This window comes from Neobacillus sp. FW104-15D2, assembly GCF_058790155.1.
Window position 1 is genome coordinate 167,995 of the sequence record NZ_JBYTCJ010000003.1, and the last position, 56,905, is coordinate 224,899.

The window sequence follows — 56,905 nt, forward strand, 5'->3', positions numbered from 1 at the left end:
GTTTCATGTATGGGGAAAACTGTCTCCATAGGGTGAACCTTATAAGGATATCCGACACAAATGTATTTAGAGAGATGAAGTACATCTTTTTATAATGGCGAATCCCTTTGTCCTTCATGGCATCCAAGTAGAATCCACGAGTCTCAAGCCCTTATGTAATAAAGAAAGCCAGTGAGGGTTCACTGGCTTCCGTATTTCTTCATTATTATATATTAATCATTAAAGATGAACTTTTCTGTCTAAATCAGCAACAATCCGCTGACTTTTCAAATAGTCTTTTTCCCTTTTTTGCTCAACTTCCATTCTGACATCCTGCTGTCGGCAATACACCTCATATCCGATTCCATGAGCAGTATGCATTGCCTTTTCCATTTCAGCTGTGTAATTGAGATTAAGACGACTAATTTTAAACGCTTCCCTTCTGTTATTAAAAGTATGGTCTTTATTTCATTACCCTAAGAGATTGAATAAAAACGCAAATAGGGAAGAAAGTGCTGCCAACTTTTGGCATAGGGAAGATATTCTAACATTATTGTTTTAACTGATTAAAGTCACTCATGGCCTCTTGGACAAGTGTCACAGCCTGGCTCATTGCTGCTCCGCCGCCAAAGGCTGCCGTTACACCAACTGCTTCAAGGACTTCTTCCTCGGATGCTCCTTCATCTAAACAGCCCTTTACATGATAAATAATACAGTATTCATCCTGGGAATACAGACTTATACCAAGGGCAATTAGCTGTTTTTCTTTTTTAGAAAGTGTTCCTTCTTTAAAGCATTCTTCTGTAAAAGCATTATAGTGTCTTGCCAGCTCAGGCATTTTTTGTGTAAAGGTTCCAAGTCCTGCTTTGTATTCATATAATGCTTCTTCTGTTGAGTTTCTAGGCTCAAAATGTTCCATTTCACACACTCCTACTTTAAGTTTATCAAAATTAGTATGCAAAATTTTAGATAGTACTATTCCCTGAAAAGCGAAAAGCGCTCGTTCTGCGAAGCAGCTGATAAGAGGAGCCATCTTGAATATTGCCTTTCCAAAAGTACTGCCAGCACTTTGCAACGAGCTGAACATTTGCAGCTCCGATTATGCTATAGTGCAGAAAATTCCTCTGACTTATCGCAGGGAGGGCGGGATGGAAACTAGCTGCACCAAGTATCAACCTAAAGGTCATACTTGATGCAAAATACTCAAGGAAGCTTTACAGAGATGAAAACTCGCTGGGCGCTGGAACTAGACAATTTAAACTTTATAATTTCTTAATAAAAAAGCAGGCATGGGATGCCTGCTTTTCAACTTTATTATTCTGATACAGGAACAACTGCCCCTTTGTATTCTTTAAGGATGAAGTCCTGAATTTCTTTTGAGTGAAGAACGTTAACAAGTTCTTTAATTTCTTTTTTGTTTTCATCACCTTTGCGAACTGCAATGATATTCACATAAGGAGAGTTTTTGTCTTCAATAGCAATGGAATCTTTTAAAGGATTTAATCCTGCATCAATAGCGTAGTTAGAGTTGATAAGAACCGCGTCTCCCTCGCCGTTGTTGTAAATTTTAGGAAGAAGTGAAGCTTCATACTTTGTATCAAATTTAAGATCTTTAGGGTTTTCAACCACATCTTTAACAGTTGCAGTAGTTTTATCAATGCCTTCTTTAAGCTTAATTAATCCTTGTGCTTCAAGTAATGAAAGCAAACGGCCATGGTCAGCTACAGAGTTGCTCATGATTAAATGGGCACCTTTTGGCAGATCATCAAGCTTCTTATACTTTTTAGAATAAACACCGATTGGCTCGATATGAATTCCGCCTGCAGAAACAAAATCATAATTGTTTTCTTTGATTTGAGCTTTTAAATAAGGAATGTGCTGGAAGTAGTTCGCGTCAAGTTCTTTTGATTGTAATGCTTTGTTTGGAAGTACATAGTCCTGGAACTTTTTGATTTCTAAATCGATTCCTTTTTTAGCAAGGATTGGTTTAGCTTTTTCAAGAATTACTGCATGGGGCACGTTTGAAGCTCCAACTACTAATTTTTTATTGCCATCTTTACTGCCTTCTTTTTTATCCCCTGAAGTTCCGCATGCGGCAAGAACAAGTGCCAAGGATAATGCTAAAAGAACATTTAACCATTTTTTCATTTTTTCTGTCTCCTTTATCTTTTATCTATTTTTGAAGTGATGATGTCACCTAAAAACTGAATAATAAATACAATTATTAAGATAATGATTGTCGCAATCAGTGTAACATCATTTTGGTTACGCTGATATCCTTCTAGGAAAGCAAGATTCCCCAGGCCACCTGCACCAATAACGCCAGCCATTGCTGTGTATCCAACAAGGGCAATCGCCGTAACTGTGATACCGGATACGAGTGCAGGCATGGATTCCGGAAGTAATACTTTAAAAATAATAGTTGATGTTGATGCACCCATTGATTTAGCTGCTTCAATTACACCTTTATCGATTTCTCTTAAGCCGATCTCTACCATCCTTGCATAGAATGGTGCTGCACCTACGATCAAAGCCGGCAATGCAGCATTTTCCCCAATCATGCTTCCAACTAGAATCGTGGTAAATGGTATTAAAAGGACTATTAATATAATGAAAGGAATGGACCTGAAAATATTCACAAAAGCACTAATTATAGTGTTAACAGCCTTGTTCTCCCAAAGATTATCTTTCCCTGTCAGAAATAATAATAACCCGAGAAGCATTCCGAGAATAAATGTCGCTACTACTGAAATAGCTGTCATGTACAAAGTTTCTGTCGTTGCGGCCCACATGCCCGGCCAATCTATATCCTGAAAATACGGCTTATCCATTTCTGATCACCTCCACTCCCACCTGCTGTGTCCCGATGAATTCAATGGCTTTTGCTATTTCATCCTTTGACCCATCAAGATGAATAAAGAGTGTACCATATGACCCACTTTGTGTTTGTGAAATTTTGCCTTGAAGTATATTAACAGTAACATCAAAGTGGCGGATTAGACTTGTAATAACAGGCTTTTCAGCTGATTCCCCAACAAATGTTAATTGAACAATTTCACCTGAATGGTATTGTTCCAGTAAGTGTTCAACCGTTTCTTTAGTTTCCTCAGGTTCTGTGACCTGTTGAACAAAGCGTTTCGTAATAGGCTGCTGTGGGTTCTTAAACACTTCAAGAACTGAGCCCATTTCAACAATACGGCCGCTCTCCATTACTGCAACTCTATGGCAAATCTTACGAATAACATGCATTTCATGGGTAATAAGAACAATTGTTAACCCGAGTCTTTTATTAATATCCACAAGCAATTCAAGTATAGAATCAGTTGTTTGCGGGTCAAGTGCAGAGGTTGCTTCGTCACAAAGAAGAACCTTAGGGTTATTCGCAAGTGCTCTGGCAATACCAACCCTTTGTTTTTGGCCACCACTAAGCTGTGATGGATAGCTATCCTCACGGCCTTCAAGGCCTACAAGCTTTATGAGTTCATCAACCCTTTTAGCACGTTCCTGCCCTGCGACACCTGCAATTTCCAGCGGGAATGAAATATTTTCACGTACTGTTCTGGACCAAAGAAGGTTGAAGTGCTGAAAAATCATGCTAATTTCCTGTCGGGCTTTGCGCAGTTCGCTGCCTCTGATCTTTGAAACTATCCGGCCGGCAACAGTTACGGAACCTTCCGTTGGAAGCTCTAATCCGTTCAGCATGCGGATTAAAGTACTTTTTCCTGCACCGCTATATCCAATAACGCCAAAAATCTCACCTTCGTTTATTTCCACATTGACATTATCTACTGCGTTAACATTCCCCTGTTTAGAGGAATAAATCTTTCGTACGTTTTTTATCGAAATCAATTGATTCACCTACTTCTCTTCCATGTTTTATGACACTAAAAATAATAATTCATTAAGTATAGGATTCGGCTTAAGCAGCAGAAAAATGCAAAAATGCCTTTCTGCACAGGCAGAAAGGCATGATAAACAAGTCCTTTCTCCCATCTCCCAAAGCAAAGCTTTGTGTGAATTGGCACCATTTCAATAAAAACATTGACGGTTGCCGGGCTTCATAGGGCACATTCCCTCCACCTCTCTTGATAAGAGTAAATCGAATCTATTCAGTTAAGTATTAGGCTAAAAGAATTACGTTTGCTATCGTAACATGGAAAAGAAGGGGTGTCAACGAAAAAACGACAAAATTCTACCTTCCATTAATTTCATGCCTTTAGGATCTTACAGCCCGTGATATAAGACCAGTAGCTGCCTCAATAGCTGTCTCAAGGTCCTCAATTAAGTCGTCAGCATTTTCAATCCCTATTGATAATCGAATGAGATCCTCAGAAACTCCTGAAGCTTTTAATCCCTCTGCATCAAGCTGCTGATGGGTAGTACTGGCCGGATGGATGATCAAGCTCTTAGCATCTCCAACATTGGCAACATGAGCCCAAAGAGTAATTGAGTTAATGAGCTTAGCACCTGCCTCTCGACCTCCTTTTGTTCCAAAGACGACTACAGAACCTGCTCCCTTTGGCAAATATTTTTCAGCAAGCTCTTTATCAGGATGTTTGGAATGTCCTGGGTAGGATACCCACTCCACCGCAGGATGGTTTTCAAGGTAGGCAACTACCTTTTGTGTGTTTGCCACATGCTCTTTCATACGTACATGGAGTGTCTCCAGTCCAAGAGTAAACTGAAAGGCATTTTGCGGACTTAGTGCCGGTCCAAGGTCCCTTAAGAGCTGCACTCTCGCCTTCACAATATAGGCTGCTGCCCCAAGAGCTTCAGCATAAACAATGTCATGGTAGCTTGGATCAGGTTCAGTAAATCCAGGGAATTTTGGTGAGTTCCAGTCGAATTTCCCTCCATCAACAATAACCCCGCCCAGTGTAGTTCCATTCCCCAGCAGCCATTTAGTAGCTGAATGAACCACAATATCGGCTCCATATTCAATTGGTCTGCAAAGATAAGGAGTGGCAAAAGTATTATCTACAATAAGAGGAACTCCTGCTTCGTGGGCAATGCTCGCCACTTTTTCAATATCAAGAACGCGAAGACTAGGGTTGCCGATAGTTTCTGCAAAAACCGCCTTTGTTTTATTGGTTATAGCTTCCCGGAAATTCTCCGGATCCTCAGGATTTACAAACTTGACGTTAATGCCGTACTTTGGCAAAGTTGATGCAAATAAGTTATAAGTTCCGCCATATAAGGTAGAAGCTGAAACAATCTCATCTCCTGCTTGCGCAATATTTAAAATAGCCAGTGTAATAGCGGCCATTCCACTTGCAACCGCCAGTCCTCCTACTCCGCCTTCCAATAAGGCAATCCGTTCTTCAAAAACAGTTACAGTCGGATTATGAATGCGGGTATAAATATATCCAGGCACCTTTAAAGCAAATAAATCTGCTGCATGATCAGTACTTTTAAACTGGTAAGCATTATTTTGGTAAATTGGCACTGCGCGTGCCCCATTCACAGGATCTGGTGATAGTCCTCCGTGAACACTTAATGTTTCAAACCGATAAGCCTTTTTTTCATTACCCATCTTCCATTCTCCTCCCGTTGACATCACATAAAAAACAAAACCCCCGCTTCATAAGAAGAGAGGGCACTCTTCTTATCTTCCAAAGCATAAAAATGCTCTGCTGGATTTAGCACCGTGTTAAATAACCGGTTGCCGGGCATCGCAGGGCCAGTCCCTCCGCCGCTCTTGATAAGAGTATTTATGTAGTTGTCAGTATTTATTGAATAGTTAAATAAATATTATAATATTTAAAAAAACTCGTCAATCTTTATTTTTCCTTTTGGGATACTGCTAGGAAAAAGATAGATTCAAGCCTTAACATGCTTCTAAAGGAAGCATTAACTTTTAGTTTTCCTTTTTTTATTAAATCTCTAAAAGTTGCTTTGCCCGTAAATAGTTCCTGCAGGGATTCCTCACTTCCATATATTACAGTTCCTTCAGAAATATCAGTCTTAGGATTGTTTATCACTATCTTGTCTCCTAAGGACGTAAGCGAAAAACTTTTATTAATATTTTCTACTTGAAAATGGACGGGAGCGGAACTTCTATTCCAATATAAATCTGCTAAATATTTTTTCCCCTCAAGTTCCTCAATAAATTTTTGCAGCGCTTCGATCATTTTGGTCACCCCTGCAAAATTAATTCATCAGATGCTTTCCATTTTCCTTTAATATTTCTTCGACAGTTATTTTATTTTTGGATATAAAAAGACAATGCCGTACAGTCATTCGGCATTGTCAAACATTTCCCGAGAAATATGACATGATTTTCTCTACTTTACACTGCTTTGACGGAAACTGTCTTTTTTCCCGGATGGATCATTCCCCTAAAAACTAGTAAGAAATAGGTTGACCCAATAAGATAAAGAACTGCTGTTATGCAGAAGACATAAGCATATCCCCAGTATGACCCATATTCAGAAACCACTCCCATCGAAACAGGTCCCATCAGCGCCCAGCCAAGGTTAAAAACCATCTGATTGATCGAATTTCCAAGCCCCTTAACCGAATCATCGACCTTTTCCATCATCAGAGAGGATTGGATAGGATTCGCTGCATTCATTAGTGCCTGTCGAAATAGGAAGCCAAGAGCAGCAATCCATAAATGGTGAGCAAAAGCGGTTAGCAGGAGAAAAGGAAGAGACGAAAGCTGAAGAAATACAACCGCTCTTACCTCCCCTACTCTTTTTACAACCTGAGGGCCTATGATCATAGCAAGAGCAGTTGCCGCCTGGCCAAGAGAAATGATTAAGCCTATTGCAGATGTAGGAGCAGAAAAACGGTCGGCAAAATAAAGATTTAAATAAGGAATAACCAGACCCGCTCCAAAGCCAATTAATAATTGGGACACTGCAAAAAGAAAAATCATTTTTAGTCCATTGCTCTTCCAGTTTAGCTTTCTCACAGGTTCAACTGCTTTTCCCTCGGACTTCACTGGCAGCTTCTCCTGGAACTTAGACGCAGGAAAAGCCCCTACGAGAAAAATAAGAGCCCCGATTATTAAGGTTAAGCGGATGCTATTTACATCATTTAAAAATAAGGAGAAACCATCATTTAAAAAGCCTCCCAACAGGTTTCCAATTACGTTTGCACCCGTCATTAACGCGAAATGAAGGCTAAATAAATTAACCCTCTCTTCAGCCTTCGAATTTTCGGCCATCCAGGGAATCCCTGAAACTTGAGAGAAAGCCATAGTGAGGCCGCCCGCAAAAGCAAGGAAAACCAAAGAATCCTGAACAGCCATTACACTTCTTAACAATAGAATAAGGCCCGAAACCACAATACTGTAAAAAATAACTTTTCTTCTGCCAAACCTGTCACTAATTAAACCAGCAGGAACCAGAATAAGTGCTGTTGCAAGTGATGCCATCGAAATGATCTGTCCATTAACTGTTTCAGGCATACCCAGCTTTCTAATATAAAAATTATAAATAACCATAAAAACGCCCATGCCAATTTGAGTTAATATATTTGCCATAAAGCTGAGTTTAATGTTTCGATTATATCCACGGAATTGTGTTGTTAAGCTTTGATAGAAATGCATAAATCATCCGCCCCTTAGAATACTTCGCCTCCCTAAATATAACCCGGTTAGGAACAAAATGTAAATAAAGGAATTTCATTCTTCATAAAAATTTTAAAACCATAGAACAAAAAAGATGAAAGGATCATCACAGTGTAAAGGGGGCCTGTTGATTTCGTTCCTAAGCACTCGCTCTCCGCGATGCGGACAGTCCACCCTAATTTAAAAAGATAGCCAACTGGACATGGGGTGGGCCAGTATTACCTATGAGTTCTTGAATTAGAATGGTAAAATCCATTACAAAAAGAGGGTTCGGAATAAAGATTCCGAACCCTCTTTTGTCGTCACACGGAAACAGATTAAAGTATCAACTGTTATTAATAAATTAATTTTTTAATTTTCTCCACTAGGTATGGTACCGAATGAAAGGCATATATCCTTTCTAGTACCTCGCCATCCTTTATAAACAATAAGGAGGGTACACTTTCTATGGAGAGGCTACGGGCCAGGTCAGGGACATAATTTGCGTTTAACTTTCCGATTGACAAGACAGGCATCAACTCAGATATTACAAGCAGCATTTTCGAAGCTACCTGACAAGTTCCACATAAAGGAGTATAAAAATAAACAAGTCCTGTTGAGCCGTTTTCCATAAATGAAGTATATTGTTCTTTCGACCATTCATCCATGACGGCTTTAACCTTCCAAAAACTTGGTATGGACATCTATATTTGCCCCTAAAAGGACGGTTGCCAGATGATTCTGCGGTGCAGTAGCAACTTCCCGATACATCCTGTCAATGTATAAATGTTCTGCCTCGGGAATCTCCCTTTTAAATCTTTTTCGCAATTTTTCTCCTGCCTCATCGGCATCAAGGAGAATATAAACATCCTTGTCTTCAAGGAATTCAACCAATTCGTCGAGTCTTGTCATGCTGATGGTTCCATTTGTACAGATTATTTCAACTGGTTCTTTTACGATGCTTTTTACCTTCTTTTTATCCGATGTGCCTTCAACAATAATGACCTTATCAACATACTCATCATTCATTAACATCACCCAAATATAGTAATGGCCAGCCCCGATAATCGAATTGAATCGTACTTTAGCATATTCAATGTCCGACAATATGTGTAATAATTTAGCTGTGTATGTTTACTATATCATCATTGTCCAAACATGAGTAGAAAGTTGCTTATCTCGGGGACGGCTGTATTCTAACACCATCCACCCTCATCACAATCAGTATACCGCGCATCTCGGCCCTCAGACACTGTTACATTTTGATAAATCTTTGATTGGTCCGCTTCAAAATGGTGTTCCAGTTCATATTGTATATTTTCAGGAAGCTTAATTTTTCCGATAGGGCTATTTTCAAGCAGGAGTTCAATTTCTCCATTCTTTATTTTCCCGACAATACGATCAGTAACATCAATTTTATCCTGTTTTAACATCTCTTCATCCACCCTTCCTGACTTTATGTAGGTTTAGCTTTCCCCCTTTTCACTCAGAAAGTATGGTAATAATAAGAAAAGCTTTTCAGCTGTAAACGAAATAAGGATTAGAAAAACTGCATTCGCCAAGTCCTTTTGGCGGATGCCTTAGTTTTACTTATCACGTTCAAATCGGCACATCCTCAAAAAAGCTATGCTTTTTCTTCGTGCGATGATAATGCTGACGAAGCCTTCCTTATCCTGTCCGTCATGCGTTCAGAATTTAGGGATATAAATTCTAATTACCTAAAAAAAAGAGCCCTGCGGCTCTTTTTAAATTATTAGAATGTCTGTGCAAGGTCTTTCGCACGTGCAATCCCGTTTTCTTTAATTTCCTGTGCTTTTTCTGGCATTGCAGCTTGACCTTCGATAAATAATCCTTCAAAGGAAGGCACTCCAAAGAATTGCATCATAATGGACAGATAACGGTGTCCCATTTCCATTTCAGCAGCTGGACCTTCTGAATAGATGCCTCCGCGTGCTTGAATATGAAGTGCCTTTTTGTCGGTCAGCAATCCAACAGGGCCTTGTTCAGTATATTTGAAAGTTTTTCCTGCAACAGCTACTGAATCCATATATGCTTTCATAACTGGAGGGAAAGAAAAGTTCCAGAAAGGTGTTACAAATACAAATTTATCTGCTGCAACAAACTGTTCACTTATTTCAGCCAAGCGACTCACTTTTGCTTTTTCGGAATCTGATAATTCTTCAAAAGCAGAGCCTGAACGAAGTTTACCCCAGCCGCTAAAAACTTCGGCGTCAATTTGAGGAATATCTTCTTTAAAAAGGTCAAGATGAATGATTTCATCATTTGAATTAACCTCTTTATATGTGTCAATAAATGCCTTACCTGCTGCCATACTAAATGATTGAGTTTCATCATTTGGATTGGCAGTAATGTATAATACCTTTGCCATTTCGTATCTAGCTCCTCTTTTGTGCATAATCACTGTTGTGGGCACAAGCCATATTGTTTGAATTAAAGTATTTTTAATTCAAAGCAATATTACAGAAAAGAAATACTTTTTTCAAGGAAAATGCTTTAGAAAAACATGGCATTCGCCAAGTCCCTTTGGCGGATGCCCTAGTTTTACTTATCACGCTCAAAACGGCACATCCTCGAAAAAGCTATGCTTTTTCTTCGTGCGAGGCAAAGCTGACGTAGCTTTCCTTGTCCTGTGCCTTTCGCCTGACTAGGACATCGTGTCCTTTGTGCGTTCAGAATATAGGGATATAAATACTGATTAGCTAGCTAAAGATAACTCGGCAATTGTCGGGATTTGAGGCGATGGCATAGCAGTAATTGTCATTATGCGTTCAGAATTTCAGAATTTGAGGATAAAAAAAAACCTGCATTTAGCAGGTTCCTTCGTTATTCCTTATTCACCAGATAAATCATAAGGGTTGGCACCGAGGTTTTTTCTGATTTCATCAGTTAGTTCAAACACAACAGGTTCCTGTCCGTCATTGAATTCCGGATGAATACTTCCATCAAAATGAAGTGGTTTATTTTCCATTTAATCACCTCCATTTTCCTATAACTATTTTTATTATGTACATCCATTTTACTATATACTTGGTAAATTAAATACATATTATTTAGAAAATTTGTTACTTTCTACTTAGGTAAACTAAAAAAAGCGCCCATTTCCAAAAAGGAAAAGGAACGCTTTTATAAATCGTTTATTAGTCTTCTTTAGTCATTTCTTCGTATTGTTCTGCAGTCATAAGATTATCAATTTCGCTGCTGTCAGATGGCTCAATTACAACCATCCATGCTTTTTCATATGGAGATTCATTTACAAATTCAGGGCTGTCATTTAGGTCTTCATTTACTTCTACTACTTTTCCGCTGACTGGTGCATAAAGTTCGGAAACGGTTTTAACTGATTCTACACTGCCGAATGGCTCGTCAGCAGTTACTTCGTCTCCAACCTCAGGAAGCTCAACGAAAACGATATCTCCCAGCTCAGATTGAGCAAAATGAGTAATACCAACGCGAACTTTTTCTCCTTCAACTTTTACCCACTCGTGTTCTTCTGAATAACGTAAATCCTTTGGTGTTGTCATTGAAATCCCTCCACTGTTTCGTTTAATAAATCTATCCTTATAAATAGATAGCCTGAGTTAGTGCTTACCGCCAATAATAAATTAAAGCCACTTTTGCTCATATTCCTCTAGTTTAAAGCCAACAGTCACCTTATTACCGTCAGTCAAAAGGGGACGTTTGATTAGCATTCCATCAGAGGATAGCAGGTCCAAAAGTTCTTCCTCGGACGCTGAAGCAACTTTATCCTTAATACCTAATTCGCGGTATTTTTGACCGCTGGTATTAAAAAACTTCTTTAATTCCAGACCGCTTTTTTTATACAGTTCCTCTAGCTCATTGCGAGAGGGAGGATTGTCCACAATATGTACTTCATTATAAGAAAGCTCGTGCTCATCAAGCCACTTTTTTGCTTTCCTGCATGTGCCGCATTTTGGGTACCAGTAAAAAGTTAATGCCACTTCTTCACCATCCTCTATTTTCTCAATGGGACTTACTCAATATGAATATTATCATATCAGCTTTTAAATTCCTAACAAAAGAAGTACTCTTTGAAACCGTATTCGTGGAAATACCACTATAATATTTTCGATCCTTCTAAAAAAATTCCTGCTCACAAGAAAGGAAACTTTTCTGTGCTTAGAAAATGAAAGGCTCCCTTCAGAAACAGGGAGCCTTTCAAGGCAGTATGCCTATTTTAAGCTATGAATTAAACGACAAAACGTTCCGCTTCAATCAGTCTATCGGCAGCTTCACGTTTTTTCGCAATTACATTAATTGGTGTAAAACGGGTAAACTTGCGCAGTGAAGATATTAGCATACGAAGAGTGTCTCCTTGCTCTACCGCCACTAAAGTTTCCTTAGCATGCTGCTCGATTTCATTAAATGCTTCTTGGCAGAAAATTTGAGTGTAGAGAAGCTTTTGCTGGTTCTTCTCAAGCCCTGACTTTTGAATAGCCTTTTCAGTACGCAGTACAACTGATTCCATTGCATATGCATTAGAAACAATATCAGCAATGTTTGAAAGGATTTCCTGCTCTTTTTCAAGCGCTTTTCCGAACTTTTGTGCAGCTAAGCCAGCAGCCAATAAGCCAATTTTCTTTGCATTTCTCACTAAGTACTTTTCTTGGGCAAGCGGCTCATCCCCTGGCTCTTCCGGCATCATCATCATTAACTCTTCTTGAAGGGCCTGTGCCTTTTGGAATAATGGCAGCTCGCCTTTAAATGCTTTTTTCAGGAAAGTACCTGGAACTAATAGTCGGTTGATCTCATTCGTTCCTTCAAAAATACGATTGATACGGGAATCACGGTACGCTCTTTCTATTTCATACTCTTGCATAAAGCCGTATCCGCCGTGGATTTGAACGCCTTCATCCGTTACGTAGTCAAGAACTTCACTTGCAAAGAATTTATTTAGAGAGCACTCGATTGCATACTCTGCAATGGAATTTGCAACTAATTTGATATCCTTTGCTTCTTCATTGGAAAGTTGGCCCTGGTTATTTTCAAACAATCCAATAGTGCGGTAAACAGAACTTTCAGCCGCATAAATTTTCGAAGCCATTGTACCGAATTTTTCTTTTGTTAAATTGAATTGAGAAATCGGTGTTTTAAACTGCTGACGGCCGTTGGCATATTTAACAGTAATTTCAAATGCCCGTTTAGAACCGCCGACTGCGCCTACCCCCAGCTTGTAACGTCCAATATTTAAGATATTAAAGGCAATAACATGGCCCTTGCCATATTCACCTAATAGGTTTTCTTTTGGCACTTTAACATCTTCCAGAATCAACGTACGAGTGGAAGAGCTCTTAATACCCATTTTCTTCTCTTCTGCTCCTGTTGAAACTCCTGGAAACTCTCTTTCTACAATAAATGCCGTAAAGTGCTCACCATCAATTTTCGCATAAACTACAAATACATCCGCAAATCCAGCATTTGTAATCCACTGTTTTTCACCGTTCAACACATAATGAGTGCCTTCTTCATTTAATCTGGCAGTTGTTCTTGCGCCAAGAGCATCAGAACCTGAGCCTGGTTCAGTTAGTGCATAGGCAGCAAGCTTTTCACCAGAAGCCAAAGCCGGAAGGTACTTTTTCTTTTGTTCTTCATCTCCAAATAAAACAATAGGAAGTGATCCGATACCTACATGGGCACCATGAGATAATGAGAAGCCGCCTGCTCTGGACATTTTTTCAGTAATTAGTGCTGAACTTACTTTATCGAGCCCTAAACCTTCATACTCCTCCGGAACGTCTGCTCCTAATAAACCAAGTTCGCCTGCTTCTTTTAATAGCTTTACAGTGCGGTCAAACTCGTGTTTTTCAAGATACTCTACCTGTGGAATAACTTCATTCTCCACAAAGTCATCTGTTGTTTTAGCAATCATTTTTTGTTCATCCGTAAAATCCTCAGGAGTGAACACATTCTCATAAGAAATATCCTCTATTAAAAAGCTTCCGCCTTTAATCAACTTTTCTGTTTGGTTTGCCATTATTTGACCTCCATTCTAATTTTAAGACTTACACTTCCAGCAGCAGTTTATCTGCTCCAGAAGAAAATACCTAAAGAAGTTCAAACACGCCTGCAGCTCCCATTCCGCCGCCAATACACATGGTTACAACACCAAATTGCACATTCCTTCGCTTCATTTCATGAAGCAGGGTCAGTGTCAGCTTTGCACCTGAGCATCCAAGCGGATGTCCGAGCGCAATGGCACCACCGTTTACGTTTACTTTTTCTTCGTCTAGTCCTAGCTCCCTCATTACCTGAATGGACTGAGAGGCAAATGCTTCGTTAAGTTCAAACAGGCCAACGTCAGAAATTTCCAGCCCGGCAAGCTTCAATGCTTTTGGGATAGCTACCACTGGGCCTACCCCCATAATTTCAGGAGGGACTCCTCCAACTGCAAAGGATCTGAATTTAGCCATTGGCGCAAGTCCAAGCGAGTCCGCTTTTTCGCGGTCCATTACCATCACAGCTGCTGCACCATCACTTGTCTGTGAAGAATTTCCGGCTGTAACTGATCCAGTAATGGAAAATGCCGGGCGAAGTCTTCCAAGTGTATTTAGGTTTGTATCAGGCCGAACTCCTTCGTCCTGAGTGAATTGAAGTGTTCTTTCAACCAGCTTGTTGTCTTTTCCAACTGAACGGAAAGCAACATCAACTGGAACAATTTCATCTGCAAATTTTCCTTCCTGGATTGCTCTCACTGCCCGCTGGTGGCTTCGTACCGCAAATGCATCCTGGTCCTCGCGGCTGATGCCGTATTTTTTTGCTACCTGTTCAGCTGTGTGTCCCATTCCCATGTAATATTCAGGAGCAGCTTCAGCTAATCTGATATTTGGCCGGGTAACATGGCCCATCATTGGCACAAGGCTCATAGACTCTGCTCCACCGGCAATGATCGTATCGGATTGGCCCAGCATAATTCTCTCAGCCCCGTAAGCAATTGCCTGGAGACCAGATGAACAATACCGGTTAATCGTAATGGCTGGAACTGTATGTGAAAGTCCTGCAAGTGCTCCAATATTACGCGCCATATTTAATCCTTGCTCAGCTTCCGGCATGGCACAGCCAATTATTAAATCATCAATATTTCCTTCATAGTTACCTGCACGTTTTAAAGTTTCTTTAACTACAAGTGCTCCCAGATCATCAGGACGAACTTGGGCGAGCGTCCCTTTTTTCGCTTTTCCAACCGGGGTTCTGGCACCGGCAACGATCACCGCTTCTCTCATTTCTGTCCCTCTCTTTCCTTCTATTTATCTGTAAATCTGTTATTCTTTTCATTTTGTAATTAATTACGTAAAGGTTTTCCTTTTAACAGCATGTGCTGCATTCTTTGCTGTGATTTTGGATCTGCAACAAGGCTTAAGAAAGCTTCTCTTTCTAAATCAAGAAGATACTGTTCATCCACTTCGGTACCGTATGGAACCTTTCCTCCAGAAAGCACATAGGCTAACTTTTTGGCAATTTTCAAATCATGCTCGGAGATATAACCAGAATAAAGCATAGACTGAGCTCCCAATAAAAGAGCCGCATAGCCTGATTCTCCGACTACAGGTACCTTTTTCCGCACAGGTGGCTTATATCCTTTTTCATAAAGGGCTAGAGCGGCCTGCTTTGCGTCATACAGTAAGTGGTCCCCGTTTACGCTGACCCCATCAGCAAGGTCAAGGAAGTTGTTTTGACGTGCTTCATCTCCTGAAGTTGAGACCTTTGCAGTAGCGATTGATTCAAATACTTTGTTAACAACCTTTTGCAGATCAAACTCTACACCGTTTGGCAGGTTTTCAAGATGCTTCATATAAAGCTCTTTATTTCCGCCGCCACCAGGAATCAGTCCCACTCCGACTTCAACCAGACCCATATAAGTCTCGGATGATGCCTGGATATGTGCAGCAGGAAGACAAACCTCTGCACCGCCGCCAAGGGTCATACCAAAAGGAGCAGCTACTACTGGCTTCGTACTATATTTAATTTTCAGTGCTGCCTGCTGGAAGTGTCGGACAACCATATCGAGTTCATATACATTGTCATCCTGAGCTTCCATAAGAATCATAGCCAGGTTTGCACCAACGCAGAAGTTTTTACCCTGGTTGCCGATAACAAGACCTTTATAATTCTTTTCGACCTCATCCACTGCAAAATTGATCATTTGGATAATATCAAGTCCGATTGCATTATTAGGTGAATGGAATTCAAGAAGGGCAACACCATCACCCATATCAATCAAGCTTGCACCGCTATTCTTTTTGATAACACCATTTTTCTGTTTCAATGCTTTAAGGTCAATAACCTTTGGATTAACCTCAATTGCTTTGTATTCGCCATTATCATAATATTGTAGACCGTTTTCACTTTCTTTATAGAAAGAGGTGAAGCCTTTTTCGAGCATTTCAGTTACCCAGGCCGGAACTGCCAAACCCGATTCCTTCATTTTCTGAACTGACCTTTCAAGACCAATGGCATCCCAAGACTCAAATGGTCCCTTTTCCCAGCCAAATCCCCATTTCATAGCACGGTCGATGGCTACAATGTCATCTGCAATGGTTCCAAGAAGCTCCGCCGAATATACAAATACCGGGCTGAAGATATTCCATAATAATTCGCCGGCACGGTCATCAGCGTATACAAGCGCTTTCAATTTGTTTGAAGTGCCCTTTTCCTGCTTGCTTAATTCAACGGCTGCTGTTTTTAGTTTCTTGCGAGGTCCGTACTCAAGAGTATTCGGATCCAGCTCCAATATTTCTTTGCCCTGCTTTAAAAAGAATCCCTGTCCTGATTTACTTCCCAGCCAGCCTCTTTGAAGCATCTCCTTCATAAATCCCGGCACTTCAAAAATTTCCTTCTCTTGTCCATCAACCTGCTCATAAACGTTGTTTGCAACATGAACAAAAGTATCAAGACCTACTACGTCAAGAGTTCTAAAGGTAGCACTCTTCGGTCTGCCAATCAGAGGACCTGTTACAGAATCAACTTCACCGACACTGTAGCCGCCTTTCAGCATTTCCTTTAATGTTACAAGCAGTCCGTATGTACCAATACGGTTGCCAATAAAGTTTGGAGTATCCTTAGCTAAAACCACACCTTTTCCAAGGACATCTTCACCAAATTCCTTCATGAAAGCTACCACTTCAGGAGAGGTATTCTTTGTTGGAATTACCTCTAAAAGCTTTAAATAGCGCGGTGGGTTAAAAAAGTGAGTACCAAGAAAATGCTTTTGGAAATCTTCCGTTCTTCCTTCTGCCATAGCTTCAACGGAGATACCAGAAGTATTTGAACTAATTATGCTTCCAGCTTTTCTATAATGATCAACTTTTTCAAAAACCTGTTTCTTAACATTTAGGTTCTCAACAACAACCTCAATGATCCAGTCAACTTCACTTAGTTTGCTTAAGTCATCCTCCAGGTTTCCTGCCTCAATTAATCCCAGGTTCTTTTTAAATGTTAGTGGAGCCGGTTTTTGTTTTAAAAGCTTTTGAATGGATGCTGCACTAATACGATTCCGGACTTGCTTATCTTCTAGGGACAGCCCTTTTGCCTTTTCATCTGCTGTCAGTTCACGAGGAACAATATCCAGTAATAAAGTTGGAATACCTATGTTTGCCAAATGTGCCGCAATCCCTGAACCCATAACACCCGAGCCAAGAACAGCAGCTTTTTTAATCAGTTGGATCACCTTTGTCTCCCCCTTCGACGCTTTTGAATGAACACTCATTCATTTTATATACAAAAAAAATTTCCTGGTTTGAATGAGCTTTGTTATTATAACTATAAAATATTTCAAAAATTTCCGCAATAATTAAGCGTGAAAAAATAAAAATTTTTAGAAAAGTGTTTTTTCTGCTTTCCGCTTTTTATTTTACACTTTTGGGAAGATTAAAAAACGGGGTGATAATATGGCAAGAATGAAGAAAAATCCTTCCAAGGCAGGGGTCAGTGCCGCTAGCGTTAAAGGAAATGCCGGCCCGACAGTTGAAGGAGATGGCGGCGGAAAAAGAAACAGCCAAAATAACCAGTACAAGAAAAGATAAAACTCTATTCCAAGATCTGCTTCAAGCACCTGTACCGCGACTATTATTATTTTATGTATGTAAATACAAAAATGGCCTGGCAAATGCCGGGCTTTTTCATTTTATTTTTATATGTCACAAGTTTATGTCCAATTTACCTAGCTGTATAGAAATTAGGCAATAACACAAACTAAAAAAGCAGTTACAACAAAGCAAATCCATTTATTCAGGAGGTACACCTATGCAGCAGCAAAATATGAATACGCAAAACCAGCAAGGTATCATGCAGACACCGCCTTCAGTCATTTCGTCAAAGGATGCTCTTTATGTAAACGACATGATGTCATGGAATTTACTCGCCGCTAAAAAAGCAAACTTCTTTGCTCAGCAATGTCAGGATCCCGAAGTTAGAGCAGAAGTTGAAAAATGCAGTGCGATGCATCAGCGCCACTATCAGCAAATCCTTGGACATCTTAATTCCCATTTAAATCAAAACCAATCTTCAGGAACCATGCAGTAATAAGCATCTAATAGCAGAAGGAGATATTAATATGAATCAAAATTCAAACCAGCAAAAAATTCAAAATCCGGAAACACAGATTCCAAAAACTCCGCAAATGAATGACCGTGATTTTATTAACGATATGCTTACTACTGAAAAGTATATGACTACTGCCTATTCAGTTGCGATGCATGAAGCAAGTCATGACGGATTATATCAGGATATCCTTTCTATTTTTAATGAAACCGAAAACTGCCAGCGTGACCTTTATAATGCCATGTTCCGCAAGGGCTGGTATAAAATTGAAGCTGCTGACCAGCAGAAGCTTCAGCAGGCTTATCAGCAATTCCAAGGGTATACAAATCAATTCCCAGGCGGAAGTAATATTCAATAAGAAGAGCGCAAGAGCACGTTCACCGAACTGTAAATCCTTCTCTAAATAGACACCCATGCAGCTGTGCGAACAGTTGAACATTCGCTAAGTCATGGCGCAGAGCATTTTCAAAAGGTTCTAGGCGCTGACGCTAGAAATAAAAAAAACGGGGATTAGCATAAGCTAGTCCCCATTTTTTATGCTTTTGATGAACGGTGCAGCTCATTTAATTCTTTTATTTCACCAATAAGAATCTTCATATTTTCTTTTGCTTCCGGGTACAGCCCGTTCCAATGTTTGGCAAGGGCCGGCATCGATTTGGCGATATGGGTATATAAAGCCCACATTTTCACCTTTTCCATTACTTCTGTGTCTGTTTTGCCAACCAGCAACTCGGAATACTTTTCAATCAGGGCATCAAACTGGCGGGAAAATTCTTCTTCCATTACGAACACCTCTCTTACTTTCTGCTAAGAAAGATTGTACCCTTCTCAAATTCAAACAACAAGTTTATCCGCAGTATACCAAAAACAGCATGCTGGTTTGGCATGCTGTTGTCTAGTTATGCTGTTGTGGAAAACATATATTTTTTGTAATGATAGCGAATGGAGAAAATAAGGCCGATGCCCAGCATATTCCCCATCAGCGAGCTTCCCCCATAACTAATAAATGGCAAAGGTATCCCCGTGATCGGCAGCAAGCCGATTGTCATACCGATGTTTTGAAAGACGTGGAAAGTGATCATGCTGATAACTCCTACACAAAGGTATGAGTAGAAATTATTTTTCGTTTCCATCCCGACCTTTGTAATATGGTAAATCAGCAAAAAGAACAAGCTGATTAAAATACTTGCACCAACAAAGCCAAATTGTTCGCCCACAACGCTGAAAATAAAGTCTGTATGGCTTTCAGGCAGATAAACGTCCCGATGCCCATAACCTTTTCCGCTCGTTTCGCCAGAACCAATAGCCAAAAGAGACCTCGTCAGCTGATATCCTGTAGAGCTTTGATTATTATAAGGATCAATCCAGGAATATATCCGGGCAAATTGATATTGCTGTACACCAAGGTATTTCTCCAATAAATCAGGCTGTGCTAAAACAAAGTAAAAAATAACCGATATAAAAAATACGCCTGTCGAAAAAATTGGAACAAGAATTTTCCAGGTTATGCCCGAGATAAAAATCATTCCAATCATAATTGCCAGGAATACAAGAGATGTTCCCAGGTCCTGTTTAATAATTAATGCGAGCGGAACCATTGTTACAATTCCCATCTTAGCCAGAAGCCAAAAGTCTGTCTGAAGGGTTTTTACCGGATTTTTATGATGGTGCTCATCAATTACCCTTGCAAGCCCGAGAATAATAAAGACTTTAACAAACTCCGAGGGCTGAAGTGAACCCAGGCCAGGAACCTTAAACCAGTTTTTCGCTCCATTAATCGTAGGAGCAATACTTGGTGGAGCAATAATCAATAATATCAAAAGGAATAAACCGAAACCGTAGGCATACCAGGTCAGTTTTTTTAGTTGATCCGAATCAAGGGTAATAACCCCCGTAATAATTCCGCCGCCGACAATATACCAAATGATTTGTTTCATTACAAAGTTTTCTTTATACTGCCCTGTTGCCTGTGCTGTGTAAATGCATAGACAGCTTGCTATAAACAGGAGAAACAGGATAAATACCAAATTATAATCAAGTCTTGGAGTTGTATTTTTATTAGAAGTCATGTCATTTAATTCTCCTTTATAACAAAAGGCGCAAGCGCCCATTAAGCGACGTATATCCTATGAAGAAGGCTAAAATCCCCACTTCCTCCAAAAAGCTAAAGCTTCTTCTTCGTGCGATGATTAAGCTGCCGAAGCTTTCCTTGTCCTATGGCAACGCCTTTCCGACCTGCGTCCTGCAGGCCTCCGCTTCGACTGAGATAAAGGAAACACGAAGAGCAAAGCATCTACCTGAAGAACTTCAGGAAATCACTTCTATGATTAGGCATCACGATGCATTGCGACGAGCTGAACAGTAACTTCCTGGGTATTTCTGTGGCGCAGAAGTACTTTCAGCGATTCGATGTTTACTTATCATAGGGAGAATGGAATGGCCACTAGCTGCACCAAGTATCACCTAAAGGTCATACTTAATGCAGGATACTTGAAGGAAGCTTTACAGAGATTAAAACTTGCTGGGCGCTGATCTAGATTCAGAAAATTTGTTGGAATTTTCTAAAATAATGCATGTTTTTAATATGCTTTTCTAAAAAATGAGAACCCAAAAAAGGAACCCGTACAATATTCCATTATATTTTTTCTGAGAGTAAATCACAACTTCTAATAGCAAATGGATTTTTTTACAATTTTAGTTTCCCGCCATATTAAAAAGAAATTCCTTTATTTACTTCCTCAGCGAAATAAATTTCCCTGATTTTCCTTGCCATCCAATCGAGGTTATTTGGTACCTGTGGAATGCCATAACCAATGTAGAGTGGAGTCGTCACAAACCGAGGAACAATTTTCGCATAAATCTTTTTATCTATATGATGGAAAAAAATATTATAGCTTGAGCATTTAAACGGGAAATGATTAAGGAGATAATGAACTGCTGTCTGAAGATAGACTCCAAAGTTCTCCTTATAATGAGAATCATCCATTTGAACATTTAATTCATAAAAACCAATTCTTGGCTTGCTTGATAGGGTAAAGACAACACCATTCTTTTCCTCAATCAATAACCCCTCAAAGCACTCCTGGTTAATATTTTCCCGGTAATTAATATCGTTCAATCCAACAATTTGCATATGCGGATGTGCCAAAGTCCCCCCTGACAAAGGGCCATGGTTTTTGAAGAATATGACGGATTCAAAATTCCTGCTTTCCTCCATTTCAATCCAATGTTTTAAACAAAACTGTAAAAGTTTATGTAATTGCTCCGAACTGTACATTGAAATCTCACCCTGGCAATCGTCCGTTTCAATTAAAACAGTCTGATAGGCATTCTCCAAAACTGGGAATTTATTTTTTAAAAGAATCATTCCCCCATCTTCCGAAATGATATCTGATAGCTGGCTTCTGTCACAAAAAGGGCAGGCCTGCTCTTTATTTCTGATATTCTCTGGTTTTTTAACCCCTATTGAAGTATTAAAAAAAAGATATCCGTTTCCCAATGTCAACTTCCCCTCCCCGAAAATCTTATCTCTATTTTATTGGTTTTCCCTGAATTTTACGATTATCTTGCATGGATTTTAAGTTTATCTTGTACTATTTAATATATAGGTTTTTGTTTTTGGAAATAATCCCCTTCTTATATTGACGGTATAAGACTGTCCACCTAAAATGAAGAAGGAAGCCAGGTACATATAAAATATTAGAAATAAGCGAGGTTTTTGTATGCTGACAAAATTGGAATCTTTTATTCTTGGAATTATTCAGGGATTAACTGAGTTTTTGCCGATAAGCAGTACTGGCCATTTATATCTTGGAAGAAAACTGTTTCATTTGCAGGAAGCTGGATTAATGCTAGATACCATGCTCCACCTGGGAACTTTGGTTGCTATCCTCATTTTTTACCGAGCAGAGTTTATTAAAATCCTAAAAAAACCATTTAGTAAATTAACTTTCCTTTTAATTGTCGGCACAATACCTGCAGCTGTGATTGGAATACTATTCAAGGATTACTTCGAAGAAATTTCCAAAACGGGCGTTACAATCGGCTGGGAATTTTTGATTACGGGGGTTTTCCTGTGGCTGGCAGACTCTATTAAGAATGGCCATAAAAAAATGGATGATATCAGCTATGCGGATTCCTTTATTATTGGGGTCTTTCAGTCGGTCGCTATCTTTCCAGCTATCTCTCGTTCAGGTATGACTATAGTGGCTGCTTTATGGAGGAAATTAGACCGGGAAACAGCCGCTTATTTCTCATTCCTGCTTTCTACTCCAGCAATAGCCGGAGCCGTTGTTCTCCAATCTCTTGATTTATTTGAAGGTAAAGGTGAAGAGATTTCACTGTCTGCATTAATTGTTGGAATTATTGCCTCTGGCGTTTTTGGTTATATCGCCGTTAAATGGATGGTCGGCTACCTAAAAAACCATTCTCTCAAGCCATTTGCCATCTACGTGTGGGCTCTAGGATTAGTGATTTTGTTCTTTCAATTTACCGGGAGGTTTTAAATACTAAAAAAACGCGGCCAATGCAGGCCGCGTTTTTCACTATCATCATTAAACTCTTGCAGGGCTTAATGCCATTTTTCTTGCTGCTTCTGCTGCTATTTTCTTTGCATCTGCAACAATCTCTGCGGCCTGCTGAGGGAAATGGTCCATTCCCTCAGCTATGACAGAATCCAAAAGCTCCAGTCCTAAAAATCCAAGTGCTTTTCTTAGGAAACGGTCACCAAATTCGAAGTCCACCATTGGACCGGTTGTATAAATGCCGCCCCTGGTCTGAATATGAATAGCTTTTCTGCCCGTCAGCAAGCCTTCAGGACCATGTTCCGTGTTTTTGAATGTTTTATTAACAATAAATAAATTATCAAGGAAAGCTTTTAAAACAGACGGCGATCCGAGATTCCATAATGGTGTAACAAATACATAATAATCCGCATCAATGAACTGGTCAGCAAGTGCATGCATGTCGGTAAGCTTCTTTTGCTCACCCTCAGATAGCTGTTCAAAGGTGTACCCCATAAAAGAAAGTTTAGCTCTGCCATATAGAAGATCCATATCTATTTCAGGAATATCCATATCATATAAATGCATTTTTTTTATTTCAACATCGGGCTGTATCTTTTTAAACTCCTCTAAAAAAACCTCGCCGATTTGCATTCCTTTAGATAGTTTTACGTCGTTTTTAGGATTTGCAGTAATATATAACAGCTTAGCCATCAGGATCCCTTCCCTTGCACGGTATTTTCTTCTCTCCTTATAGTACAAAAAAATCTAATGTTAACGGTTGAACAATCAGTGACGTTAGTGAACTTTATGTGAATTTTGTATTCGCATCGCCCCTATATTGACTGACTATTAAAAATTCCTTCTTGTCGAGTATTTTTTTTTCCCATATATTTAAACAAAACAGAACAAAAGTATATAAAACTTAACAAAACTCAACAAAACGTAACTATAATCACTGCATCGAAGAAAATCTCTTACTATACTTTTGTTAAACACCTTTCAAGGAGGAATGCAAAGTGGAAGAAAAAGCTTATACTCCCGATGAGGTTGCGAAAATCTTTCAAATTTCAAAGCACACTGTCTACGAGTTAATTAAGAGGGGGGAATTAAGAGCCTTTAAAATCGGAAATAAAATGAGAATCGAACAAGCCGAGATTGATAGGTTCAAAGAAAGCACTAAAGCTCCAGCACGGAAAGAATTGGAGCAGCTGGATATTTCACCAGTGGATACTGCCACGCCAGTACGACTTTCAGGAAGCCATGATTTTCTCGTTGAACATTTTGTTAAGAATGCTTCATCAGATCTTGCCCAACAGATTCTTCCTATATATATTGGGAGCCTTGAAGGCCTCATGATGCTTTACAGAGGCCAAAGTGATATAGCTGCCGTGCATCTTTTAGACCCATCATCTCAAGAATATAATCTTCCATTTATTAAACAGCTTTTTGTGTATGAACAAATTTCTGTCATACGATTTGCTTCAAGAGAACAAGGCCTGCTTGTCGGCAAAGGCAACCCGAAAAACATCCAAGGGTTTGAAGACCTGACAAGAAGAGATATTCAATTCGTTAATCGGCAAAAAGGCTCCGGTACGAGATTCCTTTTAGATTCTAAGCTTATGTCACTCGACATATCGCCCTCAAACATTAAAGGGTATGAAACAGAAGAATGGAATCATCTATCGACTGCTTCTTATATAAGCAGCGGCAGAGCAGATGCAGCATTTGGAATCCGCTCTGCAGCAAGCCAATTGGGTTTGGACTTTATCCCAATAGCTAAAGAACAATTTGATCTTGTTTTTCGCTGGACGCCGGAAAACAAGAAAGCACTTTCTGCAACACTTAACTACTTGCAATCGATTGTTTTTAAAAACAGTCTGACCAATTTAGAAGGATACGAAATTAACGATCTTGGAAAAATGATTTATCAAACTACAAATACGGAGGTTTCTACACTATGAAAAAAAGTTTTTTAGCCAGTATGCTGGTCCTGCTTCTTGTGATGTTGGCAGCATGCGGAAATGCAAGTGAAGAAAAAGCAACTGCAAAAGATAAAAAGGAAAGCCCGAAAAAAGCGGCTCCAACTGAACTGATTCTTGCTACTACTACCAGTACACAGGATACAGGGCTGCTTGATATTCTAGTTCCAAAGTTTGAAAAGGCAAACAACGTAAAGGTAAAAACCATTGCAGTCGGTACCGGACAGGCTCTTGAAATGGGAACTAAAGGTGAAGCTGATGTCCTTCTTGTTCATGCTCCAAAATCAGAGCAGGAAATTGTAGACAGCGGTGATGCAATCAATTACAAGCGCGTTATGTACAATGACTTCGTTTTGGCAGGCCCTTCTGAAAACCCTGCAGGTGTATCAGGAGATGATATCAATGCAGCTTTCAAAAAGCTTTATGATTCAAAAGCAGTCTTTGTTTCCAGAGGTGATGATTCTGGTACTAATAAAAAGGAATTGTCTCTATGGCAAGCCCTAAATATTAAACCATCCGGAAGCAACTATATTTCGACTGGCCAAGGTATGGGAGCCACCCTTCAGGTAGCAGCAGAGAAAAAAGGATATGTACTGACAGACCGCGGAACATGGCTTGCACAGGAAAAGAACCTGAAAGGCTTGAAAATTGTGGTTGAAGGCGGCAAGGACCTGATGAATATTTACCACGTTATGCAGGTAAACCCTGAAAAGCATGACAAGGTAAACAGCAAGGATGCTGAGAAGTTTGTTGATTTCATGGTTAGCAAAGATGTTCAGGACATCATCAAGGACTTTGGTGTAAAAGAATACGGACAGCCGCTGTTCCATCAATATACTGAATAAGAAAAAACATATTGGCGAACAAAAAGCACAAGCACTCTTACTAGATGATGAAAGGCTAATATCGTTAGGTCACTCTTGAAATAGTTAACGCATTTATACGTGCGATGCGCACACTGAAGCTGAATGACATTAAACTTATTTGTGGTTTGACGCTAAAGTTTCTTAAAGATTTTAGGCAGAGTTAAAGCATAATGTTGATTTTTCACTATGCTGATTGGAGCAGAAGGCGCGTGACTCCAGCGGGAAAAGCGGTCCTGGGGAGACCCCGCAGACGCAAAGTGTCGAGGATGCTCCCGGATCGCCCGCGGAAAGCGAGGGGCCGTAAGCGGAAAACATTAAAGGCCCTGTTTTTATGGGGCCTTACCTTTGTTTTTACTGATATTTATAAGGCGGGAGAAAAATGGAACTAATCATCGATGGACTTAAAAAGGCCCTGGATATCATTCTTTCAGCGGATCCAGAAGTAATCAGAATTACGCTGCTTACTTTAAGAGTGTCCTTCACTTCTATCCTTATAAGCACCATAATTGGCCTTCCGCTTGGCATGGCTCTTGGACTTTCACGATTTAAAGGAAGGAAAGTCATTCTAGTATTTATTAATATCGGCATGGGGCTTCCCCCTGTGGTTGCAGGACTATGGATTACGCTTCTTCTTTGGCGTTCCGGCCCGCTCGGCCAGTTTTCGCTTCTCTATACACCTACAGCGATTGTGATGGCTCAGGTTCTTGTATCACTCCCAATTATTACTGGCCTGACGAGCTCCGCATTCCAGCAGATTAATGATAAGTTGCTTTTACAAATAAAAGCCATGGGTGCTACCAAAAGGCAAACATTGCTCATTCTTTTAAAGGAATCAAGGATTGCAGTAATGGCCGCCATAATAGCCGGATTTGGCCGTGTAATTGCTGAAGTTGGAGCTGCCATGATGGTAGGCGGAAATATACTTGGAGACACCCGGATCCTCACAACAACCATAGTTATGGAAGTCTCAAAAGGGAATTTTGACCTTGCGCTCGCCCTTTCATTTATTCTGCTGTCTGCCGCCTTCTTGATAACCGGAACACTGACTTTTCTTCAGCAAAGGACGCGAAACCTATGACACCATTATTACAGCTTAATCATGTAAAGTATCATGCAGGAGAAAAAGAGATTCTAAATATAGACAGTTTCCAGCTGGGGCAAAATGAATTTAAAGGAATCATGGGGCCCAATGGCGCTGGAAAAAGCTCTCTCCTCAAGGTAATGGCCTTCCTGGAAAAGCATACTTCAGGCAGCATACTTTATCGGGAAGAAACAGTTTCAGCAAATTCTCTTCCTATTGAAACAAGAAGAAAGTTCGCCGTTGCGATGCAGCAGTCACTGCTCCTTGACTCATCCGTTTTCCAAAATATTTCCTTAGCTCTTCGGTTAAGGAGCGTTCCTAAAAAGATCATTAAAGAGAAAACAGAATTATGGATGGAAAGGTTTCAGATCAGCCATATAGCGAGAAAAAATGCCCGCTTACTCTCAGGTGGGGAATCACAAAGGGTTAATCTCGCCAGAGCCATGATTGTAGAGCCAGAAATTTTATTTCTTGACGAACCTTTTTCAGCTCTGGACTTCCCTACTAAAATTAAACTCATGGAAGACTTCAAAAAAATTACTGCACAAACAGGAACCTCCTGTCTTTTTGTTAGCCATGATTTATCAGAAATCCAATACCTGACCTCCAGGCTTGCTGTCATGATAGATGGACAGATTATTCAGGAAGGAAACACCAGAGATGTTATAGACCGTCCCAATAAGCTTGCAGCTACCTTTTTAAATGAGTGGAAACGATTTTATCTTTTAACCACCAGGGAACAGATGGTTTAATGGCCGTCTGTTTTTTTGATGCTATTTTTTTGCTAAAGGGTTTTGTCAGTTGATAAAATAGTATTTGAAATGAAAGTGCTGAATCTTAAACCATACATGTTCAGCCCTGGAGGAAAAAATTATGAAATACGCTATTATAACTGGTGCATCACGCGGACTTGGAGAAGCGGCTGCTAAAAGAATGCTAGAGGAAGGCATTTCGGTCATCTCGATATCACGAACCGAAAATGAAGCCCTTGCCAAGTTTTCGGAAGAGAATAACTATTCTTTCCGGCACATTACATGCAACCTAGCATTAGAGAAAGAAGTACAGGAGGTCTTTTCCGATTTAGCTTTCGATCTTTTTAAAAAGAAGCCGGAGAAGATTTATCTGATTAATAATGCAGGGGTGGTGGAGCCGATTGAGCAAGTCGGTAACCTTGACCAGATACCGGTTTTGAGGAACTTCCAAGTCAACCTGGCTGCTCCGATCCTGATTACAAATACTTTTTTCAAAAAGTCCCAGAATACTGAAACATCTATCTTATCTGTAAATATAACTTCAGGGGCTGGGGAGCACCCGATAGAAGGCTGGAGTATATACTGCAGTGCCAAGGCAGGACTTAACATGTTTACACAAACTGCTGCCCTTGAGCAGGAAAGCATGGAAACGTCCAATCAGATTATTGCTTTTAGCCCTTGGATAATGGATACTGGAATGCAGGAAACGATCCGGTCTGCCGAACCGGAGGCGTTCAAGGACCTTGACCGTTTTAAGGAATACAAGGAGAAGGGCATGCTTAGAAAGCCGGAAACAGTTGGTAATGCATTAGTTGACCTTATCCTTGGCGAAAATATCATTAACGGAAAAATTTATAACGTAAATGACCTTTTAAGTTAGACTTATTATTAAAGCCCTTCCGGACACCCGGCAGGGCTTTAAATGTATCTTTTAATCCTCTTCTTTTGGGAACCAAAGATTGATAGTCGTACCCCTTTTCAGTTTACTCTTAACCTGAATTTTTCCTTTATGGGCATCCATAAGCGCTTTTACGATGGATAAGCCAACGCCAACGCCACCGGTTTTTCTGTCCCTGGATTTATCCCCTCTATAAAACCGTTCAAAGATATAGGGGATATCATCCTCATCCATACCGGCTCCTTCATCCCTGATCTGAAAGCCGACATAATCCTCTTCCTGCAGAACAGCGAGCGAAACCATTTTTCCTTCAGGTGTATATTTTAATGCATTATTAAGAATGTTTGATAGAATTTGCACGAGCTTGTCTTTGTCCGCCTTAAACCATTCCTCTTGTTCAAATGGCTCCATCTGCAGCTCAATACCTCTTTGATGAAAAATCGGTAAAAACATTTCCCATGCATCAGCAAGGAATGTTCCTGCCTCTATATCAGTCTTTTCTAACTTAATCTGCGGATTTTCAGCTGCCAGCAGTTTTTCTAGTTCATTGACAAGCCGAACTAGCCGCATTAGTTCTTCATGGCTTTGCTTTAATCGCTGTGGGGTAGGTTCCCAAATACCGTCCTGGAAAGCCTCAATCTGGCTTCTCAATGTGGCAAGCGGCGTTCGGAGCTCGTGAGCCAGGTCTCCCGTAAATTGCTTTCGTAGCATCTCTTCCTTTGAAAGGGATTCAGCCAGATTATTAAAGGATACAGCCAACTGCTTCACCTCATCAGGAAGCCCTTTTAATGGCGTCCTTACGGTAAGATTATGTCTTTGCAGCTCATGCGCTGCGAACGAAAGAGTTTTTAACCCTGCAGTCAGTTTCCTTGAAAAGATAAGGCTAAACAGGATGGCCAATACGATGGTTAAACAGACTGCAGCATAGATATATAACTGAATGGTTTGAAGAAATGTATGTTCATCATCGATCAAGCCCTCAGGATAAATAGCCACGAGCTTGCCAATCCGGGCGTCATCTACTTTAAGATTATAGGTTTTGCTGCGCCACTCGTCCTTATTCTTAATAGGCTCGGTTAACCCAAGGCCATTCATCATTCCCCTAATGCTTGATGAATCCATCTGGAGCTGTCCGAACCTGTCATAAAGCTGAAAATACAGCTGATCTGTCAATGCATATTCATGAAGGCCAATAATCGGTTCGCTTGTAAAGCGGCCATTGCTTTTAAAATCCTTTTCAATTGCAAGGACAACACGTTCGATCTTTTTTTCCCGATTGGTATCCAGATAGTTTTTAAAGCTTTCTTCAAAGCCCCACTGGATAAAAAAACTGACAAATAAAATGCCGATCATGCTGATAAGTAAAAAGTAGAATAATATTTTAGACCGGAGAGTTTGCAGCATCCAGGGTCCCTCCAAACTTATATCCCATTCCAAAAACAGTCAGGATAAAGATCGGCTGTCTCGGATCCCCTTCAATTTTCTTGCGGAGGTTTTTAATGTGTGTATCCACACTCCGCTCATAGCCTTCATAGTACATCCCTTCATCCTGAATTTTCTCCAGCAGGTCAAAGCGGCTGTAAACTCTTCCAGGACTCATCGCCATATTCGTTAAAAGCTTATATTCTATAGGAGTGAGGCTGATTAAATGATCGTATGCCGTTACTTCTTTTTTTATCAAATCAATAACTAGCTTCTTTTTATTAAAAGAAATGGAGTCTTTTTTCTCAGCCTTTTTAACCCTTCTTAAAATGGCCTGAACCCTAACGACAACCTCTCTTGGACTGAAAGGTTTTGAAACATAGTCATCCGCGCCCATCACAATTCCATTTATGCGATCATCCTCTGCGGATTTTGCTGTCAGCATTAAGATAGGAAGATCGGATTCTTTCCGGACAAGCCTGCAAACTTCTTCCCCCGAAATGTCAGGAAGCATTAGATCCAAAATCATTAGATCAGGTTCTATGGTCTTAGCCTTTTTTAGTGCATCAATGCCATTATCGGCAGAATGAATTTCATAGCCTTCCCTTTCCAAATAGGCCTCGAGGACTTCTATTATTCTCTTTTCATCATCGACGATCAGGATTTTCATGGCCCCTCACACTCCCTCTATCTACACCCCCATCATATCATTTTTAATCCTGACAAAATTCATCTTCACAAATTCCCCACAAGTTCTTCATAACATCTTCAATCTTTCCCGATAAGATGTAAATGTGATTAGGAATTAAAGTTTGAACCATCCAGCTCTACCCTTTATTTAACCTCCCTTTTTTATACATAGGATGCCTCGGACGCTGAGGCATCCTCTTTCTTTTGACCTCAGTAATCGTTTACTTTTGGTTTTAAGCTTGCCTATTGAAACTTCGCTCTAGGCACTCACTTTGCGCTACTGCCCGCCTCTTGAGAAGCATCTGTAAACAGCTGCTTGCGGCTTTGCGATGAGATGAAGGTTGGCCTGTGGAGCAGAGCAAAAAGGAATCTTCCCAGCGTTGACTGGCCTGCGGGGTCTCTCATTTTACCTGCTATTACCGCTCCAGTCTCGCGCCTTCCACTACACGCCCCATTGACTAAAAACAGCTTTAACAGTCTATATAAATAAGAGAAAATCTGCTCCCTTTCCGTTGACGAACTGCCAGCGCGCTCATACATGGCACCGAAGACTTGCCGACTGTTCAGGTATTACTTTTTAAAAATTGGCTACAATCGACACAGCGGCCTTGGTTAGTTTTGATGTATTCTATAGAAAGGGGGCGATATTGTATGAACAAAATCTCATTTAAAATTGGATTGTTTTTCTTCCTGGCTGTTTTGCTTCTGGAGTCAATCTCGATGTTTTTTCTTCATAATAATATTATTCATTCCAGGATTCATGATGAGCTGTCGGCTCTTCTTACAAGGGGCAACAATCATCGGGAAATTCTTGAAGCCTCCTACCATGAGGAAACGGTCAAACATATCGCTTTAATGGAATCTAAGACAGATACACAGGTTATACTGACGGACACTAAAGGCACGATTTATATGTCCTCCAATAAAGTGGAGCCTGAGATGAGACGTATCATTAAAAAACAGCACAGAAAAACCCCTCATGAAGGCAAGATTTTGGAAGACGACTGGCAGCAACAACCGTATATTGCATCCATCAGCCCCATTGTTATCGGACATAAGGTAAATGGCTATGTTTATATGTTTCAAAAAACAGAAAAAATCAAAGAGCTCATTTCCGGATTAAACCGGCATTTTTTACTTGCGGGAATTCTTTCCCTCATCTTCATGTTTATCATGATTGTTGTTTTAACAAGACTTGTTACCCACCCGCTTATAAAAATGAGTGAAGCAACGAAACGGATTAGTAAAGGTGATTTTAGTGTAGCTCTTCCGAAACTAGGAAAAGATGAACTAGGAGTATTAGGGGAGTCGATCACTGTATTAGCAAGGGATTTAGAAGGATTAAAAAATGAACGTAATGAATTCCTGGCAAGCATTTCACATGAATTGCGCACCCCACTAACCTATATAAAAGGATATGCAGATATTTCAAGAAGACCGGAAACCAATGATGAAGACAAATCTCAATATCTTGCGATTATACATGAAGAATCAGTTAAGCTGGCCAAGCTGGTAAAGGATTTATTTAATTTAGCCAAGATGGATGAAAATACATTCTCCATAGAAAAAGAAACAGTCCGGCTTTGCCCGTATTTTAGAGGGCTATATGAAAAAATTGCTCCCGCTTTTAAAGAAAATAATATGGACCTCCAATTTGAATGTTCTGCCGAACTGTCGGCAGATATTGACCCCATTCGTTTTGAACAGGTCATTCTAAATCTGCTTGATAATGCGAGAAAATACTCTGAGCCATTTACAAAGGTCATGCTTGAGGCAAAAGAAAATAGCGGAAGAGTGATGATTCAAGTCAGGGACGAAGGAAAAGGAATCCCGGCAGAAGACCTCCCGAGAATATTCGATCGTTTTTACCGTGTCGATAAATCCCGGACAAGAGCCCTGGGCGGCTCCGGCCTTGGCCTCTCCATTGCCAAGGAGTTGATAGAGGCACATGGCGGTACAATCACCGTAACGAGTGAAACTAATAATGGCACTACGTTTGAGATTATATTGTAAAAAAAGCGCAGCTCCCGTTCAGATAAGCTACTATCTGAGTAAACTGCCAGTTAAGGCTTTCTGCATAGACGACATGGAGCTTGGTGACCAGCTGAACCTCCATTAAAAATAAACCTTCCCAATCCGGGAAGGTTATTTTAATAAAAATTCTCTTTAAGCAGCAGAAAAAATAGCATTCGGCTAGTCCTTTATGGTGGAAGACTTAACTTTTCTTAACACGCTCAAAACGGCACATCCTCTAAGGATCTACTTTTTCTTTTGCGAGGCAAGGCTGACGATCTTTCCTTCTCCTGTCTGCCGTGCTTTCAGAATTTATATGGATGAAAAATGTTAATTAACTCAAAAAGGGCGCCCTTTGGGCACCCCTCAATTATCTATGCTGATAAAGCCTTTTTCTGTTTTTCTTGGTTTACTTTTTTACGATGCTTCAGCATTGGCCTGTAGAAGAGAATGCCGCTCGCGAGCATAATCACACCAAACGTGAAGGTTTTCATATCTGCAGTTCCTGCAACTATAACCCAAACGGAATAAACAGTAGAAAGCAACCCGATAATACCATCAACTATTCTTGAGCGGCTACTTTTATATGTTTCACCTGTAACGACCAATTTTACTTGGTAGACAGATGAAATCAAATATGGAACCAGATAAGAAAGTGTTGCTATTACAATGACAAAATCGAAAGCCTGTGATATTGATTTCGAAACTGTTGAGAAAATAAATAATTGCCCAAGTGCGTTAGTAACAATTAAAGAGAAGCTTGGAAGGCCTTTTTTGCTTTCTTTTAAGAAGACTGGAAGGAACATGCCCTGTTTAGCTGCCTGATACGGAACCTCTGCGCTGAGCATTACCCAGCCAATAGTAGAACCAAGCAAGCTTATTAATCCAATCCCTGCAAGCAGCTTTCCGCCAATCGGACCAAGTACAGTTTGAATCGCATCAATTAAAGGCTTATCCGAGTGAATAAGTGCCTTTTGATCTAACATACCCATAACAAGGGTGCTAATACCCATATAGATTACAAGAGCAATAACCAATCCCAGAATGGTTGCACGTTTAACATCTATCTGCTTTTTCGCACGTGATGCAAACACCATTGCAGATTCAACACCTATGAAAGCCCATAATGTTGCTACGGCTGCACCATTTACTTGAGACATAAGGCCAAGAACATGTCCTGCTTCATCTTTTCTTTCTGCAAGAATAGGAAGCATATTGCTTTTTTCAAAAGTAAACAGCCCAATTACGATAAAAAGGAAAAAACCAATAACTTTTGCTGCGGTAGCTGCAAAGTTTAATTTACCTGCATTCTCCATACCGCGTAAAATAATAAAATGTGTTCCCCAAAGAAGGACTGTACATATAATAAAGGTTAAACCATTTCCAACTTTCAATGAAAAGCTGCCAATAGTAAACCACTTAGCATTGCTAGTTAAAATTGGGAAGAATGTGGACAGATAGCTTGCGAAGGTAGTAATAATAGCAACATTCCCTGCAAGGTTTCCAAGCCAGTATCCCCATGTAGACATAAACCCTGATAAAATTGATGCCTGAGAGTCTGGTTTAAAAAGCTCTTTAGCATAAATTTGCGGTCCACCAGTGAGATTTGGCTTTCGAATCGCTAAATTTCCAAATACAAGCGCAATCATCAATACTCCTGCACCGGTTAAAAGCCATGCAAGAACTACACCTGCCGGGCTTGCTGCTTCAGCCAATGATCTTGGAAGCATAAAAATTCCCGATCCAACCATATTTCCAACGACAAGAGCCGTTAATATCCATAAACCTAATTTATTTGAATTTCCCATGAGGTATTATTCCCCTTTCAGGAATTTTATTTTCCATAAAAATGGCATTAACCTGTACAAGGATACAATCCCAATCATTTAATGTCAATGGAAAAATTTATCTCACTAAAGTGTTAGAGTATTAAAATTAGTTCTCTAAATAGAAGAGCCCCTCTTCTCAAGAGGAGACTCTGTAAAAGATGTTCTTTATTGGCCTTGTCGAAACCGCAGGATGTCTATTACAGGGGGATAAGGTTTCGGCTCTTGGCCTGTCTGTACAATATCTGAAATGTCCGTAACCACACCCATTACCTCACTCTTATTTCTTCCTTCGAAAAGGGGTTTAAGTGAAATGACAATGGATTTATTTCTCCATCGGGCGGTAAAAGTAATCCTTTCACGAGTTTCCCAAGCGAATTGGTAAAAATCAAAAATATTACTTTCCTTTCCGGAAAAAAAGTCAGAAACATCTTTTCCCACCATTTCACTGGGGGAGTAACCCATCTGATATAAAAGATCTCCATCACAGTACGAATATACAAAATGATCCCCAATCTTTTTAAATTTAAATAGAATTCCCGGATGTTCAATCATTACAGCCTCTATCTCATTAGAGGAATCTTCCTCCCTAATATCTTCTGTATCATTTGACGAAGAAAAATAAATACCTTTTAGGATAAAGTAATAACCCACCATTTTAAAAAGATGGCCAGAAAAGTTATCGATATCAAATATACTTAAATAAATCGTGAAATTTAATTCAGACAAAAACAAAAAGGTAAAGGCTAAAGCCACGTATAGCTGGTTTAGTTTTTTTTCGAGATAATATTGATAAAGGGAGATAATAATCGATAAAAATTGCATAAAGCTGACTGCATATTCTATCCCATTTTTTATAAAGGTGGTTCCTTTTCCCTCAACCACCAGCATTGGCAGCCTTTTTTCATAGAAAATTATTAGAAAGGCCACTACTCCTACAAAGAAAGCGGAAAGAAGAAGGGCAGCAGTTCGATAATCTTTTTTTAATTTTTTATCCGGGAGAAGCAATACCATCAGCATGAAAATCAGGACAACCTCTTATTTTCATTGCTTGCTATCCGTGGCACTTTTAAACTCGTCAATTAATTGGTATTTCTTTTTCTCGGTTTTCAACCCAATATGGCCATACTTTGGTATCATTTCAAAAGTACCTTTTTCTCCGCGGCTTACCGCAAATAAGTACATATGCCCCTGGATAAGCATCGGATCACCCTTATAGTGAAAAAGATATAACTTGCCTTTTTCCTTAAAGTAACCTCCTTGCTGATTTACGGTAATGTCTCCTAAGAGTGCTCCTTTAATATTTTGCGTAACACGAATTTCATATTGTGTTTCATGGTGCCCGGTTATTGGCTCTCTTCCCGAATCTTTCATAACCTCGCCAATGAAAATATTATCAACTGCTTCACTCAGTTTCTTTTTGTCTGAAAAGTCTTTTTGAAATTTATACGATTCTTCCTTAACTATTGCTGTCTCTTTCCTATCAAAAATACTAGTGAAATATTTTAGTGAAATTAATCCTGCAAATAGCGAAATTCCAACAAATATATATAATACTTTTTTCAAAACATCTTTCCTTCCCCTCGAGATAATCTTCTTTATCTCAATTATATAAAAGGAAAAATACTTTCCGACCAGACCTTTTTGACAGTTTAAGGGATGTTTAAAAAGTTAAAAAAGGGGGAATAAAAACAAAAAACCTCCCTAAGGAGGTTAGATTCTCTTTGATCCATAAAACGCTTTGCTCCAATAAGGGTTTGACAAGTTGTCGACACGTACCCCTTTTGAGCTTGCATGAATAAATTGATTTGATCCCAGATAGATTCCTACGTGGCTTGCTCCCTTTGTATAAGTTGCAAAGAAAACCAGGTCACCTTTTTGCATGCTCTTTTTAGCTACAAACATTCCTGTGCTATACATTCCCGATGCAGTACGTGGCAGCGCTTTCCCTGCTGCCTTGAAGGAATAGCCTACCAGACCTGAGCAGTCAAAACCGCGCGGTGTTGTTCCTCCCCATCTGTAAGGAACTCCGATATATTTCTTAGCTACATTTGAAGCACTCGCTCCATAAGAAGCAGCTTCCGCTTTATTAATTCCCGATCCGGCAAATCCACTGATGAAAAGAGTTGCTGCAATAAATGCTGTCATAAGTAATTTTCTCATGATGTCCCCCGATTTCATTTTAGTGATTTGTCTCTCTCTTAATCTAGTATCAGTATCTCATAGAAATAGGGGGAGAAAATTTACAGATTTATTTTAATATTGTTTCATTTGTGTTACAAAATGATTGTTATTTTTACTAAAAACGACAGAAAAGCCCTACTTTTTTACACAAAAAACACATGAAAACCCTTACATATCAATGCTTTTGTAATAATAAAGTCTAGTTTCTTCTTCTATATTTTTTGCTTGAGGGACTCTCGACTAGTGTCTATTTTATGACTTTCCTATAAAAGATGTGCTCTATTAAAATCTAGAGAAACTAGATTTAGCTCCCACAGAAGTCAATTTTAATTAGAGAAAAGTAAAAGACGGGAAAGAAGCTCCCGTCTTTTCATCTATTCTTGAATTATTCCTTCCACCATTGATCAAACATGGATGCGGGCATATGCCGTTTATGTTCAGATATCAAGTAACGCTGTTCAATTTTAGCAGCCGCTTCCTTTGATACTGTCTTGCCTTCAAGGTAATCGTCCAATTCATCGTACGAAATGCCAAGCTCTGTTTCGTCAGCCTGGCCTGGCTTTTGATCAAGAAGGTCCGCAGTAGGAACCTTTAAATATAATCTCTCTTCCGCACCAAGTTCCTTTAAAAGAGCCTTGCCCTGACGTTTGGTCAATCCGCTAAGTGGCAGGATGTCCGCACCACCATCGCCATGTTTTGTAAAAAATCCTGTAACAGCCTCGGCAGCATGGTCGGTTCCGATTACTAGCAGCCCTTCCATTCCGCCAACTGCGTACTGGGCAATCATTCTCATTCTTGCCTTCACATTTCCCTTTTGAAAATCACTTAACGACTGTTTATTCTCTAAGCGGTTGTATTCATTCTCCACTTGATCTACAGCCTCTTTAATGTTAAAAACTAGTTCACGGTCTGCTTTGATGAAATCCAACGCACGCTGGGCGTCCTCCTCATCCTTTTGAGCACCGTAAGGAAGCCTCACCGCAATAAAGAGGGCATCCTTCCCCTCCTCGCGAAGCTCCTCAATAGCAAGCTGGGCCAGACGACCGGCTAGAGTAGAATCTTGACCTCCGCTTATACCGAGTACGAACCCTTTTGATTTTGACTTTTCGAGGTACTCCTTAAGGAACCCTACCCGTTTTTTGATTTCTTCCTGTGGATTGATATTTGGATTAACATTTAAATCTTCCATTATTCGCTTTTGAAAATCCATCTTTTCCACTCCTTTATCAGTCATTAATTGTAAATATGTATATCCTATATACTTCCCCCAAAAACTCTAAGAGAAACTGCATAGGAATCTTTACATTATTTTAGCATTTATGTTTCATGGTTTCTAATTTCAAGCAGGAAACGGATTTTTGGGTTGAACAATTTAAAAACCCCTGTAAGACAGGGGTTTTTAATGTATTGCATTTATGCTCTGCCTTTTGCCTTAAAGACAGGCAGAGCTGAATTTGTTTGCATCTTATTTCTTCTTCTCTTTCGGTCCGGAAAAGGATTGCACCTGTCCCATCAACTTTTCGCGAGAATTCTTGCTTCGAAGTAAGTATGCTGCTCCTAAGGCGACGGTTGTCATCATCATTTTTTTTCTGTCCATTTCCTTTACCTCCTTGAGATTCAAGATGCTACATAGAGAAATTTCCCTTTTTAGATAAGAATCAAACGTCTTTTTGAAGGGTTAAAAATGGATAGGAGCCATTGAACTTTTCAACGCTTTAAGTTCAACGTTTTGGCTTGCCAAATAGTTTAATAGTTTTGGCAGATACTGAAGAGTTTCCTTCCGCTCATGAAGTAAAATAACCACAGTCCCGCCTTTCCCCGAATATTTTTGAAGTTGGGCTATAACGCTATCAACATAGCGCTGATCTCTGTAGAACCAGTCCTTGCTGTCTATATTCCAGTCCCACATTAGATAATTAGCCTGTGCGACAGCCTGCTTATACGCAGGAGTCATAAGAGGGGCACTTCCATATGGAGTTCTGATTAACCGGGAATCCACCCCACTAATTTCTTTTAGGGTATTATGAGCCTGATTCATTTCTCCAACAACTGATTGAGAAGAGGCATAAAATTTCTTTTTATCATGTGTGACACCGTGCATGCCTACACTTTGGCCATCCTTCACCATCAGTTGAACAGCTCCGGGATATCTTCTCATATTTCCATCAAGCATAAAAAAGGTTGCCTTGGCATGATACTGATCCAATAAAGAAATTATTTCTCCTGAAAAAGCTGCAGGGCCATCGTCAAAAGTCAGGTATACCGTCCTTTTTCCGCCGGGCAGCGGCTTTGAACTTACTGGTACAGGTGGACTTGGCGGCTGTACTGCAGGTACAGGCTTTTTAACCGGCTGGACTACAGGTTTCACTGGCTGCGGTGCTGGTTTTGCTGGCTGTGGAGCTGCTGATGGCTCGGCTGCCGGTTTTACGACGGGCTCAACTGCCGGATCAGCTGGCTGATGCGCCCTTGCTGCCTTTTCCTCAAGCATTCTTTCTTCCTCAATCTTTTCCTCTTTCCAAAATTCCGTTTCATGCGAGTTGTCTGCTATATGTTTATTTGAATTGTTTACTGGAGTGGCTGCGGTTATGATTTCATGAGGCAGTTGAATATTTGCATTCCGACGGGCTGAAAAATTTTTTATATCGGCCTTAGCCTTAAAAAAATTCATACCAAGCATTCCTGCAGAAAAAATCACAAGGAGTAAAGCGACAGGGAGGACTTTTTTAAATCGGTGTTTTTTATTTCTTGCCATTTTCCATTCCCTCTTTGAAGTATTTGTCTAATAAATAGACGAATTTATGTGCCAGGAAGTTACAAATATATCAAAAATATTACAAATCTATTAAACCATAAAATTAATTAATATAAATGCATCTTTGTGACCAAAAATTAAGGCAGATTCCAAAAGAATCTACCTTCATTTAAGAGCCAATATATTTTGAATAATAGGATTTTGCCTTAGCAACATCATTTGTCCCATGGACCATGGCCCGGCCCGTTTTAAAAAAAATCAATGTGATTTCATTGTCCGGGAAAAACCGAAGCAAAAATGAGTTATATTCTACCCTTCCTATTTTCCTCAAGCGTTCAGCTGTTTGAGCAAAGTCAATCTCTAAGCCACTCCGCGGATTAATTTGGACGGTATTCCTCCCACATAAAGATGTAAAGGCTGTCTGGCTGTTTGACGTACGATCCAGAAAATCAAACTGGTGCCCGACACAGCAGGGGCAAGCAGGATTTTTCCCTTGTGTGATATCCATCTGAAAATATTCATTCTCCCATATATCAAACTGTTCCAGGTTTTTATTCGATTTTTCCCCCACTAAAATTTTTAAGGCCTCAACTGCTTCAAAGGATCCGATAATGTCAGTGATTGGCGAAATAACGCCAACTGTGTCGCAGGTTTCTCCTCTGCCTGCCGGCGCATCTGGAAAAAGGCAGCGATAACAAGGGGTGGTCCCTGGATGAATTACCGCAAACATCCCTCTCGAGCTGACGGCGCCTCCGTAAATCCAAGGAATATTGTGTTTTACTGCTATATCATTTATAAGATAACGAGTTGCAAAATTATCTGTTCCATCAATGACCACATTGACATCCTTGAGCAAATCTTCACCGTTATCAAGGTTAAGATCAGTGAGAACTGCATCAATTTTTACATTAGAGTTAATCTCACCTAGCCTTTGTCTGGCCGCTATGGCTTTAGGAAGCTGATCGAAAGCATCTTTCTCCGTATAAAGTGTCTGCCGTTGCAAATTGGAGAGTTCTATAATGTCGCGGTCAATAATTCTTATAAACCCAACACCGGCTCTTACAAGATGGCTCGCAATAACTGTACCAAGTGCCCCCATGCCAACTATTGCGGCTCTGCCTTTTTTCAATTTTTCCTGGCCTGCTTCGCCGATCGGCGGAAACAAAATCTGCCGAGAATAACGCCCCATCTCCATGACTGAACTCCCCATTTCCGTTATGAAAAAATATAATTTGTATTCATTATTAAAAATTTTACTAAAATTCTTTTAATTTTCAAATAGAAAAAGGAATTTATTGATCGGATATCTAATATTTAATAATAGAGAATTTTTAACAAAATTTTCGTTATTTGTCATGTGACAAAATACGAAATAGAGATTATTAAATTAAGGGTAAAGAAAGAGGTGCTTTAGACGATGAATCTTGGCGGTTTTAAAAACAAGGAAGTATTGGTTGATCTTTCTGCAGGTGTGGTCAGTTACAGAGGACTTAATGAAGACGATGCCAGAAAATACATCGGTGGCCGTGGACTTGGGGTTAAGTATGTACTTGATAACGGTCCTGAGGTCGAGCCTTTTTCAGAAGAAAATATTATTTGTATTATGACTGGTCCTGTGACTGGATCCCGATCGTCTATGAGTGGACGTCTTGCGGTGGTAACCAAATCTCCTCTGACAGGAACTGTTACGGACTCCCATATTGGCGGATGGACTGCAGCTCGATTAAAGTGGGCTGGAATTGATAATATCATTCTTTCCGGAAAAAGCGATAAACCTGTCTACCTGTACATTGAAGATGGCAAAGCTGAGCTTCGCGATGCTTCCGATCTTTGGGGCCTTGGAACAAGGGGAACCATTAAAGTCCTTCAGGATAAATATGGACAGGATGATTTGAGCGTTATGACAATTGGCCAGGCTGGTGAAAATACAGTTCGTTTCGCTGCTTTTATTAATGAGCACGACCGGGCTGCGGGTCGCGGCGGTACAGGTGCTGTTGCAGGATATAAAAAACTGAAGGCTATTGTTATCAAAGCTTCTCAAAAAGGCAATATGCCTGAACCTGCTTTAAAGGAAGACTATAAAGAAGCAAATAAGAAAGCAGTTAAAGCCATTTTGGAGGGCGGGCTTACAGCTCCAAATAAGGGCGGTTTATCCGTATATGGAACAAATGTGTTAACAAATTTAATCAATGAAGTGGGAGCGCTTCCAACAAAGAATTCCCAGATGACACATTGGGATGAAGCTGAGAAGCATAGCGGTGAATACGTAAACCAGCACCTGCGTGTAAAAAATAATACCTGTCACGCATGTCCCGTCGGCTGTAAGATTGAAGTTGAAGTAAAAGACGGCAAATATAAGACTAGAGTTGAGAGTATCGAGTTTGAGTCAGCCTGGTCCCTCGGTTCCAACTGTCTTTTAAGCGATGCCGAAGCTATTTCTTATATGATTGACCGCTGTAATGAATACGGCCTTGATACTATTGAGCTTGGGCATGCCTTCTCCGTAACAATGGAAGCATTTGAAAAAGGCATTATTGATCAAAAGCTTATTTGGGGCGATGCCGATAATATGATTGATTTAACAAGAAAAATTGCTTTCCGTGAAGGCTTCGGCGGCGTACTTGCTGAAGGACCCGCAAGAGCTACAGCTCTATGGGGAGCTCCCGAGCTGTCAATGTCAGTTAAGGGACAGTCTATCCCTGCTTATGACCCACGAGGGATACAGGGTATCGGTCTTGGTTATGCAACAAGCAACCGCGGTGCCTGCCACCTTCGCGGCTATACAGTAGCCAGTGAAATTGCAGGAATCCCTGAACCAACAGACCGTCTTAAGCCTGAAGGAAAAGGTGAATTATTAAGGGTATTCCAGGATATGCTTGCATTTTCTGATTCCATGAATATCTGCAAATTCTCATCCTTCTCGGAAAATGCGGAGCATTATGCAGACCAATACAGCACCATGACAGGCATCCCGATGACAGCTGAAGATGTAATGAAAGCTGGCGAACGGATTTACAACCTGGAGCGTTATTATAATAACCTGGCCGGCTTCGATAAGCGTGATGATGATTTCCTTCCAAAGCGTTTTACTGAAGAGCCTGCGACTGGAAACAGTACTGGCGCAGTCAGCAGAATGGATATCATGCTGGAAGAATACTATCAGGTCCGCGGCTGGAAAGATGGCGTTGTGCCTGAGCAAAAGCTTCGTGAGCTTGGAATCATTAATTCTGAAACAACACCATCCGTTTAAAGATTAAAAAAAGAGCATTCGCCAAGTCTTTTTGGCAGATGCTCTTTTGTTCTTACGCGTTCGGATTTTTGAATATCAATTATGAATAGCTTAGAAAAGGCTTCTGCAGCATTGGCAGAAGCCTTTTTTATATTTTGAACTCTAAGATTTAGTACCTTAACCATCTAATTTCAAACGTGCCTTTAGACACTGTTTTTGCTTCTGGCACGCATTTTGGGTCAGCGCGCGCCAGGTGCTTCTTTCTATAATCAGTAGCTTTTGCCTTTTCTTCAACCGCCTATTCTTGTTGTTTTATAGCGGTAGTTTTTTATTAATTCCTCAAGAGCCCCTTCTTCCTCGGCCTCAAATCTGATCTTTACGGTGTTTACTTTAAATATTTTTGTAAAGGCTATTTCCTCTTCACTCAAAATGGATCCTGTCCATGCTGCCCCCTGATAAGTATATGGAAAGGAACTAGTGGTTTGCCTGCCGCCCAGCTCTTCAAAATACATTCCAAGATGATTCCTATTAATCCCCCGGAATTCCAAGTCACGAAATGGCATATTATCCACCTGCCACTGGAGGGAAAAGGGCAAACTGGTCGCTCTCCTTAACTTCTGTCAGAAGTCCCGCTTCATGGATAATATTTCTTCCATTCACATACACATGGACAAAAGGAAGAAGTTCTTTTTCAGCTGTAAATATTTCTTGCTGAAGGTCTGGAAACATTTCAACCATTTTATCCAGTACATCAATTACCCGGCTGCCTTCCGGAACTACCTCAACTGTTACCCCGCCGCAAATTTGGCGGAGATTTGCAAACACTTTTACCTGCACAGTCCATCTTCCCCTTTCTCCTTATTTCCATCATAAATCGATAGAGAAAGGTTGTCACTTCCTAATTTAGAATAGTCAGTAATTAAAAAAATGATTGCACTTACTTTCTGTTTCTAGTGTTTTAGAAAAACTTTACATTATCCAGACCCTTTTGGGGGATGCCGTAGTTTTGCATATCACCTCAAAACGGTATATCGAAAAAACTTTTCTTTTTCTTCATCCGAGGCCGGGCCTTTCGACTGACTAGGTTTTCCTAAAGCAGGTGCTTTTTCTTCGTGCGATATATAGCATGCATTGAGAATGAATGGATATACATTCAGATTAGCCTAAAAAGCCGTCTCTCTTTTAAAAGGAGACGGCTTTCAACTGTATAAATAATATTAATCAAACGTTTGATTGAATTCTCCAATTCCCTGTCCACCAAGGAGTTTTCAACATTTTCACGTTATTAATCAAACGTTTGTTTAAATTCCCAAAGGGCATTATTTGAGAGAAGCTGGCCTGATATTTTTACCATAGAAGATTTCATCCATTTCCATCAAAAGCTTTTCGGTGATTTCTTCTTCCTCTTCCGGTTTTAGTTTGTCCCGGGTATACCCGAACAGGTAGTTATTAAGGTCAAACTCTTTTAGCTTACATTTGGTATGGAAGATGTTATCCTGATAAACATTCACATCAATCATATCAAACATATCCTTGATATCTTCAGGAATATAATTCTGGATGGAGTTAATGTCATGGTCAATAAACAGCTTTTTCCCGCGTTTGTCTCTAGTAAAGCCTCGAACCTTATAATCGATAGACATAATATCCGTATCAAAGGAACGAATGAGATAGTTTAACGCTTTTAGCGGGGAGATTTCTCCACAGGTTGAAACATCTATATCAGCCCGAAATGTACTAATACCCTCGTTCGGATGATACTCTGGATAAGTATGAACGGTAATATGACTCTTATCGAGCTGCATAACAACAGAGTCTGGAAGAGGTCCGGGGGATTCGTCATATACTTCATGTGGTACTTCCACTACAGGTCCTTCCGAAACTAAAATCGTAACACTGGCTCCCTGAGGTACATAATCCTGTTTAGCGACATTCAAAACATGCGCGCCAATGATTTCAGTAACATGTTTTAATATCTTTGTAAGCCTGTCTGCATTGTATTGTTCATCAATATATTCTAAATATGCTTCACGTTCTTCTTTCGTTCTGGTGTAGCAAATATCATACATATTAAAGCTTAATGTTTTTGTAAGATTATTAAATCCATGCAATTCAATCCGCTGTTCTGGAGTTAGTGTCATTTGGATTTCCCCTTTGAAAATTTCTCGTATAATGCATATTATTTTTATAATACCCAAAGTCTTAAAAGGAAAAACAAACTATCTTTACATGATTTTTTCTGCAAGAAGCTGATAAGATCTCACTTTATCCTTAAAACTGTAAACATTGGTTAAAATAAGAAACTCATCCGTTTGATATGTTTCACTCAATTTAAAGAGTCCTTCCTTAACCATTTCTGGAGTCCCAATGAGCATTCGCTTCCGGTTTTCCTGGATTCTTTTTCGCTCATTTTCTGTCAGCACTGCCCCTTTAGCCTCTACCGTTGTTGGTATTCGAGTGTCCTTCCCTTGTTCGACTGAAAGAAGCCACAAATCCTGGCTAAGTGCCAGCTCCTCTGCCTTTTCCAATGTCGGTGCACATACAATAAAAATACACACATTCGCTAAAGGATTTTTTAATAAAGGAGAGGGAAGAAAATGTTCATAGTAATAGGTCAATGAATCTTTCCCGTTATCCGGATGGATAAAGTGACCAAATGTAAAAGCAGTTCCATTCTCAGCTGCAACTCTAGCCCCCCTGTGTGTCACACCTAAAACCCACATTTCTGGCTTCGTCTCTGTCATTGGGTAAGCAGTTACTCCATGATAAGGATGGCCTTCGGGTACGCTTTCCCCAAAAAAATCCTGTAAATCCCTGACCTGCCTGGGGAACTCATTCATACTTTTCCTTAGGCCGTCTGTCAACGCAAGGCGCGTTTCTGGTGAACCTCCAGGGGAACGGCCCAATCCTAAATCTATTCGGTTTGGAAATAAAGCTTCAAGCACACTGAAATCCTCTGCCACTTTAAAAGGGCTGTACTGTGGCAGTAAAATCCCGCCCGATCCCACACGTATTCTTTTGGTTCTCGAGGCTATAGCTGAAATTAAAACTTCTGGAGAGGTTCCTGCCATACCATTGGAATTATGGTGCTCGGCAGTCCAAAACCGCGTATACCCCAGCTCCTCTGTGACTTCCGCAAGCTTTAAAGTATTCTGCAATGCTTCGCTGGCATTGCCCCCTTTTCGGATAACTGATTGGTCAAGCACACTCAATTTCAAACGAAAACCCTTCTTTCTCTTACGAACGTTCCTTCAATAAAATGTTCTTATCTTTGTCGAGAGTCACTACTGTATCAGCCATTCCAAGAAACAGTCCATTTTCAGCAACTCCAGGAATCATATTAAGAAGCTGTTCGGCTATTTTTAAATCCATTTCCTCCGGAAGGATACAGTCAGCAATATAATTTCCATTGTCCGTTATATACTGAGTCCCATTCTTTTGTCTTAATTTTGGAGATAAACCCTGGGAGCTAATATGCTTAATCGTCATTTCAAATCCAAATGGAATAATTTCCACTGGTAAAGGAAACTTTCCCAGCCTATTTACTGTTTTTGAGGGGTCAGCAACCACAATAAACTTTTTAGCGGCATGGGCAATTATTTTTTCCCGTAATAATGCTCCCCCTCCACCCTTTATTAGATTCATTTCAGGGTCAACCTCATCAGCACCATCAATGGCAATATCTATAGAATCAATGTCCCGAAAATTTATTAGAGGAATCCCAAGTTCCACAGCTAGTGTTTCAGTTTGTTTGGAGGTTGGAATGCCTTGAATGGAAAGTCCCTCTTTCACTAACTGCCCTAGCTTTTTCAATGTAAAAAAGACTGTCGATCCTGTCCCAAGACCAATGACCATTCCCTCTTTTACAAACTCAGCTGCTTTTTCCCCAACTAATTGTTTTTCATCCATAGTTGTCCCGCCTTTTTTAATCTATCTGTTAAATGTTCCCTGGATAGAGAGATTTAAGTCAAATAAAGACAGGCCCTCCAGGCCTGTCTTTGCTATTTTTCAATTTTTAAATTGAAGCTGTAGATTTCTTCATTGGAAGAGAGTTTGTAACCAAACTTCGGATTATAATCCAAGATAAGCTTGTTAGAAAGGTGCTTCTGGCTTTCTAGTGAAATTAAAACCGGAATACTTTCAACTATAAACAAGTCATCGTCCGGACGTTTCATATCCATTTTCAGATGATGATCCGCATATATCGAACAGCTTCCTACAAATATGGCCTCAATTCTAAAACCTTCTTCATCTTTGAACTTCAGCTTTTTTAACTCATCAAGAGCGTTTGATTTAATCACAATTTCCATGTTTATTACCTTCCCTGGAAAAAGACTTTATTCCACAACTTCAAGTTTAACCTCAATATTTCCCCTTGTCGCTTTTGAGTATGGACAGAATTCATGTGCTTTGTGCACAAGATCCTCAAGCTGGCTTTTTTCAATTCCTGTACCCTTTACCTGAAGTGTAACCCCAAGTTTAAACCCATCATCTTTTTCATCTTTTATTAGGCTTACATTAGCAGTAACCTCGGAATCCAATTTAACTCTTTCTTTTCGTGCCATTAGCTGCAGGGCGCCGTCAAAACAAGCAGCATAGCCAGAGGCAAAAAGAAGCTCGGGATTGGCTGCATTAGGAAGCTTCTCAGCCCGTGTAGTACCCGGCATGGCCAGATCCATGTTAATTACTCCGTCAGGGGATTCCACTCTTCCTTCCCTTCCTCCAACGGCAGTAGCAGATGATGTGAATAATGTTTCAGACATAAAAATTCCCCTTTCAATTCAGCGATTTTATTTGTAAAACGACCCTTATACCATTCCCGTTTTTTTAAGGTATGAACCATTGCAATTTGTTTTAGTAATAGACACTTTAAAGATTGGTATGTTGCTTTTTAAATACAAAAGTGAAAAGAAAATCTTTTATTAAAAATATTTTTCCGCAGTACACCAGCATAGTAAACGGTTACACATAACTTTTGATTAAAATGCCTGTTGTCAAAATTGTGTATCAATTCTATAATGTCTACTATATAAATACATTTGTTCATATGAGATGAACATTCAGGAGGCAATTATGAATCCAATTTCAGTGGGGCTTTTAGGTTTAGGAACTGTGGGAACTGGTGTAGTGAAAATTATTGAAAGCCATCAGGACAAGTTAATGCACCAAGTAGGCTGTCCGGTCAAAATTAAGAAGATTCTTGTCCAGGATCCAACCAAGGCAAGAACATTGGATATTGATAAGGCCATGCTTACCACAAATCCTGATGATATCATACTTGATCCAGAGATAGACGTAGTTATTGAAGTTATGGGAGGAATTGGAGATACAAAAGGAATATTAATCGAAGCCATGAAACGGAAGAAACATGTTGTCACTGCTAATAAGGATTTAATGGCATTGCATGGCTCCGAGCTTTTAACCGTTGCTTCAGAAAACCAATGTGATTTATTTTATGAAGCAAGCGTCGCAGGCGGTATCCCTATTCTAAGAAGTTTGGTTGATGGCCTCTCTTCCGACCGCATTATTAAAATGATGGGAATTGTAAATGGTACAACCAATTATATTTTGACCAAGATGAGCAAGGAAGGCAGAGCCTATGAGGATGTCCTAAAAGATGCCCAGGACTTGGGCTTTGCTGAAGCAGATCCTACATCAGACGTTGAAGGGCTGGATGCAGCCAGAAAAATGGCTATTCTTGCAACCTTAGGATTCTCCATGAACGTCGATCTTGATGATGTGAAGGTGAGTGGAATATCAGCTGTGACAGATGATGACTTGCGGTACGGGAAACAACTGGGATATACGATGAAATTAATCGGCTTTGCCCACCGTGAAGGTGAAAAGATTGAGGTTAGCGTTGCTCCTACCTTACTGTCTGACAGCCACCCTCTTGCATCTGTCCAGAATGAGTATAACGCAGTCTATGTGTATGGCGAGGCTGTAGGAGAAACCATGTTTTACGGCCCAGGTGCAGGCAGCCTTCCTACCGCAACAGCGGTTGTTTCAGATTTAGTGGGCGTAATTAAAAACCTTCGTCTTGGTGTGAATGGCCGCAGCGCGGTTTCTCCACAATACCCGAAACTTCTAAAGGATGACCGTGAAAAGTTTTCAAAGTACTTTCTTCGCCTGCATGTACAGGATGAAGTGGGAGTTTTTGCAGAAATCACCTCCATCTTTGCCAGCTTTGGGGTCAGCTTTGAAAAGATTCTGCAGCTTCCAGTTAAGAAAAATGAAACAGCTGAAATTGTCCTGGTCACTCACAGAGCCTCTGTTACCTCCTATAAACAAATTTTAACGGAGCTTGAAAACCTCCAGGCAGTTAAAAAAATTAAAAGCTCATACCGAGTGGAGGGAAATTCATTATGAGATGGCAGGGTTTAATAGAATCGTATAAAGAGTATTTACCAGTCGGTCCAAACACTCCCTCGCTTACATTAAATGAGGGTAATACCCCGCTTGTAAGGCTGGACAATTTATCAAATCAATGGGAAATTGATCTTTATGTCAAATATGAGGGAGCAAACCCAACAGGATCATTTAAGGACAGAGGAATGGTACTTGCTGTAGCCAAAGCGCTGGAATCAGGAAGCAAGATGATTATCTGTGCCTCTACGGGTAATACCTCCGCATCTGCAGCGGCTTATGCAGCCCGTTCAGGATTGCGCTGTATCATTGTTATCCCCGAAGGAAAAATTGCAGCAGGCAAGCTCGCTCAGGCTATGATGTATGGTGCGGAGATTATTTCAATAAAGGGAAATTTTGACCAGGCTCTGAGAATGGTCAGGCAAGTCAGTGCATCCGAACCTATTACCCTTGTGAACTCAGTAAATCCTTATCGAATAGAAGGGCAAAAAACAGCTGCATTTGAAATTTGTGACCAGTTGGGTGCGGCCCCTGATATCCTGGCTATTCCAGTTGGGAACGCCGGAAATATAAGTGCTTACTGGAAAGGCTTCAAGGAATATGAAAATCTCAAAGGAACTGGGCTGCCAAGAATGTTTGGCTTTGAGGCAGAGGGTGCGGCTGCTCTAGTCCATAATAGAGTTTTTGAAGATCCAGAAACAATTGCCACCGCCATAAGGATTGGAAATCCTGCCAGCTGGGATTTAGCCGTTTCAGCTGTAGCAGAATCTGATGGATATTTTGATGAAGTAAGTGATAAGGAAATTCTTTCTGCTTATAAACTGCTGGCCAGGAAGGAAGGTATTTTTGCTGAGCCTGCCTCCTGTGCTTCCCTCGCTGGTTTATACAAGAATATTCAGAGCGGAAAAGTAAAAAAAGGAAGCAGAATTGTGGCTGTTCTTACCGGGAATGGTTTAAAGGATCCCGATACAGCAATTAACCATAGTTTAATTCAGCCTGTACAGCTTTCAAATGATGAGGAATCAGTTATAGGGTACATCAGGGGAGTTGTTCAGGCATGACCCTTCATGACAAATGCATGATAAAGGTTCCCGCCAGCACAGCAAATCTGGGCCCAGGCTTTGATTCAATCGGCCTGGCTCTTGATTTATTTTTAATTCTGGAGGCAGAAAAAAGTGACCAATGGAATTTTACAACTTCATGTCCTGAGCTAAAACAATTTCCGGGAGATCATCGTCACTTTATTTGTCAGGTGGCCCATAATGTCGCCTCCAAGTACGGAGTCTCACTGACACCATGTAAAGTAGTGATGGAAAGTCAAATCCCCCTGGCACGCGGCCTTGGATCCAGTGCGGCTGCTATTGTTGCCGGAATCGAATTAGCAGACTTTGCAGGCGGACTTCAGCTGACAAAGGATGAGAAGCTGCAGATAGCAACAGCTATGGAAGGCCATCCCGATAATGTCGGAGCATCTATCTATGGCGGGCTTGTAGTAGGAAACTATCAAAACGGAGAAACAGATATTGTATCCTTCCAGTTAAATAGTTTTGAAGTAGTGGCACTTATTCCTGAGGACATTCTATTGACCAAGGATTCTCGACAAGTGCTGCCTTCATCCCTGCCATATCCAGAAGCAGTAAAAGCCTCTTCTGCTGCAAATGTGCTGGTTGCAGCATTATTGGGCGAACACTGGAGCTTAGCAGGCAAAATGATGGAACAGGATCTTTTTCACCAGCCCTATCGCAAGCCGCTTATCCCGTTTTATTGTGATGCTTGCAGCGCAGCAAAGTCAGGCGGTGCATTTGGTGTAGCATTAAGCGGAGCTGGCCCCACTATTTTATGTTTTGCTGAAAAAGGGATCGGCTATAGGCTTTCAGAACAATTAAAAAGAGAACTTCCAAAAATGAAGGTGAAGCTGCTAAATATCGAACAAAATGGAAGCTTGGTTTCCAAAATGGAAAAATGCAGCTAAGAAATATACTCGCTCTTCCGGCTTACTGGAAGGGCCATTTTTTGATTTGTTAACTCCGTTCCTTTCATTTTAAGCCCATTTGAGCTCTAGAAGAAAAGAGCCTCTTACTCCCCCTACCACGTACTTTTTAGAAGAAAGTCTCCTCATTTTAGTGGGTTTCTTCTAGAAACCGGTCCTTTCTAGAAGAAAGTCTGCTTATTTTAGTAGGATTCTTCCAGTAACCGTTTCTTTCTGGAAGAAACGCAGCTTACTTTAGAGGGATTCTTCTAGTAACCAGATTGATTGGAATAATTTCAAATTGGGCAGCCATTGTAAAGGGATTTCCTTTGCCTTGGTCAGAATCTAATATACAATGTAACCAAACAAGGTAATGGATTTTTTACGAGAGGAATTTGCCGCATGACAAAATATATCCCGCCTAAAGGGGAAATTGAAGCATTCAACGATGACAATCACTACATGGAGAAATTGAAGGAATGGGGCTTGAGAGGCAAAAGTTCTTTTTTGTTCAAGGACAAGCATCAGCAAAGCTCTGTGACCATAAAGGGTTACGAGATTTTTGGCAAAAATGGCGATTACAACACTATAGTAGTCGAATTCCCGGATGGAAACTTAACTTGCATTCATCCAGCTTATTTAAAAGAAATGCAGTCCTCTAGCTTTGGTAAAGAATCGGTCATTCAGCATATGGAAGCCCCTGCTGATGTTATAGAGGAAAAGGCAGAAGAACCGGGAACACCTGAAGAAGCAGACAGCCTGGACATTAAAAAAACGGTTGAGGAAAAAACTCCAGCCACTGTTGAAGAACCAACAGAGGAAAAAGCGGCAGACACGCCCGCTCCTAAAAAAGCTTCCGGAACTAAGGAGAAAACCCCGAAGATCACCCTTCCGGAAGATAAAGTTCATTTTACCGGAAAAGTGAAACAGCTGGCGTTAAGCTGGAATCATTTTAATGAGGAAAATGATGAGGTTGTTATATTGGAAGATGTCCGGATTGAACAGGAAGAACCGGTTGAGATCGGCCTTGCATGGGGTTCGCATAGCAAAACGCTTAAGAAATTAGAACTCGAGCCCGGCATGGAATTGGAGTTCGATGGCAAAATCGTTAAAAAGAGTCTGCCAAAAGGCAAGGATGTAGAAGATGAATCACTGTTGCTGGACGTCTCCGTTGGTTATAAAATCAATAATCCGTCGAAAATCTTAAAAAAGTAACATTACTTAAAGAAAACCTCAGGCGATGAGGAAAAAGGTGAGAAACTTAATGAACAGGTATAGGGTAATCTTAAAAGACGGTGGCAGCATTAGTTTTTAGAAGTTATTTCGGCAGAAGACGAAAGGTATGTATTGGGCATCCTTTTAGGAAGAAGTGAGTTGTTTGGTCAGTCTTTTACGGAATCAGGATTATTGAAGTGTGAATAGGTTTATATTATAAGACGGACACCCTAACTGACATGCGGGAACGGCTATTCTTATTCACTCCAGAGTAACCCCGTTTCTATATTTGTTTATTTCCTTCAGGTGAATTCCACTATGTTTTACAACTTGTTTCAATTCTGGATCAATCATGATGAGGATCTCGATGCCTTTCCATTCCTCGTTCTGTTCCGTTGTTGAAAGGGTTGGCCGGAGGGTGTTATACAAATCGATATATGAATTCAGGGTTCCGTCTTTTTCTCCTTTTACAGCAATGTAGTGATGCCTGTTATCATAGATTTTCTGTCCATCCTGTAAACTGTAATTCTGGTTCACCTCACCAAGGAGGTTACCGTTAATAGGGCTGCCAGAAGGTAAGTCCAGTTCCGGCCGGTCCTTCTTCCACATGAGTATTCTCAAGTGGTCAGCCGTCTTTGATAAAGTGAAATTTGGCACGCACATCGAAAGAATACCCAGGAACATTTTTGCATGTTCCCGCTTACAGATTTCTTCCTTTAAATTTGCTTTAATAACCTGAAAACCACTATTTCCGTGCCTTCTGTAAAGCTTCCTCAATAATTCTTCCTTAACTGCCGTATCCAATGCTAATTCTGCCTTTTTTACAATTAGTTTTATATTAAAATGAAAACCCGTACCCACGATAAATTCTTTTCTCCCATTTTTGCCATAAGTATTTGTGGCAGCCTTGAGAATGTTTACCGCGACATTATTGAAATACCTTCCATCAATATGGATAGAAGCCTTTTCATTGCATACTCCGCAGACGGCAGGATTCAAAATCGGGGAGCCAAGACCCTCGGGGATGACATGTTCAACATTCTTGGTGGCTTCTTCAGCAGGATTTTTGCAGTAAGGGCAAGTCACGATTTTGGCCAATGTCATCACCTTTCTAGGCGTTTTTATCTTTTAGAAAGCTTTCTTTGCTCTTTAAACTTATGCGGCAAGGCAGCTAAAGTTGTGTATTTTAGGTAAGAAGGCAATTTTGTTTGTCCGGTTATCCAGTTGAAGTTGAATTAATTCTGAGTTTGGGTTCCTGTAGTTAAGGGCTGGCGTTCTTTTGATACTTTCTTTGCTGTACATATTTTTCGAAGTTTTAAAAGATTAATCGCAGGTGCCAAGCTGGGAATTAAGGTTGAAACACTATGCAATATATAAACTTTTGATTTTTGATGAAAAAGGCTACCTTCCGATTGATAGGGAGGATGCCAAATTATTCTTTCAGTTGATTGAATTACGGTACGAAAAAAGAGCACGATTTTAACGACTAATATTAGCTTCAAGGAATGGGATGGTGTATTTCAAGATACAATGTTGGCAAATGCCATTTTAGATCGTGTACTACACCCTGCAACAGTGGTAAACATCATCGGTGATTCTTAGAGGATAAAGAATCACTTTGAAAAAGAAAATGATTAAAAAAATGTACATTCTTAAACAGTCAAAAATGTACATGATAGCATTGACATTTATAAATTATATAAAAAACCTAATCATAGCCACCAATTGATGGGTGCTATGACTAGGCTTAAGTTTTATATAAAATTTCTCTCTTTTAGGTAGTTGATTATACTCTCAGCCGCCCCTTGAACTCCTTGATGGGATGTATCTATTGTCAATTCTGGACGTACAGGCGGTTCATACGGAGAGTCAATCCCTGTAAAATTCCTGATCTCCCCGTTTCTTGCTTTTTTATACAATCCTTTAGGATCCCGGAGTTCACAGACACCAAGTGGACAGTTAAGGTAGACCTCTATAAATTCTTCCTCTTCAAACAATTTTCGGACTAAGGCGCGATCCTCCCTAAATGGTGAAATAAACGCGGTCAAAACAATCGTTCCACTGTCCACAAAAAGCTTGGAAACTTCACCGATCCGCCGGATATTCTCAATTCGGTCCTCATTTGTAAAACCCAGATCCCTGTTTAACCCGTGGCGGATATTATCACCATCCAGGGTATAGCTTCTCCGGCCAATGGAATAAAGCTGACGGTCCACCTCGTTTGCAAGTGTAGATTTACCTGACCCTGATAGACCGGTGAACCAAAGGACAAAGCTGCTATGTCCATTGAGGAGCTGCCGGTCTTTTTTCTCCAAGGATGCAGGGTGCCAGACAATATTTTTATCCATCTGAAGCCACCGTACCTGTTTGGATTAGGATTTGCTGCTGGAGTCCTTCAATTAACACTTGAGCCACTTCAGGCCTGCTAAACTCTTTTGGCGGTGCCTCCCCTTTTTGTAGCATGGCCCTTACTTTCGTACCCGACAGCGAGACATGGTCCTTTTCTTCATGCGGACAAGTCTTATAAGAGGCCATGTTTTCACACTTTGTACAGTAGAAACTATTTTCAAAGAATAAGGTAGTTATCCCTATATCTTCTTTTGTAAAATGGCTAAAGATTTTTTGAGAGTCATAGGTACCATAATAGTTTCCAACTCCTGCATGGTCCCTTCCAACTATAAAATGAGTACATCCGTAGTTTTTTCTGACAAGTGCATGAAAAATTGCTTCCCGAGGGCCTGCATAACGCATGGCTGCTGGAAAAACCGAAAGAAGAACCCTTGCCGGCGGATAGTATTTCTCCAGCAGGACTTTATAGCTTTTCATCCGTACATCTCCTGGAATATCATCGGCTTTTGTTTCGCCAACCAGAGGATTCAGAAACAGTCCGTCAACCATCTCAAGGGCACACTTTTGAAGATACTCATGGGCACGATGTACAGGATTTCTGGTTTGGAAACCAACAATTGTTTTCCAGCCCTGCTCGATAAACCAGGCTCTTGTCTCGATCGGGTCAAGTGTATGATCTTCAAATTGTTGAGCTGGCCTTCGAACAAGAATGATAGGACCGCCAAGATATACATTTTCCCTTTCAAATAATTTTTTTACTCCTGGGTGCTGAAGCTCGGGGGTCTGGTAAACCTTTTCCGCTTCCTTCTTTTTATCTGGAAAAAACAAATCTGTGACCGTCATTACACCATAGACAATTCCATCCTTTTCAAGATTGACGGTATCTCCGCAGCGAATTTTTTTTGCAGTATCCTCAGAAACAGGAAGCGTAATCGGGATACTCCAAACAGTTCCGTCATGAAGGCGCATGTTTTTAACTACGGACCGGTAATCATTTTCACCCATAAAACCCGTTAACGGACTGTACGACCCAATGGCGATCAGTTCCAGGTCGCTTAAAGCAGTATTATCCAATTCTACTCTTACATTATTCCTGTTAACCGGCTGGCTGCATTCGATCCGGTTAATTAATACTCCTCCATGGGGCTGAATCATGTTATCTTCCTCCTAATACTCTCAATGCTTTAAATACCTGCAATTGTGCAAAATATACCTTTTTAAAACCGAACTACAGCACCAGCAATCGCCGAACTCCTGTTAGGTTTGGTGTAAACCACATTCTGTTTTTGCCGTTTGTGCCCACCTTCCGGCTCGGTGGTCCGAATTGTCCTCAACGGGAAGCGTACAGGGTTTGCAGCCGATGCTTGGGTAATTTTGATCGTGAAGTGAATTATAATCGAGATTATTTAAGTTGATGTAAGTCCATATTTCATCCCATTTCCAATGGATTAAAGGGCAGATTTTTATATTTTTAAACTTTTCGTCTTTATTAAGGTATTGAACATCCTTCCGAGTTAACGATTGCTCTCTGCGAAGACCAGAAATCCACGCATGAACTTTCGAAAGCTCTCGAGTCAGCGGCTCAACCTTTCGCAGCTGGCAGCAGAGGTTAGGGTTATGCTTCCATAATTCCTTTCCGTATTCCTTTTCCTGCTGTTCGAGCGTTATAAAAGGCTTTATCATTTCAATTTCAAATTCCGGATACCTCTTTTTTACCGCCTCAATTACTTGGTATGTTTCATCAAAATGAAGCCCTGTATCTAAAAAAGGAATTCTTGCCTTTTTATTTATTTTTGAAATTAAATCAAGGAGTACAATCCCTTCAGCTCCGAAGCTGCAGGCATAGACGATATTCTCCCCGTATTCTCTATAAGACCATTTAAGAACTTCCATGGTATCGGAAAATCCTTCAACCAAAAGCTTAACCGTCTCTTCATCCCATTTTTCATAGGTTAGAGCTCTATCCATTCTTTTCCCCTCGCTTTAAAGTGTTGAGTTTCCTAACACCCTCTTTTTTCAATATGAAAATAGGTTAAAACCTAAGTCAGGTTATTCAACTGGTAAAAGAAGTGTTCACAGGGTAAAAGCCTATTTAGAAAGATTTTCAGAAAACTTGGCATTCGCCCATTCCTTGTAGTGGATGCCAAGTTTTTCTTATCACGCTGAAAACGGCACATCTTCGAAAAGGCTATGCTTTTTCTTCGTCCGAGGCAAAGCTGACGAGACTTTTCTTGTCCTGTGCCTTTTCGCCTTACTCGGAATCCCTCGGAAAAGCTGGTGCTTTTTCTTCGTGCGATGATATTGCTGCCTAAGCCTTCTTTGTCCTGTCCGTCGTGCGTTCAGAATTTATGGATGTAAATTCTAATAAGCTAAAAAGTTACTGGGATTTGGTACCGGAACTTAACTAGGCGAATACATTAGAAACTAACCGTATCTAATCAAGTAATTTATAGGAGAAAAGAAATGAAGATTACTATTTTTCAAGGGCATAAGCATGATTTGCCGTATGCAGATGTGAATGTTGTGATCGACGTCATCAGAGCGTTTACTGTATCCCATTATGCTTTCCTTAGGGGAGTAAAGGAAATACAGTTGGTCCGCTCCGTTCCAGAGGCTATTCAATTAAAAAAGGAACATCCTGATTATCTTCTTGCTGGAGAGGTAAAGGGGCTTCCAATTCCAGAATTTGACCTGGATAAC

At 40.3% G+C, this 56,905-nt stretch carries 60 protein-coding genes, 1 pseudogene and 2 riboswitches (1 of these 63 cut by a window edge); of the genes and pseudogenes, 18 read left to right on the forward strand and 43 right to left on the reverse strand.

Translation table 11 applies throughout. The features are described 5' to 3' along the window. Nucleotides 1-219: 219 nt before the first annotated feature. The 18 genes from AC3WR0_RS04240 to AC3WR0_RS04325 all read right to left on the reverse strand — a co-directional run bounded on the left by AC3WR0_RS04240 (nucleotide 220) and on the right by AC3WR0_RS04325 (nucleotide 17,237). Entirely contained in the window at nucleotides 220-360 is a 141-nt protein-coding gene (locus AC3WR0_RS04240) for a YuzK family famiily protein (RefSeq protein ID WP_492551126.1), read from the reverse strand. A 169-nt stretch (nucleotides 361-529) separates the two neighbouring features. Further along, nucleotides 530-898, reverse strand: a complete 369-nt coding sequence (locus tag AC3WR0_RS04245) for a carboxymuconolactone decarboxylase family protein (RefSeq protein ID WP_027320611.1) — start codon at nucleotides 896-898, stop codon at nucleotides 530-532. A gap of 395 nt (nucleotides 899-1,293) precedes the next feature. Further along, complete coding sequence (gene metQ, locus AC3WR0_RS04250) at nucleotides 1,294-2,127, reverse strand: methionine ABC transporter substrate-binding lipoprotein MetQ (protein ID WP_492551127.1); 834 nt, start codon at nucleotides 2,125-2,127, stop codon at nucleotides 1,294-1,296. A gap of 14 nt (nucleotides 2,128-2,141) precedes the next feature. Beyond that, nucleotides 2,142-2,810 (reverse strand): methionine ABC transporter permease, encoded by a 669-nt coding sequence (locus AC3WR0_RS04255; protein WP_492551128.1) that lies wholly within the window; start codon nucleotides 2,808-2,810, stop codon nucleotides 2,142-2,144. Then, nucleotides 2,803-3,828 (reverse strand): methionine ABC transporter ATP-binding protein, encoded by a 1,026-nt coding sequence (locus AC3WR0_RS04260; protein WP_492551195.1) that lies wholly within the window; start codon nucleotides 3,826-3,828, stop codon nucleotides 2,803-2,805. The genes AC3WR0_RS04255 and AC3WR0_RS04260 overlap by 8 nt, the downstream gene beginning before the upstream one ends. A 137-nt stretch (nucleotides 3,829-3,965) precedes the next feature. Further along, nucleotides 3,966-4,074, reverse strand: a riboswitch (SAM riboswitch). Nucleotides 4,075-4,195: 121 nt separating this feature from the next. After that, the gene (locus AC3WR0_RS04265; RefSeq protein WP_492551129.1) at nucleotides 4,196-5,512 is read right to left on the reverse strand and encodes an O-acetylhomoserine aminocarboxypropyltransferase/cysteine synthase family protein; all 1,317 of its coding nucleotides are present in this window, start codon (nucleotides 5,510-5,512) and stop codon (nucleotides 4,196-4,198) included. A 69-nt stretch (nucleotides 5,513-5,581) separates the two neighbouring features. Then, a riboswitch (SAM riboswitch) is annotated at nucleotides 5,582-5,687 on the reverse strand. 72 nt (nucleotides 5,688-5,759) lie between these two features. Next, complete coding sequence (locus AC3WR0_RS04270) at nucleotides 5,760-6,110, reverse strand: SCP2 sterol-binding domain-containing protein (protein WP_492551130.1); 351 nt, start codon at nucleotides 6,108-6,110, stop codon at nucleotides 5,760-5,762. A 158-nt stretch (nucleotides 6,111-6,268) separates the two neighbouring features. Further along, nucleotides 6,269-7,534: an MFS transporter gene (locus AC3WR0_RS04275; protein ID WP_492551131.1), complete on the reverse strand. Its 1,266-nt coding sequence runs from the start codon at nucleotides 7,532-7,534 to the stop codon at nucleotides 6,269-6,271. Between the two features lie 356 nt (nucleotides 7,535-7,890). Further along, nucleotides 7,891-8,238, reverse strand: a complete 348-nt coding sequence (locus AC3WR0_RS04280) for a thioredoxin family protein (protein ID WP_492551132.1) — start codon at nucleotides 8,236-8,238, stop codon at nucleotides 7,891-7,893. After that, nucleotides 8,210-8,563 (reverse strand): ribonuclease M5, encoded by a 354-nt coding sequence (locus tag AC3WR0_RS04285; RefSeq protein WP_027320618.1) that lies wholly within the window; start codon nucleotides 8,561-8,563, stop codon nucleotides 8,210-8,212. Before AC3WR0_RS04285 ends, AC3WR0_RS04280 begins: the two co-directional genes overlap by 29 nt. 167 nt (nucleotides 8,564-8,730) lie before the next feature. Then, entirely contained in the window at nucleotides 8,731-8,967 is a 237-nt protein-coding gene (locus AC3WR0_RS04290; protein ID WP_492551133.1) for a YusG family protein, read from the reverse strand. Between the two features lie 320 nt (nucleotides 8,968-9,287). After that, a complete protein-coding gene (locus AC3WR0_RS04295) occupies nucleotides 9,288-9,923 on the reverse strand; it encodes an FMN-dependent NADH-azoreductase (protein WP_492551134.1) in 636 nt (211 codons plus the stop codon). Nucleotides 9,924-10,385: 462 nt separating this feature from the next. Next, the gene (locus AC3WR0_RS04300; RefSeq protein WP_196814292.1) at nucleotides 10,386-10,523 is read right to left on the reverse strand and encodes a hypothetical protein; all 138 of its coding nucleotides are present in this window, start codon (nucleotides 10,521-10,523) and stop codon (nucleotides 10,386-10,388) included. 169 nt (nucleotides 10,524-10,692) lie between these two features. Next, a complete protein-coding gene (gcvH, locus tag AC3WR0_RS04305; protein ID WP_027320621.1) occupies nucleotides 10,693-11,076 on the reverse strand; it encodes a glycine cleavage system protein GcvH in 384 nt (127 codons plus the stop codon). Between the two features lie 81 nt (nucleotides 11,077-11,157). Further along, nucleotides 11,158-11,514: an arsenate reductase family protein gene (locus tag AC3WR0_RS04310; RefSeq protein WP_027320622.1), complete on the reverse strand. Its 357-nt coding sequence runs from the start codon at nucleotides 11,512-11,514 to the stop codon at nucleotides 11,158-11,160. 248 nt (nucleotides 11,515-11,762) lie between these two features. Further along, a complete protein-coding gene (locus AC3WR0_RS04315; protein ID WP_492551135.1) occupies nucleotides 11,763-13,547 on the reverse strand; it encodes an acyl-CoA dehydrogenase FadE in 1,785 nt (594 codons plus the stop codon). A gap of 70 nt (nucleotides 13,548-13,617) precedes the next feature. After that, on the reverse strand, nucleotides 13,618-14,793 hold the full coding sequence (locus AC3WR0_RS04320) for an acetyl-CoA C-acetyltransferase (RefSeq protein ID WP_492551136.1): 1,176 nt from the start codon (nucleotides 14,791-14,793) through the stop codon (nucleotides 13,618-13,620). Between the two features lie 59 nt (nucleotides 14,794-14,852). Continuing rightward, on the reverse strand, nucleotides 14,853-17,237 hold the full coding sequence (locus AC3WR0_RS04325; RefSeq protein WP_492551137.1) for a 3-hydroxyacyl-CoA dehydrogenase/enoyl-CoA hydratase family protein: 2,385 nt from the start codon (nucleotides 17,235-17,237) through the stop codon (nucleotides 14,853-14,855). A gap of 220 nt (nucleotides 17,238-17,457) precedes the next feature. Between AC3WR0_RS04325 and AC3WR0_RS04330 the strand changes: the two genes are divergently transcribed. The 3 genes from AC3WR0_RS04330 (at nucleotide 17,458) to AC3WR0_RS04340 (ending at nucleotide 18,467) form a co-directional block, all read left to right on the forward strand. Further along, entirely contained in the window at nucleotides 17,458-17,592 is a 135-nt protein-coding gene (locus AC3WR0_RS04330; RefSeq protein WP_081679976.1) for a YuzL family protein, read from the forward strand. A 220-nt stretch (nucleotides 17,593-17,812) separates the two neighbouring features. Beyond that, nucleotides 17,813-18,091 (forward strand): hypothetical protein, encoded by a 279-nt coding sequence (locus AC3WR0_RS04335; protein WP_027320626.1) that lies wholly within the window; start codon nucleotides 17,813-17,815, stop codon nucleotides 18,089-18,091. Nucleotides 18,092-18,122: 31 nt separating this feature from the next. Then, a complete protein-coding gene (locus tag AC3WR0_RS04340) occupies nucleotides 18,123-18,467 on the forward strand; it encodes a spore coat protein (RefSeq protein ID WP_027320627.1) in 345 nt (114 codons plus the stop codon). 176 nt (nucleotides 18,468-18,643) lie between these two features. Here the strand turns inward: AC3WR0_RS04340 and AC3WR0_RS04345 are convergent, their stop codons facing one another. Then, entirely contained in the window at nucleotides 18,644-18,892 is a 249-nt protein-coding gene (locus AC3WR0_RS04345) for a DUF2573 family protein (protein ID WP_492551138.1), read from the reverse strand. A 116-nt stretch (nucleotides 18,893-19,008) separates the two neighbouring features. Further along, nucleotides 19,009-20,178 carry an FtsW/RodA/SpoVE family cell cycle protein gene (locus tag AC3WR0_RS04350; RefSeq protein WP_492551139.1) on the reverse strand — a complete coding sequence of 390 codons (1,170 nt, stop codon included), beginning with the start codon at nucleotides 20,176-20,178 and terminating at the stop codon, nucleotides 19,009-19,011. Between the two features lie 59 nt (nucleotides 20,179-20,237). On the opposite strand from AC3WR0_RS04350, the gene AC3WR0_RS04355 reads away from it, so the two are divergent. Next, a complete protein-coding gene (locus tag AC3WR0_RS04355; protein ID WP_492551140.1) occupies nucleotides 20,238-20,474 on the forward strand; it encodes a hypothetical protein in 237 nt (78 codons plus the stop codon). A 345-nt stretch (nucleotides 20,475-20,819) separates the two neighbouring features. Here AC3WR0_RS04355 and AC3WR0_RS04360 read toward each other — a convergent pair whose 3' ends face one another. Next, nucleotides 20,820-21,608, reverse strand: a complete 789-nt coding sequence (locus tag AC3WR0_RS04360) for a DUF4931 domain-containing protein (RefSeq protein WP_492551196.1) — start codon at nucleotides 21,606-21,608, stop codon at nucleotides 20,820-20,822. Nucleotides 21,609-21,834: 226 nt separating this feature from the next. Here AC3WR0_RS04360 and AC3WR0_RS04365 point away from each other — a divergent pair, with 226 nt between their 5' ends. After that, nucleotides 21,835-22,614, forward strand: coding sequence for an undecaprenyl-diphosphate phosphatase (locus tag AC3WR0_RS04365; RefSeq protein ID WP_492551197.1), 780 nt, complete (start codon nucleotides 21,835-21,837; stop codon nucleotides 22,612-22,614). A gap of 48 nt (nucleotides 22,615-22,662) precedes the next feature. On the opposite strand, the gene AC3WR0_RS04370 is transcribed toward AC3WR0_RS04365, so the two are convergent. Beyond that, nucleotides 22,663-23,325, reverse strand: coding sequence for an NAD(P)H-dependent oxidoreductase (locus tag AC3WR0_RS04370; protein WP_027320632.1), 663 nt, complete (start codon nucleotides 23,323-23,325; stop codon nucleotides 22,663-22,665). A 305-nt stretch (nucleotides 23,326-23,630) separates the two neighbouring features. Between AC3WR0_RS04370 and AC3WR0_RS04375 the strand changes: the two genes are divergently transcribed. The 5 genes from AC3WR0_RS04375 (at nucleotide 23,631) to AC3WR0_RS04395 (ending at nucleotide 28,172) form a co-directional block, all read left to right on the forward strand. After that, entirely contained in the window at nucleotides 23,631-24,575 is a 945-nt protein-coding gene (locus tag AC3WR0_RS04375) for a substrate-binding domain-containing protein (RefSeq protein ID WP_492551141.1), read from the forward strand. Next, nucleotides 24,572-25,438 (forward strand): ABC transporter substrate-binding protein, encoded by an 867-nt coding sequence (locus tag AC3WR0_RS04380; RefSeq protein WP_492551142.1) that lies wholly within the window; start codon nucleotides 24,572-24,574, stop codon nucleotides 25,436-25,438. Before AC3WR0_RS04375 ends, AC3WR0_RS04380 begins: the two co-directional genes overlap by 4 nt. Before the next feature lie 400 nt (nucleotides 25,439-25,838). After that, a complete protein-coding gene (locus AC3WR0_RS04385; RefSeq protein WP_492551143.1) occupies nucleotides 25,839-26,537 on the forward strand; it encodes an ABC transporter permease in 699 nt (232 codons plus the stop codon). Next, nucleotides 26,534-27,292, forward strand: a complete 759-nt coding sequence (locus tag AC3WR0_RS04390) for an ABC transporter ATP-binding protein (protein WP_492551144.1) — start codon at nucleotides 26,534-26,536, stop codon at nucleotides 27,290-27,292. Before AC3WR0_RS04385 ends, AC3WR0_RS04390 begins: the two co-directional genes overlap by 4 nt. Nucleotides 27,293-27,413: 121 nt before the next feature. After that, the gene (locus tag AC3WR0_RS04395) at nucleotides 27,414-28,172 is read left to right on the forward strand and encodes a (S)-benzoin forming benzil reductase (RefSeq protein WP_492551145.1); all 759 of its coding nucleotides are present in this window, start codon (nucleotides 27,414-27,416) and stop codon (nucleotides 28,170-28,172) included. A 51-nt stretch (nucleotides 28,173-28,223) separates the two neighbouring features. On the opposite strand, the gene AC3WR0_RS04400 is transcribed toward AC3WR0_RS04395, so the two are convergent. After that, nucleotides 28,224-29,594 carry a HAMP domain-containing sensor histidine kinase gene (locus AC3WR0_RS04400; RefSeq protein ID WP_492551146.1) on the reverse strand — a complete coding sequence of 457 codons (1,371 nt, stop codon included), beginning with the start codon at nucleotides 29,592-29,594 and terminating at the stop codon, nucleotides 28,224-28,226. Next, nucleotides 29,572-30,282, reverse strand: coding sequence for a response regulator transcription factor (locus AC3WR0_RS04405; RefSeq protein WP_492551147.1), 711 nt, complete (start codon nucleotides 30,280-30,282; stop codon nucleotides 29,572-29,574). Before AC3WR0_RS04405 ends, AC3WR0_RS04400 begins: the two co-directional genes overlap by 23 nt. Nucleotides 30,283-30,953: 671 nt before the next feature. Here AC3WR0_RS04405 and AC3WR0_RS04410 point away from each other — a divergent pair. Continuing rightward, entirely contained in the window at nucleotides 30,954-32,315 is a 1,362-nt protein-coding gene (locus tag AC3WR0_RS04410; protein ID WP_492551148.1) for a HAMP domain-containing sensor histidine kinase, read from the forward strand. Nucleotides 32,316-32,689: 374 nt separating this feature from the next. Here the strand turns inward: AC3WR0_RS04410 and AC3WR0_RS04415 are convergent, their stop codons facing one another. The 8 genes from AC3WR0_RS04415 to AC3WR0_RS04450 form a co-directional block, all read right to left on the reverse strand. Then, nucleotides 32,690-34,123, reverse strand: a complete 1,434-nt coding sequence (locus AC3WR0_RS04415; protein ID WP_492551149.1) for an amino acid permease — start codon at nucleotides 34,121-34,123, stop codon at nucleotides 32,690-32,692. Between the two features lie 186 nt (nucleotides 34,124-34,309). After that, the gene (locus AC3WR0_RS04420) at nucleotides 34,310-35,161 is read right to left on the reverse strand and encodes an MASE3 domain-containing protein (protein WP_492551150.1); all 852 of its coding nucleotides are present in this window, start codon (nucleotides 35,159-35,161) and stop codon (nucleotides 34,310-34,312) included. A gap of 24 nt (nucleotides 35,162-35,185) precedes the next feature. Then, nucleotides 35,186-35,707: a hypothetical protein gene (locus AC3WR0_RS04425; RefSeq protein WP_492551151.1), complete on the reverse strand. Its 522-nt coding sequence runs from the start codon at nucleotides 35,705-35,707 to the stop codon at nucleotides 35,186-35,188. A gap of 147 nt (nucleotides 35,708-35,854) precedes the next feature. Continuing rightward, nucleotides 35,855-36,304 (reverse strand): C40 family peptidase, encoded by a 450-nt coding sequence (locus tag AC3WR0_RS04430; protein WP_492551152.1) that lies wholly within the window; start codon nucleotides 36,302-36,304, stop codon nucleotides 35,855-35,857. A gap of 406 nt (nucleotides 36,305-36,710) precedes the next feature. Further along, the gene (nadE, locus tag AC3WR0_RS04435; RefSeq protein ID WP_492551153.1) at nucleotides 36,711-37,535 is read right to left on the reverse strand and encodes an NAD(+) synthase; all 825 of its coding nucleotides are present in this window, start codon (nucleotides 37,533-37,535) and stop codon (nucleotides 36,711-36,713) included. Nucleotides 37,536-37,790: 255 nt separating this feature from the next. Then, on the reverse strand, nucleotides 37,791-37,922 hold the full coding sequence (locus AC3WR0_RS04440) for a hypothetical protein (RefSeq protein WP_492551154.1): 132 nt from the start codon (nucleotides 37,920-37,922) through the stop codon (nucleotides 37,791-37,793). Nucleotides 37,923-38,003: 81 nt separating this feature from the next. After that, nucleotides 38,004-39,077, reverse strand: a complete 1,074-nt coding sequence (locus AC3WR0_RS04445) for a polysaccharide deacetylase family protein (RefSeq protein ID WP_492551155.1) — start codon at nucleotides 39,075-39,077, stop codon at nucleotides 38,004-38,006. Between the two features lie 169 nt (nucleotides 39,078-39,246). Beyond that, nucleotides 39,247-40,272, reverse strand: coding sequence for a ThiF family adenylyltransferase (locus AC3WR0_RS04450; RefSeq protein WP_492551156.1), 1,026 nt, complete (start codon nucleotides 40,270-40,272; stop codon nucleotides 39,247-39,249). Nucleotides 40,273-40,494: 222 nt separating this feature from the next. On the opposite strand from AC3WR0_RS04450, the gene AC3WR0_RS04455 reads away from it, so the two are divergent. Next, entirely contained in the window at nucleotides 40,495-42,327 is a 1,833-nt protein-coding gene (locus AC3WR0_RS04455) for an aldehyde ferredoxin oxidoreductase family protein (RefSeq protein WP_492551157.1), read from the forward strand. Between the two features lie 269 nt (nucleotides 42,328-42,596). Here the strand turns inward: AC3WR0_RS04455 and AC3WR0_RS04460 are convergent, their stop codons facing one another. From AC3WR0_RS04460 to AC3WR0_RS04490, 7 genes are all read right to left on the reverse strand, one after another. Further along, on the reverse strand, nucleotides 42,597-42,869 hold the full coding sequence (locus AC3WR0_RS04460) for a MoaD-like domain-containing protein (protein ID WP_492551158.1): 273 nt from the start codon (nucleotides 42,867-42,869) through the stop codon (nucleotides 42,597-42,599). A 1-nt stretch (nucleotide 42,870) separates the two neighbouring features. Next, entirely contained in the window at nucleotides 42,871-43,143 is a 273-nt protein-coding gene (locus tag AC3WR0_RS04465; protein WP_492551159.1) for a ubiquitin-like small modifier protein 1, read from the reverse strand. A 482-nt stretch (nucleotides 43,144-43,625) separates the two neighbouring features. Continuing rightward, nucleotides 43,626-44,447, reverse strand: a complete 822-nt coding sequence (gene speD / locus AC3WR0_RS04470; RefSeq protein ID WP_492551160.1) for an adenosylmethionine decarboxylase — start codon at nucleotides 44,445-44,447, stop codon at nucleotides 43,626-43,628. Between the two features lie 84 nt (nucleotides 44,448-44,531). Then, nucleotides 44,532-45,524, reverse strand: coding sequence for an LLM class flavin-dependent oxidoreductase (locus AC3WR0_RS04475; protein ID WP_492551161.1), 993 nt, complete (start codon nucleotides 45,522-45,524; stop codon nucleotides 44,532-44,534). A 19-nt stretch (nucleotides 45,525-45,543) separates the two neighbouring features. Then, nucleotides 45,544-46,215: a ribose 5-phosphate isomerase A gene (gene rpiA / locus AC3WR0_RS04480; protein WP_492551162.1), complete on the reverse strand. Its 672-nt coding sequence runs from the start codon at nucleotides 46,213-46,215 to the stop codon at nucleotides 45,544-45,546. A 92-nt stretch (nucleotides 46,216-46,307) separates the two neighbouring features. Then, the gene (locus AC3WR0_RS04485) at nucleotides 46,308-46,616 is read right to left on the reverse strand and encodes an iron-sulfur cluster biosynthesis family protein (protein ID WP_492551163.1); all 309 of its coding nucleotides are present in this window, start codon (nucleotides 46,614-46,616) and stop codon (nucleotides 46,308-46,310) included. A 27-nt stretch (nucleotides 46,617-46,643) separates the two neighbouring features. After that, entirely contained in the window at nucleotides 46,644-47,069 is a 426-nt protein-coding gene (locus AC3WR0_RS04490; protein ID WP_492551164.1) for an organic hydroperoxide resistance protein, read from the reverse strand. A gap of 310 nt (nucleotides 47,070-47,379) precedes the next feature. On the opposite strand from AC3WR0_RS04490, the gene AC3WR0_RS04495 reads away from it, so the two are divergent. The 4 genes from AC3WR0_RS04495 (at nucleotide 47,380) to AC3WR0_RS04510 (ending at nucleotide 51,856) form a co-directional block, all read left to right on the forward strand. Next, nucleotides 47,380-48,675, forward strand: a complete 1,296-nt coding sequence (locus tag AC3WR0_RS04495; RefSeq protein WP_492551165.1) for a homoserine dehydrogenase — start codon at nucleotides 47,380-47,382, stop codon at nucleotides 48,673-48,675. Further along, complete coding sequence (gene thrC / locus AC3WR0_RS04500; protein ID WP_492551166.1) at nucleotides 48,672-49,733, forward strand: threonine synthase; 1,062 nt, start codon at nucleotides 48,672-48,674, stop codon at nucleotides 49,731-49,733. Before AC3WR0_RS04495 ends, thrC begins: the two co-directional genes overlap by 4 nt. Then, nucleotides 49,730-50,644: a homoserine kinase gene (gene thrB, locus AC3WR0_RS04505; protein WP_492551167.1), complete on the forward strand. Its 915-nt coding sequence runs from the start codon at nucleotides 49,730-49,732 to the stop codon at nucleotides 50,642-50,644. Before thrC ends, thrB begins: the two co-directional genes overlap by 4 nt. A 399-nt stretch (nucleotides 50,645-51,043) precedes the next feature. Continuing rightward, a complete protein-coding gene (locus AC3WR0_RS04510) occupies nucleotides 51,044-51,856 on the forward strand; it encodes a hypothetical protein (protein ID WP_492551168.1) in 813 nt (270 codons plus the stop codon). Nucleotides 51,857-52,117: 261 nt separating this feature from the next. Here AC3WR0_RS04510 and AC3WR0_RS04515 read toward each other — a convergent pair whose 3' ends face one another. Continuing rightward, nucleotides 52,118-52,954 carry a hypothetical protein gene (locus tag AC3WR0_RS04515; RefSeq protein ID WP_492551169.1) on the reverse strand — a complete coding sequence of 279 codons (837 nt, stop codon included), beginning with the start codon at nucleotides 52,952-52,954 and terminating at the stop codon, nucleotides 52,118-52,120. 247 nt (nucleotides 52,955-53,201) lie between these two features. On the opposite strand from AC3WR0_RS04515, the pseudogene AC3WR0_RS04520 reads away from it, so the two are divergent. Continuing rightward, nucleotides 53,202-53,458: pseudogene (locus AC3WR0_RS04520) on the forward strand (ATP-binding protein); the annotation flags it as partial. 152 nt (nucleotides 53,459-53,610) lie between these two features. Here AC3WR0_RS04520 and cysC read toward each other — a convergent pair. From cysC to AC3WR0_RS04535, 3 genes are all read right to left on the reverse strand, one after another. Next, nucleotides 53,611-54,204, reverse strand: coding sequence for an adenylyl-sulfate kinase (gene cysC / locus AC3WR0_RS04525; RefSeq protein ID WP_492551170.1), 594 nt, complete (start codon nucleotides 54,202-54,204; stop codon nucleotides 53,611-53,613). Further along, nucleotides 54,197-55,360, reverse strand: a complete 1,164-nt coding sequence (gene sat / locus AC3WR0_RS04530) for a sulfate adenylyltransferase (RefSeq protein WP_492551171.1) — start codon at nucleotides 55,358-55,360, stop codon at nucleotides 54,197-54,199. Before sat ends, cysC begins: the two co-directional genes overlap by 8 nt. Before the next feature lie 102 nt (nucleotides 55,361-55,462). Further along, nucleotides 55,463-56,173, reverse strand: a complete 711-nt coding sequence (locus tag AC3WR0_RS04535; RefSeq protein ID WP_492551172.1) for a phosphoadenylyl-sulfate reductase — start codon at nucleotides 56,171-56,173, stop codon at nucleotides 55,463-55,465. Between the two features lie 495 nt (nucleotides 56,174-56,668). Between AC3WR0_RS04535 and AC3WR0_RS04540 the strand changes: the two genes are divergently transcribed. Then, nucleotides 56,669-56,905 carry the 5' portion of a 2-phosphosulfolactate phosphatase gene (locus AC3WR0_RS04540; RefSeq protein WP_492551173.1) on the forward strand. The gene runs 495 nt beyond the window's last position, so the window shows 237 of its 732 coding nt (coding positions 1-237); its start codon is at nucleotides 56,669-56,671; its stop codon lies beyond the right edge, outside the window.

Coding starts and splice junctions, on each gene's coding strand:
- AC3WR0_RS04240 (WP_492551126.1), bottom strand. CDS start 360: ATGCATACTGCTCATGGAATCGGATATGAGGTGTATTGCCGACAGCAG.
- AC3WR0_RS04245 (WP_027320611.1), bottom strand. CDS start 898: ATGGAACATTTTGAGCCTAGAAACTCAACAGAAGAAGCATTATATGAA.
- metQ (WP_492551127.1), bottom strand. CDS start 2,127: ATGAAAAAATGGTTAAATGTTCTTTTAGCATTATCCTTGGCACTTGTT.
- AC3WR0_RS04255 (WP_492551128.1), bottom strand. CDS start 2,810: ATGGATAAGCCGTATTTTCAGGATATAGATTGGCCGGGCATGTGGGCC.
- AC3WR0_RS04265 (WP_492551129.1), bottom strand. CDS start 5,512: ATGGGTAATGAAAAAAAGGCTTATCGGTTTGAAACATTAAGTGTTCAC.
- AC3WR0_RS04270 (WP_492551130.1), bottom strand. CDS start 6,110: ATGATCGAAGCGCTGCAAAAATTTATTGAGGAACTTGAGGGGAAAAAA.
- AC3WR0_RS04275 (WP_492551131.1), bottom strand. CDS start 7,534: ATGCATTTCTATCAAAGCTTAACAACACAATTCCGTGGATATAATCGA.
- AC3WR0_RS04280 (WP_492551132.1), bottom strand. CDS start 8,238: ATGTCCATACCAAGTTTTTGGAAGGTTAAAGCCGTCATGGATGAATGG.
- AC3WR0_RS04285 (WP_027320618.1), bottom strand. CDS start 8,563: ATGAATGATGAGTATGTTGATAAGGTCATTATTGTTGAAGGCACATCG.
- AC3WR0_RS04290 (WP_492551133.1), bottom strand. CDS start 8,967: ATGTTAAAACAGGATAAAATTGATGTTACTGATCGTATTGTCGGGAAA.
- AC3WR0_RS04295 (WP_492551134.1), bottom strand. CDS start 9,923: ATGGCAAAGGTATTATACATTACTGCCAATCCAAATGATGAAACTCAA.
- AC3WR0_RS04300 (WP_196814292.1), bottom strand. CDS start 10,523: ATGGAAAATAAACCACTTCATTTTGATGGAAGTATTCATCCGGAATTC.
- gcvH (WP_027320621.1), bottom strand. CDS start 11,076: ATGACAACACCAAAGGATTTACGTTATTCAGAAGAACACGAGTGGGTA.
- AC3WR0_RS04315 (WP_492551135.1), bottom strand. CDS start 13,547: ATGGCAAACCAAACAGAAAAGTTGATTAAAGGCGGAAGCTTTTTAATA.
- AC3WR0_RS04320 (WP_492551136.1), bottom strand. CDS start 14,793: ATGAGAGAAGCGGTGATCGTTGCCGGTGCCAGAACCCCGGTTGGAAAA.
- AC3WR0_RS04330 (WP_081679976.1), top strand. CDS start 17,458: ATGGCAAGAATGAAGAAAAATCCTTCCAAGGCAGGGGTCAGTGCCGCT.
- AC3WR0_RS04335 (WP_027320626.1), top strand. CDS start 17,813: ATGCAGCAGCAAAATATGAATACGCAAAACCAGCAAGGTATCATGCAG.
- AC3WR0_RS04340 (WP_027320627.1), top strand. CDS start 18,123: ATGAATCAAAATTCAAACCAGCAAAAAATTCAAAATCCGGAAACACAG.
- AC3WR0_RS04345 (WP_492551138.1), bottom strand. CDS start 18,892: ATGGAAGAAGAATTTTCCCGCCAGTTTGATGCCCTGATTGAAAAGTAT.
- AC3WR0_RS04350 (WP_492551139.1), bottom strand. CDS start 20,178: ATGACTTCTAATAAAAATACAACTCCAAGACTTGATTATAATTTGGTA.
- AC3WR0_RS04355 (WP_492551140.1), top strand. CDS start 20,238: ATGAAGAAGGCTAAAATCCCCACTTCCTCCAAAAAGCTAAAGCTTCTT.
- AC3WR0_RS04370 (WP_027320632.1), bottom strand. CDS start 23,325: ATGGCTAAGCTGTTATATATTACTGCAAATCCTAAAAACGACGTAAAA.
- AC3WR0_RS04380 (WP_492551142.1), top strand. CDS start 24,572: ATGAAAAAAAGTTTTTTAGCCAGTATGCTGGTCCTGCTTCTTGTGATG.
- AC3WR0_RS04385 (WP_492551143.1), top strand. CDS start 25,839: ATGGAACTAATCATCGATGGACTTAAAAAGGCCCTGGATATCATTCTT.
- AC3WR0_RS04390 (WP_492551144.1), top strand. CDS start 26,534: ATGACACCATTATTACAGCTTAATCATGTAAAGTATCATGCAGGAGAA.
- AC3WR0_RS04395 (WP_492551145.1), top strand. CDS start 27,414: ATGAAATACGCTATTATAACTGGTGCATCACGCGGACTTGGAGAAGCG.
- AC3WR0_RS04400 (WP_492551146.1), bottom strand. CDS start 29,594: ATGCTGCAAACTCTCCGGTCTAAAATATTATTCTACTTTTTACTTATC.
- AC3WR0_RS04405 (WP_492551147.1), bottom strand. CDS start 30,282: ATGAAAATCCTGATCGTCGATGATGAAAAGAGAATAATAGAAGTCCTC.
- AC3WR0_RS04410 (WP_492551148.1), top strand. CDS start 30,954: ATGAACAAAATCTCATTTAAAATTGGATTGTTTTTCTTCCTGGCTGTT.
- AC3WR0_RS04415 (WP_492551149.1), bottom strand. CDS start 34,123: ATGGGAAATTCAAATAAATTAGGTTTATGGATATTAACGGCTCTTGTC.
- AC3WR0_RS04420 (WP_492551150.1), bottom strand. CDS start 35,161: ATGCTGATGGTATTGCTTCTCCCGGATAAAAAATTAAAAAAAGATTAT.
- AC3WR0_RS04430 (WP_492551152.1), bottom strand. CDS start 36,304: ATGAGAAAATTACTTATGACAGCATTTATTGCAGCAACTCTTTTCATC.
- nadE (WP_492551153.1), bottom strand. CDS start 37,535: ATGGATTTTCAAAAGCGAATAATGGAAGATTTAAATGTTAATCCAAAT.
- AC3WR0_RS04440 (WP_492551154.1), bottom strand. CDS start 37,922: ATGGACAGAAAAAAAATGATGATGACAACCGTCGCCTTAGGAGCAGCA.
- AC3WR0_RS04445 (WP_492551155.1), bottom strand. CDS start 39,077: ATGGCAAGAAATAAAAAACACCGATTTAAAAAAGTCCTCCCTGTCGCT.
- AC3WR0_RS04450 (WP_492551156.1), bottom strand. CDS start 40,272: ATGGAGATGGGGCGTTATTCTCGGCAGATTTTGTTTCCGCCGATCGGC.
- AC3WR0_RS04455 (WP_492551157.1), top strand. CDS start 40,495: ATGAATCTTGGCGGTTTTAAAAACAAGGAAGTATTGGTTGATCTTTCT.
- AC3WR0_RS04460 (WP_492551158.1), bottom strand. CDS start 42,869: ATGCCATTTCGTGACTTGGAATTCCGGGGGATTAATAGGAATCATCTT.
- speD (WP_492551160.1), bottom strand. CDS start 44,447: ATGACACTAACTCCAGAACAGCGGATTGAATTGCATGGATTTAATAAT.
- rpiA (WP_492551162.1), bottom strand. CDS start 46,215: ATGGATGAAAAACAATTAGTTGGGGAAAAAGCAGCTGAGTTTGTAAAA.
- AC3WR0_RS04485 (WP_492551163.1), bottom strand. CDS start 46,616: ATGGAAATTGTGATTAAATCAAACGCTCTTGATGAGTTAAAAAAGCTG.
- AC3WR0_RS04490 (WP_492551164.1), bottom strand. CDS start 47,069: ATGTCTGAAACATTATTCACATCATCTGCTACTGCCGTTGGAGGAAGG.
- AC3WR0_RS04495 (WP_492551165.1), top strand. CDS start 47,380: ATGAATCCAATTTCAGTGGGGCTTTTAGGTTTAGGAACTGTGGGAACT.
- thrC (WP_492551166.1), top strand. CDS start 48,672: ATGAGATGGCAGGGTTTAATAGAATCGTATAAAGAGTATTTACCAGTC.
- thrB (WP_492551167.1), top strand. CDS start 49,730: ATGACCCTTCATGACAAATGCATGATAAAGGTTCCCGCCAGCACAGCA.
- AC3WR0_RS04510 (WP_492551168.1), top strand. CDS start 51,044: ATGACAAAATATATCCCGCCTAAAGGGGAAATTGAAGCATTCAACGAT.
- cysC (WP_492551170.1), bottom strand. CDS start 54,204: ATGGATAAAAATATTGTCTGGCACCCTGCATCCTTGGAGAAAAAAGAC.
- sat (WP_492551171.1), bottom strand. CDS start 55,360: ATGATTCAGCCCCATGGAGGAGTATTAATTAACCGGATCGAATGCAGC.
- AC3WR0_RS04535 (WP_492551172.1), bottom strand. CDS start 56,173: ATGGATAGAGCTCTAACCTATGAAAAATGGGATGAAGAGACGGTTAAG.